The organism is Streptomyces sp. AK010 (assembly GCF_014207295.1).
Taxonomy (GTDB): domain Bacteria; phylum Actinomycetota; class Actinomycetes; order Streptomycetales; family Streptomycetaceae; genus Streptomyces; species Streptomyces massasporeus.
In genome coordinates this window covers 92,381-148,348 of the sequence record NZ_JACHCX010000013.1, presented here as the reverse complement: position 1 = coordinate 148,348, position 55,968 = coordinate 92,381, and the positions used below count along the sequence as shown (strand labels likewise).

At 72.5% G+C, this 55,968-nt stretch carries 51 protein-coding genes, 6 pseudogenes and 1 riboswitch (1 of these 58 running past the window's edge); of the genes and pseudogenes, 20 read left to right on the top strand and 37 right to left on the bottom strand.

The features are described 5' to 3' along the window. Positions 1-190 carry the 5' portion of a hypothetical protein gene (locus HDC93_RS24395; protein WP_185012982.1) on the bottom strand. Its footprint begins 173 nt before the window's first position, so 190 of the gene's 363 nt are visible here — the first part of the coding sequence; it begins with the start codon at positions 188-190; the stop codon falls past the left edge of the window. A gap of 51 nt (positions 191-241) precedes the next feature. Then, a pseudogene (locus HDC93_RS24390) lies at positions 242-464 on the bottom strand (ketopantoate reductase family protein); the annotation flags it as partial. A 66-nt stretch (positions 465-530) separates the two neighbouring features. On the opposite strand from HDC93_RS24390, the gene HDC93_RS24385 reads away from it, so the two are divergent. Next, positions 531-761, top strand: a complete 231-nt coding sequence (locus HDC93_RS24385) for a DUF2277 domain-containing protein (RefSeq protein WP_185012981.1) — start codon at positions 531-533, stop codon at positions 759-761. A gap of 46 nt (positions 762-807) precedes the next feature. Here the strand turns inward: HDC93_RS24385 and HDC93_RS24380 are convergent, their stop codons facing one another. The 6 genes from HDC93_RS24380 to HDC93_RS24355 form a co-directional block, all read right to left on the bottom strand. After that, on the bottom strand, positions 808-2,094 hold the full coding sequence (locus tag HDC93_RS24380) for a phosphatase PAP2 family protein (protein WP_221517110.1): 1,287 nt from the start codon (positions 2,092-2,094) through the stop codon (positions 808-810). 128 nt (positions 2,095-2,222) lie between these two features. Continuing rightward, positions 2,223-2,819, bottom strand: coding sequence for a VTT domain-containing protein (locus HDC93_RS24375; RefSeq protein WP_185012979.1), 597 nt, complete (start codon positions 2,817-2,819; stop codon positions 2,223-2,225). Between the two features lie 284 nt (positions 2,820-3,103). After that, the gene (locus HDC93_RS24370) at positions 3,104-3,556 is read right to left on the bottom strand and encodes a DoxX family protein (RefSeq protein WP_185012978.1); all 453 of its coding nucleotides are present in this window, start codon (positions 3,554-3,556) and stop codon (positions 3,104-3,106) included. An 83-nt stretch (positions 3,557-3,639) separates the two neighbouring features. Next, positions 3,640-5,547 (bottom strand): FAD/NAD(P)-binding protein, encoded by a 1,908-nt coding sequence (locus HDC93_RS24365; RefSeq protein WP_260419747.1) that lies wholly within the window; start codon positions 5,545-5,547, stop codon positions 3,640-3,642. A gap of 281 nt (positions 5,548-5,828) precedes the next feature. After that, a complete protein-coding gene (locus HDC93_RS24360) occupies positions 5,829-7,466 on the bottom strand; it encodes an alkaline phosphatase D family protein (RefSeq protein WP_185012976.1) in 1,638 nt (545 codons plus the stop codon). Positions 7,467-7,543: 77 nt separating this feature from the next. Next, a complete protein-coding gene (locus tag HDC93_RS24355; RefSeq protein ID WP_185012975.1) occupies positions 7,544-8,188 on the bottom strand; it encodes an HNH endonuclease family protein in 645 nt (214 codons plus the stop codon). A gap of 390 nt (positions 8,189-8,578) precedes the next feature. Here HDC93_RS24355 and HDC93_RS24350 point away from each other — a divergent pair, with 390 nt between their 5' ends. Together HDC93_RS24350 and HDC93_RS24345 are read left to right on the top strand one after the other, a co-directional pair. Further along, positions 8,579-9,160, top strand: a complete 582-nt coding sequence (locus HDC93_RS24350) for a TMEM165/GDT1 family protein (RefSeq protein WP_031109598.1) — start codon at positions 8,579-8,581, stop codon at positions 9,158-9,160. Positions 9,161-9,367: 207 nt separating this feature from the next. Further along, positions 9,368-10,027, top strand: coding sequence for an HAD-IA family hydrolase (locus tag HDC93_RS24345; protein ID WP_185012974.1), 660 nt, complete (start codon positions 9,368-9,370; stop codon positions 10,025-10,027). Between the two features lie 16 nt (positions 10,028-10,043). Here the strand turns inward: HDC93_RS24345 and cpt are convergent, their stop codons facing one another. Both cpt and HDC93_RS39395 read right to left on the bottom strand, forming a co-directional pair. After that, on the bottom strand, positions 10,044-10,598 hold the full coding sequence (gene cpt / locus HDC93_RS24340) for a chloramphenicol phosphotransferase CPT (RefSeq protein WP_185012973.1): 555 nt from the start codon (positions 10,596-10,598) through the stop codon (positions 10,044-10,046). 27 nt (positions 10,599-10,625) lie between these two features. Continuing rightward, positions 10,626-12,197 carry a peptidoglycan-binding protein gene (locus HDC93_RS39395; RefSeq protein ID WP_185012972.1) on the bottom strand — a complete coding sequence of 524 codons (1,572 nt, stop codon included), beginning with the start codon at positions 12,195-12,197 and terminating at the stop codon, positions 10,626-10,628. Positions 12,198-12,356: 159 nt separating this feature from the next. Here HDC93_RS39395 and HDC93_RS24330 point away from each other — a divergent pair, with 159 nt between their 5' ends. Beyond that, positions 12,357-14,408 (top strand): MFS transporter, encoded by a 2,052-nt coding sequence (locus tag HDC93_RS24330; RefSeq protein WP_185012971.1) that lies wholly within the window; start codon positions 12,357-12,359, stop codon positions 14,406-14,408. A 2-nt stretch (positions 14,409-14,410) separates the two neighbouring features. On the opposite strand, the gene HDC93_RS24325 is transcribed toward HDC93_RS24330, so the two are convergent. Next, positions 14,411-14,902 carry a GNAT family N-acetyltransferase gene (locus HDC93_RS24325; RefSeq protein ID WP_185012970.1) on the bottom strand — a complete coding sequence of 164 codons (492 nt, stop codon included), beginning with the start codon at positions 14,900-14,902 and terminating at the stop codon, positions 14,411-14,413. A 169-nt stretch (positions 14,903-15,071) separates the two neighbouring features. Between HDC93_RS24325 and HDC93_RS24320 the strand changes: the two genes are divergently transcribed. Together HDC93_RS24320 and HDC93_RS38700 are read left to right on the top strand one after the other, a co-directional pair. Beyond that, complete coding sequence (locus tag HDC93_RS24320; RefSeq protein WP_185012969.1) at positions 15,072-15,770, top strand: hypothetical protein; 699 nt, start codon at positions 15,072-15,074, stop codon at positions 15,768-15,770. Between the two features lie 4 nt (positions 15,771-15,774). Beyond that, complete coding sequence (locus HDC93_RS38700; protein ID WP_260419731.1) at positions 15,775-16,536, top strand: hypothetical protein; 762 nt, start codon at positions 15,775-15,777, stop codon at positions 16,534-16,536. A 21-nt stretch (positions 16,537-16,557) separates the two neighbouring features. Here the strand turns inward: HDC93_RS38700 and HDC93_RS24310 are convergent, their stop codons facing one another. Then, complete coding sequence (locus HDC93_RS24310; protein WP_097216364.1) at positions 16,558-16,965, bottom strand: DUF1992 domain-containing protein; 408 nt, start codon at positions 16,963-16,965, stop codon at positions 16,558-16,560. Between the two features lie 90 nt (positions 16,966-17,055). Between HDC93_RS24310 and HDC93_RS24305 the strand changes: the two genes are divergently transcribed. Beyond that, complete coding sequence (locus tag HDC93_RS24305) at positions 17,056-17,448, top strand: hypothetical protein (RefSeq protein ID WP_185012968.1); 393 nt, start codon at positions 17,056-17,058, stop codon at positions 17,446-17,448. Positions 17,449-17,526: 78 nt separating this feature from the next. Here the strand turns inward: HDC93_RS24305 and HDC93_RS24300 are convergent, their stop codons facing one another. Both HDC93_RS24300 and proP read right to left on the bottom strand, forming a co-directional pair. After that, positions 17,527-18,198 (bottom strand): O-methyltransferase, encoded by a 672-nt coding sequence (locus HDC93_RS24300; RefSeq protein ID WP_185012967.1) that lies wholly within the window; start codon positions 18,196-18,198, stop codon positions 17,527-17,529. Positions 18,199-18,286: 88 nt separating this feature from the next. After that, positions 18,287-19,672 (bottom strand): glycine betaine/L-proline transporter ProP, encoded by a 1,386-nt coding sequence (gene proP / locus HDC93_RS24295; RefSeq protein ID WP_185012966.1) that lies wholly within the window; start codon positions 19,670-19,672, stop codon positions 18,287-18,289. A gap of 399 nt (positions 19,673-20,071) precedes the next feature. On the opposite strand from proP, the gene HDC93_RS24290 reads away from it, so the two are divergent. Next, positions 20,072-22,147 carry a bifunctional glycosyltransferase 87/phosphatase PAP2 family protein gene (locus HDC93_RS24290; RefSeq protein ID WP_185012965.1) on the top strand — a complete coding sequence of 692 codons (2,076 nt, stop codon included), beginning with the start codon at positions 20,072-20,074 and terminating at the stop codon, positions 22,145-22,147. Positions 22,148-22,317: 170 nt separating this feature from the next. Here the strand turns inward: HDC93_RS24290 and HDC93_RS24285 are convergent. Then, a pseudogene (locus HDC93_RS24285) lies at positions 22,318-22,992 on the bottom strand (DUF4397 domain-containing protein); the annotation flags it as partial. 478 nt (positions 22,993-23,470) lie between these two features. On the opposite strand from HDC93_RS24285, the gene heR reads away from it, so the two are divergent. After that, on the top strand, positions 23,471-24,229 hold the full coding sequence (gene heR, locus HDC93_RS24280) for a heliorhodopsin HeR (protein WP_185012963.1): 759 nt from the start codon (positions 23,471-23,473) through the stop codon (positions 24,227-24,229). Here heR and HDC93_RS24275 read toward each other — a convergent pair. Next, positions 24,157-24,669: an ATP-binding protein gene (locus HDC93_RS24275; RefSeq protein ID WP_311774613.1), complete on the bottom strand. Its 513-nt coding sequence runs from the start codon at positions 24,667-24,669 to the stop codon at positions 24,157-24,159. The two genes, heR and HDC93_RS24275, sit on opposite strands and share 73 nt — an antisense overlap. A 93-nt stretch (positions 24,670-24,762) precedes the next feature. On the opposite strand from HDC93_RS24275, the pseudogene HDC93_RS24270 reads away from it, so the two are divergent. Together HDC93_RS24270 and HDC93_RS24265 are read left to right on the top strand one after the other, a co-directional pair. After that, positions 24,763-25,197: pseudogene (locus HDC93_RS24270) on the top strand (Scr1 family TA system antitoxin-like transcriptional regulator); the annotation flags it as partial. Continuing rightward, positions 25,121-25,378, top strand: a complete 258-nt coding sequence (locus HDC93_RS24265) for a DUF397 domain-containing protein (protein ID WP_185012962.1) — start codon at positions 25,121-25,123, stop codon at positions 25,376-25,378. The pseudogene HDC93_RS24270 and the gene HDC93_RS24265, both read left to right, overlap by 77 nt. Here HDC93_RS24265 and HDC93_RS24260 read toward each other — a convergent pair. Then, the gene (locus tag HDC93_RS24260; RefSeq protein ID WP_185012961.1) at positions 25,362-26,531 is read right to left on the bottom strand and encodes a steroid 3-ketoacyl-CoA thiolase; all 1,170 of its coding nucleotides are present in this window, start codon (positions 26,529-26,531) and stop codon (positions 25,362-25,364) included. The genes HDC93_RS24265 and HDC93_RS24260 overlap by 17 nt on opposite strands. Positions 26,532-26,749: 218 nt before the next feature. On the opposite strand from HDC93_RS24260, the gene HDC93_RS24255 reads away from it, so the two are divergent. Next, positions 26,750-27,985 (top strand): cytochrome P450, encoded by a 1,236-nt coding sequence (locus tag HDC93_RS24255; protein ID WP_185012960.1) that lies wholly within the window; start codon positions 26,750-26,752, stop codon positions 27,983-27,985. A gap of 101 nt (positions 27,986-28,086) precedes the next feature. Here HDC93_RS24255 and HDC93_RS24250 read toward each other — a convergent pair whose 3' ends face one another. From HDC93_RS24250 to HDC93_RS24225, 6 genes are all read right to left on the bottom strand, one after another. Further along, positions 28,087-28,518, bottom strand: a complete 432-nt coding sequence (locus HDC93_RS24250) for a transglycosylase SLT domain-containing protein (protein ID WP_185012959.1) — start codon at positions 28,516-28,518, stop codon at positions 28,087-28,089. Between the two features lie 170 nt (positions 28,519-28,688). Beyond that, positions 28,689-29,537, bottom strand: coding sequence for an ECF transporter S component (locus HDC93_RS24245; protein ID WP_185012958.1), 849 nt, complete (start codon positions 29,535-29,537; stop codon positions 28,689-28,691). Beyond that, complete coding sequence (locus HDC93_RS24240; RefSeq protein ID WP_185012957.1) at positions 29,534-31,192, bottom strand: ABC transporter ATP-binding protein; 1,659 nt, start codon at positions 31,190-31,192, stop codon at positions 29,534-29,536. Before HDC93_RS24240 ends, HDC93_RS24245 begins: the two co-directional genes overlap by 4 nt. Beyond that, positions 31,189-32,316, bottom strand: a complete 1,128-nt coding sequence (locus HDC93_RS24235) for a CbiQ family ECF transporter T component (protein ID WP_185013052.1) — start codon at positions 32,314-32,316, stop codon at positions 31,189-31,191. Before HDC93_RS24235 ends, HDC93_RS24240 begins: the two co-directional genes overlap by 4 nt. Positions 32,317-32,365: 49 nt before the next feature. Next, entirely contained in the window at positions 32,366-33,007 is a 642-nt protein-coding gene (locus HDC93_RS24230; RefSeq protein ID WP_185012956.1) for an SCO2322 family protein, read from the bottom strand. Next, positions 33,004-34,215: a prenyltransferase/squalene oxidase repeat-containing protein gene (locus tag HDC93_RS24225; protein ID WP_185012955.1), complete on the bottom strand. Its 1,212-nt coding sequence runs from the start codon at positions 34,213-34,215 to the stop codon at positions 33,004-33,006. Before HDC93_RS24225 ends, HDC93_RS24230 begins: the two co-directional genes overlap by 4 nt. 112 nt (positions 34,216-34,327) lie before the next feature. Beyond that, positions 34,328-34,465, bottom strand: a riboswitch (cobalamin riboswitch). 169 nt (positions 34,466-34,634) lie between these two features. Here HDC93_RS24225 and HDC93_RS24220 point away from each other — a divergent pair. After that, the gene (locus HDC93_RS24220; RefSeq protein WP_185012954.1) at positions 34,635-35,432 is read left to right on the top strand and encodes an SAM-dependent methyltransferase; all 798 of its coding nucleotides are present in this window, start codon (positions 34,635-34,637) and stop codon (positions 35,430-35,432) included. Positions 35,433-35,435: 3 nt separating this feature from the next. Here HDC93_RS24220 and HDC93_RS24215 read toward each other — a convergent pair whose 3' ends face one another. From HDC93_RS24215 to HDC93_RS24205, 3 genes and pseudogenes are all read right to left on the bottom strand, one after another. Continuing rightward, positions 35,436-36,341, bottom strand: coding sequence for a helix-turn-helix transcriptional regulator (locus HDC93_RS24215; RefSeq protein WP_185012953.1), 906 nt, complete (start codon positions 36,339-36,341; stop codon positions 35,436-35,438). A 66-nt stretch (positions 36,342-36,407) separates the two neighbouring features. Next, a pseudogene (locus HDC93_RS24210) lies at positions 36,408-36,859 on the bottom strand (nuclear transport factor 2 family protein). A 108-nt stretch (positions 36,860-36,967) separates the two neighbouring features. Next, positions 36,968-38,032, bottom strand: coding sequence for an MBL fold metallo-hydrolase (locus HDC93_RS24205; RefSeq protein ID WP_185012952.1), 1,065 nt, complete (start codon positions 38,030-38,032; stop codon positions 36,968-36,970). Positions 38,033-38,355: 323 nt separating this feature from the next. Here HDC93_RS24205 and HDC93_RS24200 point away from each other — a divergent pair, with 323 nt between their 5' ends. Together HDC93_RS24200 and HDC93_RS24195 are read left to right on the top strand one after the other, a co-directional pair. Next, complete coding sequence (locus tag HDC93_RS24200) at positions 38,356-39,807, top strand: aldehyde dehydrogenase (RefSeq protein WP_185012951.1); 1,452 nt, start codon at positions 38,356-38,358, stop codon at positions 39,805-39,807. A gap of 2 nt (positions 39,808-39,809) precedes the next feature. Continuing rightward, positions 39,810-40,043 (top strand): ferredoxin, encoded by a 234-nt coding sequence (locus HDC93_RS24195; protein ID WP_185012950.1) that lies wholly within the window; start codon positions 39,810-39,812, stop codon positions 40,041-40,043. Positions 40,044-40,315: 272 nt separating this feature from the next. On the opposite strand, the gene HDC93_RS24190 is transcribed toward HDC93_RS24195, so the two are convergent. After that, a complete protein-coding gene (locus HDC93_RS24190) occupies positions 40,316-40,975 on the bottom strand; it encodes a TetR family transcriptional regulator (protein ID WP_185012949.1) in 660 nt (219 codons plus the stop codon). Between the two features lie 211 nt (positions 40,976-41,186). Here HDC93_RS24190 and HDC93_RS24185 point away from each other — a divergent pair, with 211 nt between their 5' ends. From HDC93_RS24185 to HDC93_RS24175, 3 genes are read left to right on the top strand one after another with little or no spacing between them, the layout of a single operon-like run. Beyond that, positions 41,187-42,728 (top strand): glycosyltransferase family 4 protein, encoded by a 1,542-nt coding sequence (locus HDC93_RS24185; protein WP_185012948.1) that lies wholly within the window; start codon positions 41,187-41,189, stop codon positions 42,726-42,728. Then, positions 42,722-43,471 (top strand): class I SAM-dependent methyltransferase, encoded by a 750-nt coding sequence (locus tag HDC93_RS24180; RefSeq protein ID WP_185012947.1) that lies wholly within the window; start codon positions 42,722-42,724, stop codon positions 43,469-43,471. The genes HDC93_RS24185 and HDC93_RS24180 overlap by 7 nt, the downstream gene beginning before the upstream one ends. After that, entirely contained in the window at positions 43,468-44,538 is a 1,071-nt protein-coding gene (locus HDC93_RS24175; protein ID WP_185012946.1) for a prenyltransferase/squalene oxidase repeat-containing protein, read from the top strand. Before HDC93_RS24180 ends, HDC93_RS24175 begins: the two co-directional genes overlap by 4 nt. Positions 44,539-44,637: 99 nt before the next feature. On the opposite strand, the gene HDC93_RS24170 is transcribed toward HDC93_RS24175, so the two are convergent. The 7 genes from HDC93_RS24170 to HDC93_RS24140 form a co-directional block, all read right to left on the bottom strand. Beyond that, positions 44,638-44,931 carry a hypothetical protein gene (locus tag HDC93_RS24170; protein WP_184911953.1) on the bottom strand — a complete coding sequence of 98 codons (294 nt, stop codon included), beginning with the start codon at positions 44,929-44,931 and terminating at the stop codon, positions 44,638-44,640. A gap of 46 nt (positions 44,932-44,977) precedes the next feature. Next, positions 44,978-45,988, bottom strand: a complete 1,011-nt coding sequence (locus HDC93_RS24165) for an LLM class F420-dependent oxidoreductase (protein ID WP_185012945.1) — start codon at positions 45,986-45,988, stop codon at positions 44,978-44,980. 96 nt (positions 45,989-46,084) lie between these two features. Next, on the bottom strand, positions 46,085-46,924 hold the full coding sequence (locus tag HDC93_RS24160; protein WP_185012944.1) for a DUF5336 domain-containing protein: 840 nt from the start codon (positions 46,922-46,924) through the stop codon (positions 46,085-46,087). Between the two features lie 158 nt (positions 46,925-47,082). Further along, a complete protein-coding gene (locus HDC93_RS24155) occupies positions 47,083-48,027 on the bottom strand; it encodes an N-acetylmuramoyl-L-alanine amidase (protein WP_185012943.1) in 945 nt (314 codons plus the stop codon). Positions 48,028-48,090: 63 nt separating this feature from the next. After that, positions 48,091-48,378 (bottom strand): hypothetical protein, encoded by a 288-nt coding sequence (locus HDC93_RS24150; protein ID WP_185012942.1) that lies wholly within the window; start codon positions 48,376-48,378, stop codon positions 48,091-48,093. A gap of 122 nt (positions 48,379-48,500) precedes the next feature. After that, positions 48,501-49,151, bottom strand: a complete 651-nt coding sequence (locus tag HDC93_RS24145; RefSeq protein WP_185012941.1) for a class I SAM-dependent methyltransferase — start codon at positions 49,149-49,151, stop codon at positions 48,501-48,503. A gap of 101 nt (positions 49,152-49,252) precedes the next feature. After that, positions 49,253-50,992, bottom strand: coding sequence for an MFS transporter (locus HDC93_RS24140; protein ID WP_185012940.1), 1,740 nt, complete (start codon positions 50,990-50,992; stop codon positions 49,253-49,255). 227 nt (positions 50,993-51,219) lie between these two features. Here HDC93_RS24140 and HDC93_RS24135 point away from each other — a divergent pair, with 227 nt between their 5' ends. Then, complete coding sequence (locus HDC93_RS24135) at positions 51,220-52,683, top strand: MFS transporter (RefSeq protein ID WP_185012939.1); 1,464 nt, start codon at positions 51,220-51,222, stop codon at positions 52,681-52,683. Between the two features lie 214 nt (positions 52,684-52,897). Then, the gene (locus HDC93_RS24130) at positions 52,898-53,638 is read left to right on the top strand and encodes a class I SAM-dependent methyltransferase (RefSeq protein WP_185012938.1); all 741 of its coding nucleotides are present in this window, start codon (positions 52,898-52,900) and stop codon (positions 53,636-53,638) included. Positions 53,639-53,659: 21 nt separating this feature from the next. On the opposite strand, the pseudogene HDC93_RS24125 reads toward HDC93_RS24130, so the two are convergent. The 3 genes and pseudogenes from HDC93_RS24125 to HDC93_RS38695 form a co-directional block, all read right to left on the bottom strand. Beyond that, positions 53,660-54,272: pseudogene (locus tag HDC93_RS24125) on the bottom strand (DNA-binding response regulator). Between the two features lie 41 nt (positions 54,273-54,313). Next, positions 54,314-55,528, bottom strand: a complete 1,215-nt coding sequence (locus HDC93_RS24120) for a polysaccharide pyruvyl transferase family protein (protein ID WP_185012937.1) — start codon at positions 55,526-55,528, stop codon at positions 54,314-54,316. A 52-nt stretch (positions 55,529-55,580) separates the two neighbouring features. Next, positions 55,581-55,968: pseudogene (locus tag HDC93_RS38695) on the bottom strand (hypothetical protein); the annotation flags it as partial.

Sequence of the window (55,968 nt, the reverse complement as noted above, 5' to 3'; positions counted from 1 at the left end):
GTTCGTCGGCGGTCCAGCCGGGGGAGGCGGGGCGTTCCACCTTGCGCCAGCCGTTGTCGTCGCTGAAGCCGTCCAGCGGCTCCACCGACCAGGGCAGCCGCTTCAGCAGGGCCGACAGTTCGGCCCGGACCTGATGGAGTTCCTCCTGACCGGCCAGGAGGTCACTCGGAAAGTCATAGGTCGTAGCCACGCCCCAATGATACGCCTGTTCGAATTCGGCAGGCGAGTTCCCTCCTGTGGTTCAGGCGAACAGGTGTACCTCGTCCACCACCCGGGCCGCCACCGGAGCCGGGATCCCGTGCCGCTCGGCCGCGCGGAGCAACGCGCCGCCGATGGCGTCCAGTTCGAGGGGCCGTCCGGCCTCGGCGTCGAGCAGCATCGAGGACTTCGTCGACGGCGGGAAAGGCGTCGTAGCGGGCGAGGGCCTGGGCCTGGGCCGGGTCCGCCGGGCCGCCGCACGCGCGGCGCCTCGGAGCGATCATGGCAGGCATCTCTGGTCGTACGAGGGCCGGACGGGTGAGACTGGGGGCATGTGCCGGAGTATCAAGACGCTGCGTCCGCCCGCGATGCCCGAAGAGGCCACCGAGGCGGACGTGCGCGCAGCCGCCCTGCAGTACGTGCGGAAGGTGTCGGGATTCCGCGCCCCCGCCTCTCACAACCAGGAGGTGTTCGACCGCGCCGTGGAGGCCGTCGCGCAGGCCACGGCCGACTTGCTGGACGGTCTGGAGGTACGCGGGGCCGGGGCGCGCAGGGCGAGCTGAGGGGGCGGACATCCCCAGGGCCGGTCCGGCCGGCCCGGGGCCTGCCTCAGACCGCCGGTTCGGGCTGCGGCTCGGCGCGCGGGGCGGGTACGGGCGCCGCTTCCCAGCGCCTGGTGGTCTGCCGGTAGCCGTGGACCACCGAGGCCATCGCCAGCAGGAGGAGCGGGCCGGACATCCACGGGTACGCGGCCATCTCCAGCGGCACGAAGCGGTAGGACGCCAGCAGCACGGCGAAGACGACCGTCCCGTAGCCGATCAGCCGGAGCCCGGCCCGGTCCCAGCCGCGGTCGTACGTGCGCAGTCCTGCCTCGACCGTGTACGCGAACACCACGCCGGCGATGAGGTCCACCCCGTAGTGCCAGCCGAATCCCAGCGTGGCGGCGAGGGTGGCGACCAGCCAGAACGTCCCGGCGTACCGCAGGGCGCGCGGTCCCTTGCGGGAGTGGATGAAGATCGTGGTCGCCCAGGCCGTGTGCAGGCTGGGCATGCAGTTGCGCGGCGTGATCTCGTCGAACGGCATCGCGTACGGGGTGATCACCGGCGGCAGGGTGTCCGGCCACAGGTCGGCCGCCGCCCAGTGCCCGCCCTCGGGACCGTAGGCGAACATCGGCCCGACCACCGGGTAGATCATGTAGAAGGCCGGTCCGAGCAGGCCGATCAGCAGGAACGTGCGGACCAGGTGGTGGCGCGGGAAGCGCTGCTCGGCCGCCACGTTGCGCAGCTGGTACAGCGCCACGCAGACCGCGGCCACGGCGAGCTGGGCGTAGACGTAGTCGAGGGCGTGCTCGCCGACCGGGCCGCTCGCCCGCAGGAGGCGGCCCGCCAGCCACGACGGGTTGCCCAGCGCGTGATCGGCCATGGCGACGTACGGGTCGAGGGTGAGCGGGCGGGTCTTCGACGTGATCAGCAGCCAGGTGTCACCGGTCTTGCGGCCGGTCACCAGCAGCAGGCCCAGTCCTACGCCCTTCAGCATCAGGACGCGTTCCGGGCCGGTGCGCCGGGTGAGGGCGACGACCGCGAGGCCCAGGATCACCCACAGCGCGCCGTTGCCGAACGGGTGGCCCTCGTCGGGATAGGCGCCGGCCAGCCACCGCACCAGCAGGAAGGCGAGGTCGATGCCCAGCGCGGCGCCGAGGGCGATGAGCCGTTGCCGCCAGGTGAGCACCACCATCGTCAGCGCCAGGCTGGCGTACAGCAGGAACCCGGACTTGGGGGCGTGGATCACCTCGCGTGCCTGCGCGGTGATCGGCCCCTGGGTGCCGAAGTGGTGCGCGGCGATCTGGAGCGCGACGAGGAACCCGAGCGTGACCACGCCTGCCGCGACCCACGGCAGCGCCCGTGGGTGCCGCCTCGCGGCGAGTGCGATCCGTCTCGTCCGGGAGGCCTTCCGCGACTCCGTGATGGTCAATGTCTCAGCCGCTTCCAGGTCTGGGTGGTCGTGGTGGTGAGCCGGAGCCCGGTCTACGACGTCCGCGGCTCGCGCCGCATCAGGAACGCCGCCCCCGCCCCGGCACCGAACAGCGCCCCCACCGACACCGCCGTCGCCAGCCAGGTGGCGCCCAGCCAGTGGGCGCCGAACCAGCCGAGGGCGACGCTGTACGCGGCCCAGGTGAAGCCGGCCAGGGCCGACCAGGGCAGGAAGTCGCGGGCGCGGCGGTGGGCGGCGCCCGCGCCGAGGGAGACCACGGAGCGGCCGGCGGGAGCGAAACGGGCGAGGACGACGAGGGCGCCACCGCCCCGGGCGAGGGCCGCGCCGAGTCGTTGCTGGGCGGTGGTCAGCCGCCGGGAGCGGGAGATCGCCCGGTCCAGGCGGGCGCCGCCGCGCCAGGCGAGGCGGTAGGCGACCAGGTCACCCAGGACGGAGGCGGTGGCCGCGCAGAGGGTCAGGGCGAGGATGTCGGGCACGTCGGTCGCCGTGCCCGCTGCCGCCGCCGTGGCCGCCGTGATCACCAGGACGCCGCTGGGCAGCACCGGCAGGAACACGTCGAGCAGCACGGACAAGGCCACCACCGCGTATATCCATGGGCTGCCGATCAGCAGCCCCACTTGCTCCAGCACCGCAACTCCCCGTGACTCCCCCGTGGACCAGACCGAGCCGCGGTGGCGCGGGGGGGGCGGCAAGGGGTGGCCATGACAGCCATAGAGCGTACGCCTGGGGTGTGACGGGCGGTTCACGGGGGGCTCATACGTTCGGTGCCGACTGTTCACCTCGTCGCGCTCGTCCGGCTGTGCCGCCTATGCGCTGGTTTCACAGCCGATGTACTGATCACGGGCCGATGCAGACGGAACGGCGCCTCCCCCCGAGGGGAAGGCGCCGCTGTGTGTCCGACGGCGCGGGCGGTTCAGGCGGCCACCGGGGTCTGGTCCGCGGAGCGCTGCCCCTGGGTCGAGGTGCGCTTGGACAGCAGCCGGTCCAGGCCGAACGCGCCGGAGCCGGTGAAGATCAGCAGGAACATGGCCCAGCAGTACATCGCCGCGCCCTCGCCGCTGTTCTCGATCGGCCACAGACCCTGGGGCTGGTGGACCTTGAAGTACGCGTACGCCATCGCCCCGGAGGAGATGAACGCCGCGATGCGGGTGCCGAGGCCCAGCAGTACCAGGACGCCGCCGACGAGCTCGATGACGGCCGCGTACCAGTTCGGCCAGGCGCCGGTCGCGGCGGTGCCGCCCTTGCCGTCCGCACCGCCGAGGACGCCGAAGAGTGCGACGGCGCCGTGGCAGGCGAACAGCAGGCCGACGACGATCCGGAACAGGCCGAGCGCGTACGGCTGGGCGCCGTTGAGGCGAGCGGTCATGTGGGGGGTCACTCCTTCGGTTGGCCGGCCCTGGGGAGGCCGGTCGGGGACGGATACCGCGGAGTAGCCCACGTTAGGTGTGCCTAATTGATGCTTGCAAGTTCAACATTTGGCCACTGCTTCGCCTCCCGTTGGGGCTCGACATCGGGCCCAGCCGCACGTAGAGCGGCTCTCGCCACCGCGTCCGCGTCCGAAAGAGTGACCGAATCCACCCCTGGGCGGGCTCCCGCGGCGGTCACCCAGTGCACGCCTTCTGTCGGCACACCGAACGCGAACCGCCTTGTGTGTGCAACTCCTTGACGATCCATCAGCCGATAGGGGCGCGCTGTGACGTCCAGCCCCCCGGTCTCATAACCGTCCACGACGTGCGGGCGGCACTGCCCGCTCCGCAGCAGACCGGCCAGGAGGTCGTCGGCCGTGTGCCGAAGGTCGGGTTCCGGCAGGCGGGCCTCTATGAGGGTTCTCACACGGACCGCCGGTCCCGGCACGTCGGGGGAGTGCGCCGCCCAGCCGCCGTCCTCCTCCGACACCCGCAGCCGCGGCCCGAGCACCCGCATCACCCCCGCCTCCATCAACGCCACGAGTTCCTCGATGCGGCGGCGCGGCGGGCCGATGGACAGGAACGCGTTGAGCGGCGTGTACCAGCGGTCCAGATGATCGCGGCGGGAGGCGCCGGCGAGGCCGCCGTGGTCGACGATCAGCCGGAGTTCGTTGCGCAGGTCGCGCAGCACGTCCAGAGCCGCCTTCAGCGGGCCGTGCACATTACCCAGGGCGGCCTGGGCGGCGTCCTCGCGCAGATGCGCCAGCAGCCACTCGCTCCACTCGCCGGAGTGCGCGAAGTCCCGGCCCGCGTACGGGCGGGAGATCCGCTCCCAGCACCAGCGCTCGGCGTCCGGCACCCCGAACTCCTTCAGCAGCGCAGCCTCCTGGGGATCGCCGTGCGGGACGGCGAGAAAGCGGTCGGTGAACTCCCGCTCCCGCTCCGGCTCTTGTTTCCGCTCCGGCCCCCGCTGTCGCCCCGCGCGGGAGGCGGCCCGCCGGATCAGCGCGCCGTAGTAGACCGCCTCCACCTCCTTCGCCACCAACGGCCATATCTCCGTGAGGAAATCGGGCGCCTCTCCACAGTCCGCGCGCTTGCGGAAGCCGGCGATCACCTCCGGAGTGAGGGCGAGCGGGACATGCCGGCCGTAGGCACCCTTCGCGTTGTCGCCGCGTGCCTGGTACGGCACTCCGCGCCGTGAACCGGCGAAGAGCCGCGGCTCACGGCCGCAGGGGAGGTAGCGCAGGCCCCCGTCGTCCCGGACGAAACGGCCGCCCCGGCCGGTCGTCAGCAGGGCCGTGTGGTCGAAGAAGTTGAGACCGAGGCCGCGCAGCAGGACGGGTTCGTCCGGGGCGATCGCGGACAGGTCGACGTCGGCCGGGTTCGCGGGCGGGACGTGGCGCAGGCCGTGCCGCGCGGCGTGGGCCGCCGGCCGCAGCAGCTCCGGGCCGGCGGTCCTCGGCAGGTGCCCCTGGGCCAGCACCACCGCGGACAGGCCGGTCAGGGCGCGGCCGTCGTCGAGAGTGAGGGTCTGGCGGTCGCCGGGAGCGTCGTCGAGCCGTACCGCGCGTGCCCGGTGCGTCTCGATCCGTACGGCCGGCGGCGCCTGCCGTACGACCTCGGCGAACACCCACTCCAGATAGCGGCCGTAGTCGGCCCGGGTCGGGTACTCGTCCGGGCCGAGCCTGCCGCCCGCCCACTCGTGCAGGCTCGGACCGGGGCGGATCGGGCCCGAGCAGTCCACGCTGTCGTCGGTGAACAGGGTCACCTGGCAGGCCACGGTGTTCATCAGCAGCTCGGGCGACTGGGAGGTGCGCCAGACGCGGCCGGGGCCGGGCGGGTCCGGGTCGATCACATGGACGGTCAACCGGGCACCGGGCGCAAGGAGTTGCGGGGCGGAGGCGCACAGGCGCTCCAGGACGCTGGTGCCGCGCGGGCCGGCGCCGACCAGGGCGACCCGGACGCGCGCGGGTCTCGCGGCCGGTCCGGGACCCTCGGGCGGTACGGATTCCTCGGTTTCCTCGGGCGGCGCAGACAAGGGTGGTACTCCTGGGCGTGTGGGGCGCGTGTCGGCGGTCCGCCGGGTTGGAAGCGGACGGTCCGCCTCATCATGCCGTCGCCGGGAGCGGTGACGGAGTCTCGTGGGAAAGGATTGACGGTCGCTGTGGGATGCCTCACCAGCGTTACGGGGCATCACCGGTCACAGCGCAGCAAACGGGCGGAACGGGGAGGTCAGGGGGCGAGCTCGGAGTCCAGCAGTGTCGTCATGCTGGGGCCCGTCCCCTCGCGGGTCTTGGCGTGCTCCAGACGCAGCCGGGCCGAGCGGCCGCGCAGGGTCAGGGTCATCAGCTGGTTGCCGAACCAGGGGCCGCCCGTCTTGCGCCAGCCGACCGGCGGACTGGGAAGGCGGCCGTGCCGGGCCAGACCGCGGCCGATGCCCCGGGCCATCGCGCTCCAGCCGATGCGGAAGGCCAGCCGCATCGACAGCGGAACCGAGTTGTGGACGGGGGAGCAGACCAGCTGCAGCACCCGGGCGTCCGGGCCCCGGCCGGGCCAGGAGGGCTCGGCGATGTAGGCGTGGTGCACGTCCCCGGACAGCACGCACACCGTCGCCGGGGCGTCCGGCCCCGAACCCGCCTCGGCGATCAGCTCCGCCAGCCCCGCGAAGGACTCGGGGAACGCCGACCAGTGCTCCAGGTCGGCGGCGCGCCGCACCTTCTCCCCGAACCGCGCCCAGCGCTCGCCCCGTTCGCCGCCGCACAGGGCCGCGTTCCAGCCCTCGGCGTCGTGCACCAGGTGCGGCAGCAGCCAGGGCAGGGAGGTGCCGATCAGGAGGTGGTCGTAGGTCTCGGGTCCGTCCAGCACCTGCTCGCGCAGCCAGGCCTCCTCGCCCGGGTCGAGCATCGCGCGCTCGTCCTCGGCGAGGACCCGGGCGGCCCTGCTGTCCACCATCACCAGACGTACGCGCCCGAAGTCGCGCCGGTAGCTCCAGCGGGCCGTGGCCGCGTCGGCGTCGGCCCGGGCGGCGAAGTCGCGCAGCGCGTCGGTGCCGTCGGGGACCTCGCACACCGCCTCGTACACCGGGTCGGCCGCGAGCTCCTCCAGGGAGAGGTTGCCCAGGTGCTGGTGGACCCAGTACGACATCAGACCGCTCAGCAGCCGCTCCTGCCACCAGCCGGTGGAGCGCATGTCGGTGAGCCAGGCGGCGGAGGTGTTCCAGTCGTCGATCACGTCGTGGTCGTCGAAGATCATGAAGCTGGGAACGGTGGACAGCAGCCAGCGGATGCGCGGGTCGAGCCACGACTCGTAGTAGAGGTGCGTGTACTCCTCGTAGTCCGCGACCCCGCTGCCCGGCCCCTCCTCGATGTCGCGGCGGGCCGCCAGCCAGCGCTGCGTGGAGTCGGAGGTCTCGTCGGCGTACACCTGGTCGCCGAGCAGCAGCAGGACGTGCGGCCGCTCGCCCTGCGGGTCGGCGGCGAGGCGGGTGGCGAGGGCGTCCAGGGCGTCCGGGCCGACGGGGTCGTCGCCGCCCGCCGGCGGGGAGGCCCAGCGGCAGGAGCCGAAGGCGACGTTGAGGTCGCCCTCCGGGCTGGGCGCGTGGATCGCCGAGGGCGGGAAGGGGGAGCCGGGCAGCGGCCATACCTGTGCGCCGTCGAGGAGCACCTCGTACGTCGTGGTCGTACCGGCCGTCAGGCCCGTCACCGGGACCAGCGCGTAGTGGTGGCCCGCGATCTGGAAACTGCGGGCCGTGCCGCCGGCGCCGTCGGCGCAGCGCACCTCGGCGGTGCACGGACGGCTCGTCTCGACCCACACGGTCGCGGACGAGCCGTCGGTGTACCTCAGCAGCGGTCCGAGGCGCAGTGCGCTCATGTCGTTCCCCTCTCCGTCGCCCCGTACGGTACGCAGCGACGGAGGCCGGCGGGGAGGTCCCGACACGAATCAGCGTGTCAGCAGCCCGCGAGGTAGTTCGTCAGCGCGGACTTCTCGGCCGAGTCCACCGAGAGGTCGTAGTAGTACTTCACCTGCACCCAGGCGCGGACGTAGGTGCAGCGGTACGCCGTCCGGGAGGGCATCCAGGTGGCGGGGTCCTGGTCGCCCTTGGCCTGGTTGACGTTGTCGGTGACCGCGATGAGCTGCGGGCGGGTGAGGTCGTTGGCGAACGACTGGCGGCGGGACGTCGTCCAGGAGTCGGCGCCGGAGTCCCAGGCCTCGGCCAGCGGGACCAGGTGGTCGATGTCGACGTCGGAGGCGGCGGACCAGGTGGCGCCGTCGTAGGGGGAGTACCAGCTGCCGCTGGTGGCGGCGCAGGAGGAGTCCTGCTGCACGTTCGTGCCGTCGCGCTTGAGGACGACCTCGCGGGTGTTGCACGAGCCGGACTGGGTGATCCAGTGCGGGAAGAGGTCGCGGTCGTAGCCGGTGCGGTCCTCGGTCGCGACGGTGAGCGAGGCGAGGTAGGTGCGGGCGGTGGCGGCGCTCACCGGCGTCGGGAGGGCGGCGGAGGCCGTGGGGGCGCTGAAGAGGGCCACGGAGGATATGAGCGCGGTGGCCGCAGCGGCCACGCTCAGCCGTCGACGCGCGTAGAACCTGGGCATGCGAACTCCCTGGGGAGAGGGGGGTGTTGGCTTGCGAGCAGGGGAATGCTCGCGGTGCCGTGTTGCGCACAGGTGTGCGCCCGGTGAGAAGTTAGTGACGCGGTCATGACATGACAAGGTTCGAGGCGGAACTTTTCGCTTCGGGCGCGTCCCGTAGCATGGACGGCGCAGAAGGGGAGTAGCTCTTCGCCGGACCGTCGACATACTGCTCAGCCCGCCTGAGCCGGCGCCCGGGGGCGGTCCTTTCCCAGGACCCGCCAGCGAGACCTTCGGCAAAGCAGTGCACACCCGTGCCCCCCGGCACGGGCCCCGAATGTGCTGCCGTGCCGAGGTGTCGTGTGCGAAGGTCCAGCACTCTCGGTGGGGCGGCCCCGACCGATTGAGGATCCCTTGATCAGCCTGACCGTGACGGCCGTCGTCTTCGGTGTCGTCTTCCTCGCGGAACTGCCGGACAAGACCGCACTCGCCGGCCTCGTCCTCGGCACCCGCTACCGTGCCTCCTACGTCTTCGCCGGTGTCGCCGCCGCCTTCGCGCTGCATGTCGTGCTCGCCGTCGCGGCGGGCAGTGTGCTGACGCTGTTGCCGCAGCAGATCGTGCAGGCCCTCACGGGCGTGCTCTTCCTGGGCGGGGCCGCGGTGCTGCTGCTGAGGAAGGGCGAGGACGAGGAGGAGGTCCGCAAGCCGGAGAACCAGTCCTTCTGGAAGGTCTCCGGTGCCGGATTCATGCTCATCCTGGTCGCCGAGTTCGGCGATCTGACCCAGATCATGACCGCGAACCTGGCCGCCCGCTACGACGACCCGCTCTCCGTCGGCCTGGGTGCGGTGCTCGCACTGTGGGCCGTGGCGGGGCTCGGCATCGTCGGCGGCAAGGCGCTGATGAAGAAGGTGCCGCTGCGGCTGATCACGCAGATCGCGGCGCTGGTCATGCTGGCGCTCGGGCTGTGGAGCCTGTGGGAGGCCGTGACCGGCTGAGCCGGTCGGGCTGAACAGTGGGTGAACGTCCGAGGGGGCCCCTGGCGCGAAGGCGGCCTTGTTTTGTACCGTGGGGGAACAAAGTGGCCTCCGCCCGTTTTCCCTGACCGGCGGGCGGGGCCGCCTTGTCTCCCCGGGGCGTGCCGGTCGCGATCCGTCGTCCGCCCCCTCCCGCGCTGGAACGCGCCCCGAGCCTTGGAGCTGCCGATGACGGCCACCGCCGTGCTCACCGCCCGCGCCCTCCTGCTGGACATGGACGGCACCCTCGTCAACTCGGACGCCTCGGTCGAACGCGTCTGGCGGCGCTGGGCCGAGCGTCACGGGCTCGACGGGGACGAGGTCATGAAGGTCGTCCACGGCCGGCAGGGCTACGCCTCCATGGCGCTGCTGCTGCCCGAGCGGCCGATGGAGCAGAACCACGCCGACAACGCCCGGATGCTCGCCGAGGAGACGGCCGACACCGACGGCGTCGTCGCGATCCCCGGGGCGCCGGAGTTCCTGGCCTCGCTGCGGGGGCTGCCGCACGCGCTCGTGACCTCCGCCGATGTGCCGCTCTCGACGGCGCGGATGGCGGCGGCCGGTCTGGACCTGCCCGAGGTGCGGGTGACGGCGGAGTCCGTCGGGGCGAGCAAGCCCGACCCGGAGGGCTTCCTGAAGGGCGCCGCGGAACTGGGGATCGCCCCCGGGGACTGCGTGGTGTTCGAGGACTCCGGAGCCGGGATAGCCGCGGGGCGCGCCGCCGGGATGACGGTCGTCGGTATCGGGCCCCGGGCCGCGATCCACGAGCCGGACGTGGTGGTGGAGGACCTGACGCGGGTACGGGTGGAGGCCGGGGGCGACGGGACGATCCGCTTGCACATCGGGTGAGCCACGGCCGCCCGGCTCACCCGGGGGAAGAGGGTGAGCGCGTCACCCGCGCGGCGATGACCCGCGCGCACTCCAGGGACTCGGTGTGGGTCGTGTCCACCTCCAGGTCATAGCTCATGCCCTCGTGCACGACCCGGGCCTGTGACGCCGCCATGCCTCCCACTCGGTCTCCCCGGGCGATCTCGCGCCCCGCGGCGACCGTGCTGTCGCACCGGACGCCCACCCACAGCACGGTCAGCCCGGACAGGACCCTCTCCCACCGCTGCCGGGACGCCGGACCGCCGAGGAAGACGTCGTCGACGATGACCCCGGCGCCCGCCCGGGCCATGGCGGCGATGCCCTCGGTCCAGGCCGCGTCCAGAGCCCGGAACTCCGCGCCCACGCTCACGCCCCCGTCCGGCGTGAACGTGATCCCCCCGTCCGAGTCCCGCAGCCTCGCGGGCAGCGCGTCGACGAACGAGTCGACGCCGAAGGCCAGCCACGGATCGGGCAGGACCTGTTGCAGACACCGCACGATTCCGGACTTGCCCGAGCTCGAACCGCCGTTGAGAACGATCACGCGAATGGTCACCGCGTCACGGTAGGGCGCCCGGGCCGGTCACGGCTCGCGAGTTTCCGACTCCAGCTTCTCCCGGGTCGCCCGGTCGTAGACGCCGAGTTCGTCGCTCTGGACGCCGCGGGACCACTGGTAGGTGCGGACCGCGTCCGCCAGGCGGTCGTCGAAGGTGCCGTCGGCGTCGTCGTTGTAGAGGTACAACTGGCGCAGGCGGAGCTGGAGTTCGGTGACCTCCGGGCCACGGTCGCCGAGCCGCAGGACGGTGGGGCCGGCCTTCTGTCGGCCGTTGTCCGGGGGCGCCTGCTCGGGGCCGGTCGCCGACCCGGACGGCTGCGGAGCCGACGGCGAGGGCGACCGCGACGGGCCCGCCGAGGCGCTCGGCGCGGACGCCGACGGCGAGGCGGACGGACTCCCGCTGCGGGACGGCGACGGCGGCGGGGCGGCCGGTGCCGGGGAAGCGGCCGAGGCGCTGCCCCGCGGGGGCGTGGAGGCCGCGCTGCTCGACGGGGCGTCCGGCACGCTCGCGCGGATGCCGTCCGGCAGGGCGGTGTCCCGGGACGGACTCTCGTAGGAGAACAGCCCGCTCGCGTACCCGGCCGCCGCGACGGCGGCCACGCAGGCACCGGCCGCGGCGACGAGGAGGTTCCGGCGCCGTCGCCCGGCCCTCCGCGCGCCGGGCCCGCCCGCTCCCGCGGCGCCGCGGTCCGCCCCCGCCGTGCCGTCGAACATGCGCCGATCGGTGACGCTCGGCTCGGTCGTGGCGGGAGCCAGGGGTGTCGGACGCGCCGAGCCGGCGGAGGCCGCCGGCAGTACGGCGGTCGCGTCCGGGTTGACGGGGCGCAGGGGCATGGTGGCGTCGGCGGGGGAGGGCGGCCGGGCGGGCCGGGCGGGCCGGGCGGGCCGGGCGGCGCCGGCGTGCGGGAGGCTGCCGGCACGGTCCGCCGCGGTGGGGAGGGCAGCGGCCGGGCCCGGTGTGCCTGCGGCCGGAGACTGCGACGGCGTTCCGCTGCCGTCCGTCGCGGCCCGGCCCGGTGCGCCTTCGGCTGCGGGCCCGGGGCCCTGGGGCCGGGGTGCCTCGGCGGAACCGTCTCCCGTCGGCCGGGGCCCGCCTCCGTACGGGAGTGCGGCGCCCTTGCCCGGTGCGGCCGGCCCCTGTGTGCCCGCGGCCGGCTGCCCGGGACCCTGGGCCCGCGTCGCCTCTGCGGAACCGTTTCCCTGCGGCCGGGGGGCGTCCCCGTAGGGAAGTGCCGCGCTGTTGTCCGCCGCGGCTCGGCCTCGTGCGCCCTCGGCCCTCGCATCAGGGTTCTGGGCGGGTGATGCTTCCGCCGGGCCGGTTCCGGGCCGTGGGGCGCTGTCGTCCAGGGCGTGCGGGACGGGCTCGGCCGAGTCGTTCGCGGGCGCCGTACCCCCGTCCGGACCACCGCAGGCCCCGGCGTCGATCTCCACGTACGGGCGGATCCGCAGCGGGTCGAAGTCCTCCGCTGCCGCCGCCTCGGCCGTGCGGGCGTCGCGGAGGGCCTCGGCGGCACGGTGCGTGCAGGCGCAGGCGGGGGTGTTGTCCCGCTGTCTGGGCGCGCCGCACTCCGGGCACGGGTGGCCGTTGGGCGGTTCCACGCGTTCCTCCCTCCCCTCGCGAGCTCCAGAGATTATCCAGATCTTCTCCACAGTGCGGCCGAGGAGCCCCCGGAACCACAGCTTCCAAAAGGGCCCGGCGGGCCATAACCGGTCACAGCGGTCACGATGGAAAATGTCACAGGAGACTCGGGAGGTCGTATGGCCGGGGACGCGAACGCCACCACGCTGACGCCCCCGGGCGCGGCCCCGCGGGAGCAGGTGCCCGGGAGCGTCCTGGTCTCGATCGGAGCCCTGCTCCTCGGCATGCTGCTGGCCGCCCTCGACCAGACCATCGTGTCGACCGCGCTGCCCACGATCGTCAGCGATCTCGGCGGCCTGGACCACCTGTCCTGGGTGGTCACCGCCTATCTGCTGGCCGCGACCGCCGCCACCCCCCTGTGGGGCAAGCTCGGCGACCAGTACGGGCGCAAGAGGCTGTTCCAGACGGCCATCGTGATCTTCCTGATCGGGTCCGCGCTGTGCGGCGCCGCGCAGGACATGGCTCAGCTGATCGCCTTCCGGGCCCTTCAGGGGCTCGGCGGCGGCGGGCTGATCGTGCTGTCGATGGCGATCGTCGGAGATCTGGTGCCGCCTCGTGAACGCGGCCGCTACCAGGGCCTGTTCGGGGCCGTGTTCGGCGCCACCAGCGTGCTCGGACCGCTGCTCGGCGGGCTGTTCACCGAGCACCTGAGCTGGCGCTGGGTGTTCTACGTCAACCTGCCCGTCGGCGTCGTCGCACTCGCCGTGATCGCCGCCGTCCTGCACATCCCGCGCACGGCGCAACGGCACGTCATCGACTACCTCGGCACGTTCCTCATCGCCGCCGTCGCCACCTGCCTGGTACTGGTCGCCTCGCTCGGCGGGACGACCTGGGCGTGGGGGTCCTGGCAGATCGTCGGCCTCGCGGTCCTCGGCGTGCTCCTCGCCGTCGCCTTCGTGGCGGTCGAGCGGCGGGCCGCCGAACCCGTCCTGCCGCTCGAGCTGTTCCGCGTACGCACGTTCACGCTCGCCGCCCTGATCAGTTTCGTCGTCGGGTTCGCCATGTTCGGCGCCATGACGTATCTGCCGACCTTCCTCCAGGTCGTGCAGGGCAGCAGCCCGACCATGTCCGGTGTGCACATGCTGCCGATGGTGCTGGGCCTGCTGCTGGCCTCGACGGCCTCCGGGCAGATCGTCAGCCGCACCGGCCGCTGGAAGGTGTTCCCGATTCTCGGCACCGGCATCACCACGCTCGGGCTGCTCCTGCTCCACCAGCTCGACGAGCACAGCCCCACCGCCGAGCTGAGCTTCTTCTTCTTCGTCTTCGGACTCGGACTCGGCCTGGTGATGCAGGTCCTGGTGCTCATCGTGCAGAACGCCGTCCCCTACGAGGACCTGGGCGTGGCCACCTCCGGCGCGACCTTCTTCCGCTCCATCGGCGCCTCGTTCGGCGTCGCCGTCTTCGGCACCGTCTTCGCGGGCCGGCTCGGCGACCAGCTCACGGACGCCTTCCGGGGCGTCCGGCTCCCGCCCGGCATCTCCGTGGACACCCTGGAGGCCGACCCGCGCGGCATCGCCGCCCTGCCGTCCGGCCTGCGCCCACCCGCCCTGCACGCCTACGCCGTCTCCATCACGGACGTCTTCCTGTACGCCGCCCCCGTCGCGCTCCTCGGCTTCGTCCTGGCCTGGTTCCTGAAAGAGGACCGGCTGCGCGGCTCGGTCACCGTGCCCGACGTCTCCGAGACCCTCGCCAGCAACCCCGTCGAGCGGACCTCGTACGACGAGGTGTGCCGGGCGCTGTCGGTGCTCGGCACCCGCGCGGGACGGCGCGAGATCTACCGGAAGATCACCACCCGGGCGGGCTACGACCTGCTGCCCGCCACGAGTTGGCTGCTGCTGCGGATGCGGCGTCACGGCTCGGTGGAGCCGGGCGTGCTCGCCGACACCATGCCCGTCCCGCTCACCGTGGTCATGGAGGCCGCCCGGCAGGCCGAGGAGCGCCGCCTCGCCGTGCGGCGGGGTGTCGACATGGTCCTGACCGACGAAGGGCGCGAGGTCGCCGGACGGCTGGCCGCGGCCCGTGAGGAGTCCCTCGCCGAACTGCTCGGCGACTGGTGGGGGCCGGACCGGCCGACCGACCTGCAGCGGCTCGTGCGGGAGCTCACCGGCGAACTGTGCGGATCGCGGCGCGAGCGGCCGTACAGCGTGGGCTCCACGCGGGAGAGAACCTGAACTCAGCCCAGCTCCTTGCTGAACCAGTGTTCCGCGTATCGCTCGTCGTTGTGGGGTCCGGTCTCCGTGTAGCCGAGGCGGGCGTAGAGGCCGCGGGCCTCGACGAGGTCGCCGCGGGTGTCGAGGACGATCCGGGCGGCGCCGAGCGCGCGTGCGGCGTCCTCGGCGGCCCGGACCAGGAGCGGGGCGCCGCCCCGGCCGCGCATCGGCTCGCGCAGGAACACCCGCTTGAGCTCGGCGGTGGTGCCGTCCAGCAGCCGTACGCCCGCGGTGCCGGCCGGCTCACCGCCGTACCGGGCGACCAGCAGCCGGCCACGCGGGGGCGCGAGGTCGGTGCCCGGCTGGGCGGCGATCTCCCGCTCCAGCTCGGCCGGGTCGGTCCGGCGCCCCTCGTGCAGCAGGTACCAGCGGTCGCTGACCTCGGTGTAGTACGCCCGCCACAGCGCGGCGGCCACGGGGGAGTCGTACGGTTCCGGAGTCACGGTCCAGGTCATGGACCGCATTCTCCTCAGACACCCCATCGGACACGCAAGCGAATAGTCCCGGCCACCCGTTCGCGCCCCGGTTGCACCCGGGAGCCGTTTGGAGACGGGCTTCGGGGACACCCGACGGGCGAACCGGTTCGCGAGGAGAGCCGGTTGGGCGAGAACCCGGAAGGCATTCATGTCCACTGGCCTGATCATTGCTCTGATCGTGACAGCGGCGGTCGTCATCATCGCGGCCGTCATGACCCTGCGAGCCCGCGGGCCTCGGCGTGGCCCGAGCCTGAAGCGGCGCTTCGGACCCGAGTACGACCGGGCCGTGGCCCGGCACGACGGCGACACCAAAGCGGCCGAGCGCGAGCTGACCGAGCGCGTCCAGCGCCACGGCGACCTGCGCGAGCGGTCGCTGGAGCCGGCGCAGCGCGAGCAGTACGAGGCGCGCTGGACGGCCGCGCAGGAGCGGTTCGTCGACTCGCCGCGCGAAGCCGTCGCCGAGGCGGACCGGCTGCTCGCCGAGGTCGCCGGTGTCCGGGGCTTCCCGGACGGCGGGCAGTACGAGGAACAGCTGGCCGCGCTGTCCGTGCACCACGCCCACCACGTGGACGGCTACCGGCGCGTGCACCGCGCGGCGCATCTGCGCGCGGAGGACGCCCGCGACGGCGGCCAGGGCACGGAAGACATGCGTGAGGCCTTTGTGGCGGCCCGCGCCCTGTTCGAGGAGCTGGTGAAGCCGGCCCGCCACGACGGCGACGGTCACACCGGCGGACGGCACGACGGCGGCCGCGAGCGCGCCGCCCTGAAGGGGGGCCGCAAGGCTCCGGGCCGCGGCGGCCACATGCCGTGGGCGATGAACCGACGTCGTCAGGCGAAGGAGAGTTGAGGCAATGACCGACATGACCCGACCGCCGGGCGACCACACGCCGGACGCCCGCGGCGAGAGCGCCCTGGGCACCGGCCACCGCAGGACCGCGCCGGGCACGGACCACGACACGGCCCGGGACGCGGACCGCGGCGCCACGCGCGGCATCGAGACCGACCGCGGCGCCCCGCACGGCACCGACGCGGACCGCGCCGCGGCGCACGGCACCGACGCGGACCGCGCCGCGGCGCACGGCACCGAGGTACCCGCCACCGACCGGCACGGTACGGACCTTCCGGGCACCGACCGGCACGGTACGGACCTTCCGGGCACCGACCGGCACGGTACGGACCTTCCGGGCACCGACCGGCACGGTACGGACCTTCCGGGTACCGACCGGCACGGCACGCGCGACACGGCGGACCGGCTCGGTGGCGAAGCGCACCGCGGCGACCACGGCACCGGCCCCGACAAGGTCGGCCCCGCCACAAACCGGGCGCACCTCCTCGGCCACGACGACTGCGACAAGTTCGGCTCGCAGTTGCAGCACGCCGTCGCCGGGTTCGTCGACGGGCCCCGGGCCGCCGTCGAGGAGGCCGACCACCTGCTGGAGGAGATCGCGGCCCGCTTCACCGAGGCCGTGACGCAGCGCCGTCGCACCCTGCGCCACTCCTGGCAGTCCGTCGAGGGCGGCGAGGGCAGGTCGGTCTCGTCGGCCGACACCGAGCAGCTCCGGCTGGCCCTGAAGGACTACCGCGAGCTGGCCGAACGGCTGCTGCACGTGTGATCCGGGGGGTCCCCCCACTCGTCAGTGCTCCGCCCGGCGCTCCCGCCACTGCCGTACGACGTCCTCGACGTCGTACGGCTTCTTTCCCAGCGGGGGGCCGGGCGGCGGCTTGAACATCATCTCGCGGACCTTGTCGTTGATCTCGCCGATGATCTTCCGGACGATCCGCTCCGAGGGGGCCGCGAGCGCGGCCTCCAGCGCGTCCTCCGCCTCCTTGCGCAGTGCCAGCGTGGGAGGGAGGACGGAGAAGCCCTCGCGGGCCATCTTCCGCTTGACCCACCACAGTTCGTCGTAGGTGCTCTCGATGTCGCGGGGGAGGGGTTCGCCCGCGCCCGGCAGCCGTTCGAACTCCCCGCGCGTCTCCGCGTCACGGATCTGCTTGTCGACCCAGGACTCGAAGTCGACGCCTGGTGGCTTTCGCTCGGTCATGAGGCCATTGTGCCGGACACCGTGCAGCCAGGCGTTCTATCATTCGGCGGGCTTGCAGTCCCATCAGGACGTCTCGGACAAGGAGCGCACGTGCTCGAACTCACCATGGCCACCGTCGCGCAGGCGGAGGCGGGAGCCACGGCCGGCATGCTCATGGCCGACGCGCCGAGCGAGCCGGGCGCGGTGCTGCGGGTGGGCCGTGACAAGTCCGTGTGCCGGCTGAGCACGCCGGACGACTGGCTGTTCGTCTCCCGCGTGCACCTGGAGTTCCTGTGCGGGCCGGAGGGCACCTGGCAGCTCACCTGGCTGCGCGGCTCCCAGCCCGACCCGTCCTCCGAAGTGCGGCTGACCATGGGGGAGTACGCCCAGCCCCTCGCCTACGGCGGTACCGTCCCGCTGCCCAGGGGCGGCAGCGGCGAGATCATCATCCAGGACCGCACCGCCCAGCGCAGTGTCAACGTGGGCTTCTACCACGAGGTGTGACGGCGGGGCCGCATGCAGCGTCACGCCGGGCATCACGCCGCGTGGCGGCAGGGCCTCAGATCGTCTGACGGCGGAGCCTCACGCCAGCACGCGCGCCAGGGCGAACCCGTCGTAGCCCTTCATGCCCACCGTCTGGATCGCGGTGCCGCTCAGCCTCGGGTGGGTGGCGATCAGCTCGATCGCGGTGCGGGTGCCCGTGACGTCCGGGGCGGTGCTGTCCGCGTCGACGACCCGGCCGCCCCGTACGACGTTGTCGAGCACGATCAGGCTGCCCGTGCTGGTGAGCCGGATCGCCCACTCCACGTAGTGCGGGTTGTTGGCCTTGTCGGCGTCGATGAAGACCAGGTCGAACGGGGGCGGGTTCTCGTCGGCCAGCTTGGGCAGCGACTCCAGAGCCGGACCCACCCGCACCTCGACCAGCTTGTCCAGGCCGGCGCGGGCGAGGTTGCGGACGGCGACCTCGGCGTGCCGCGGGTCGTACTCCAGGGAGACCAGCCGCCCGTCGGCGGGCAGGGCGCGGCCCAGCCAGATGGTGCTGTAGCCGCCGAGCGTGCCGATCTCCAGGATGTGGCGGGCGCCCTGGACCTGAGCGAGGAGCTGGAGGAGCTTGCCCTGGTTTCCCGCGACATTGATGTGCGGAAGCCCGGCGGCGTCGCTGTCCCGCAGGGCGGCCGCCAGGGCTTCGTCGTCCGGTGCGAGGTGGGCGGTGAAGTAGGCGTCGACCTCGTCCCAGACGTGCGACTCGCTCATGCACCTCTACCTTTCATCGGCATAGTTAGCATTCCTAACTACTGGCGCTGACGAAGATAGTTGGTGCGCGGGTCACTGTCAGGGGGTCTCACTCGGCGTGTCGACCCGCGACCGAGGGCGCCGAGCCGGGCAGCGGACGTCCCGCCGACTCCGTCATCCGCCACACGGCGAAACCGCCGACCACGGCCGCGGCCATCATGTAGTAGGCGGGCATCATCATGTTCCCGGTCGCGCCGATCAGGGCCGTGACCACCAGCGGTGTCGTGCCGCCGAACAGGGACACCGAGACGTTGAAGCCGATCGACAGCGAACCGTAGCGGACCTTCGTCGGGAACAGCGCCGGCAGCGTGGAGGGCATCGACGCCGTGAAGCAGACCAGCAGCAGGCCGAGGGCGCCCATGCCGAGCGCGACCGCGAGCAGGCTGCCCTCGCGGATCAGCAGCAGGGCCGGGACGGACAACAGCAGGAAGCCCGCGCAGCCGGTGGCGATCACCGGGCGGCGGCCGACGCGGTCGGTCAGCGCGCCGACGAACGGCTGGGCGATCATCATCACGGCCATCACGCCGAGGACGACCAGCAGGCCGTGCGTCTCGTCGTAGTGGAGCTGGCCGGTCAGGTAGCTCGGCATGTACGACAGCAGCATGTAGTCGGTGACGTTGAAGACCAGCACCAGGCCGACGCAGAGCAGCAGCGCGCGCCACTGGCCGGTGACCATCTCGCGCAGCGGCGTCTTCGGGCGGTTGTTCTCGGCCTTCTCGGCCTCGGCCGCGAACGCCGGGGTCTCCTCCAGGCGCATCCGCAGGTAGAGGCCGATGATGCCCATCGGGCCCGCGATCAGGAACGGGATGCGCCAGCCCCAGGAGGTCAGGTCGTCGGCGGAGAGCAGGGCGGTCATGATCGTGACCAGGCCCGCGCCGCCGATGTAGCCGGCCAGCGTGCCGAACTCCAGCCAGCTGCCGAGGAAGCCGCGCCGCTTGTCGGGGGCGTACTCGGCGATGAACGTGGAGGCGCCCGCGTACTCGCCGCCGGTGGAGAAGCCCTGCACGAGCCGCGCCACCAGGAGCAGGATCGGCGCGCCGACACCGATCGTCGCGTACGACGGGATCAGACCGATCGCGAAGGTGCCCGCGGCCATCATGATCATGGTGAGGGCGAGGACCTTCTGGCGGCCGACGCGGTCGCCGAGCGGGCCGAAGACCATGCCGCCGAGGGGGCGGACCAGGAAGGCCGCGGCGAAGGCGCCGAACGTGGAGAGCAGCTGGGCGGTGGGGTTGCCCGAGGGGAAGAAGACCTTGCCCAGCGTGACCGCGATGTAGCTGTAGACGCCGAAGTCGAACCACTCCATCGCGTTGCCCAGCGCGGCCGCCTTCACGGCGCGCTTGACGAGTGCGGGGTCGGTGACGGTGGGGTCGGGGGTCTTCGCCTTGCGGGACTTCACGAGGGACGCGGGGGCGACGACTGAGGCAGTCGACAAGACTCGCTCGCCTACCTTTCGACGGGGACAGGGACGCGGTCCCGCGCGGCGGCGCTGTCGTACGGGCCGAAAAAGCGACGATAGGCGGATTTGCTCCGCTTACGGGCGGTACGGGGTTGGCTGCATGCTGCACGTAAACCGTTGCTGTGCTGGCGCTTCTGCCCCGCAGGGGGCGGTTCACAACCGATCTTCATGTGACCCTTATCGCTTCCGCACCGCTTCCGCACGGCTTCCGCATCGCCTCCGCATCGCTTCCGAGGGAAGCCGTCGCACCGCCTGTGCACGGTGGATGCCGCCCGCGCCTCCTTCCCCGAAGCCGCACGATCCCCATAGGGTTCGCAGGAGGAATGCACACATTCGTGGCATATGGGATGGACTGGTGCGGGAGGCCGACGAGGCGTGGCGCATGCGGATCACGGCGGCGGACGGCCGGCGGAGGGCTTCGGGGCGACGGCCGCCGGCGGGGCCCGTGCACGGCTGCGCGTCGCCCGCGTGGGCCTGTGGCTGATCGCCGCCCTCCTCGCCGCCCGGCAGGTGGCCGTCGTCCTCGCCACCCCGCGCGGTGAGCGGCTGACGGACCTGGAGACCTGGGTGGGGCCGAACGGCGTCCTGCACGTGAACGGCTCGCTGTACGACTCGACCCGCTTCACGGGCACGCCCTTCGGCGGGCTCGTCCTCAAGCCCCTCACCCGTTCGGCCGAACAGGCCCTCGGCTGGGGCTGGACGTTCGGCACGCTGCTGCTCGTCGTCGCCCTCGGGCTGATCGCCGCCCGTGCCCTGCCCCAGCCGGTCAGCCGCCGCACGGCACTGCTGGCCGCGCCCGTCGCCGTCAGCCTGCTGATGCTGTCGCTGCCCGTGCGCAGCACCCTCTCGCTCGGCCAGACCAGCATCATCCCGGTCCTGCTCGTCCTGCTCGGCTGCTTCACCGCCCGCGGCCAGCGCACCAGCGGCCTGCTCATCGGCCTCGCGGCGGCGCTCCAGCCGACGCTGCTGCTGTTCACGCCCCTGCTGTGGTGCACCGGCCGCAGACGCGCCGCGCTCGCCACCGGCGTCACCTTCGCCGTCGGCACCGGACTCGCCTGGGCGGCGATGCCGCACGACTCCCACCGCTACTGGGTCCACCACCTCGCGGGCGCCGGACTCGGCGGGCGGGCCGACGACCTCGCCAACCAGTCCCTGCACGGCGCCCTGCTCCGGCTCGGCCTGAACGGCCCCCTGGAGATCGTGCTCTTCCTGACACTCGGCGCGGCCGTCGCCGTCCTGGCCCTGCGCCGGGCCGTGGCCTGCTTCCGCGACGGGCGGATGCTGCTCGCCGTCGCGATCACCGGCTGCGCCGCGATCGTCGTCTCACCCACCGCCTGGCAGCACCAGCTGCTGTGGGTGCTGCTCGCGGTCGTCGGCATCACCGGCACCCGCGCCGGCGACCGCTACGTGTGGCCGGTCGCCGTCGTCCTGGTCATGACCCTGCCCGCCGGCATGCTGCTGCCGGACGTGGACGCCCTCCACCCGCTGCGGGACAACGTCGTCCTGCTGGCCGCGCTCGCCGCCGCCACCGTCGTGCCGTTCCTGCCCCGCGGCTCGCCCTTCTACCGGTCGCCGGAACCGGCTGCGTACGCGCCCACCGCCGCGACGCGCTTCCGCCACGTGCCGCTGCTGCCGTTCCTGCGCCGGGCCCTCACCAGGCCGCACCTCCTCCTGGAACTGCTCCTCCTCCGCGTCACCTACGCCGCCTACTCCCAGGTCCGCCTCGCCGCGGGCGGCGGCGGCAACTCCGCCGGGCGCGCGGAGGCGGAGGAGCACGGAAGGCAGGTCTACGACCTCGAGCGCGTCCTGCATCTCGACATCGAGCGCTGGGCCAACCACACCGTCGTCGGGATCGACTGGCTGCGGGAGTTCCTCGACCAGTACTACACGTCGTTCCACTTCGTGGTCCCGCTGGCCGTCCTCGCGGTCCTCTACTGGCGCCGCCCCGGCGACTACCGCTGGGCCCGCTCCGCCCTGGGCTTCGCCACGCTGCTCGCACTGGTCGGCTTCTGGCTCTACCCCCTGGCCCCACCCCGTCTGATGCCGACGCTCGGCTTCATCGACACGGTGCACGGCGTCCAGGACTTCTCCCAGCCGGACTACGGCACGCTCACGGCCCTCACCAACCAGTACGCGGCCATGCCGTCCCTGCACTTCGGCTGGTCGCTGTGGTGCGGCGTCGTGATGGCGGTCCTGGCCTCACGGTGGTGGGTGAAGGCGCTGGGCGTGCTGCATCCGCTGTTCACCGGTTGCTCGATCGTGGCAACCGGGAATCACTGGGTGCTGGATGCGGCGGGCGGGGCCGCCGTCGTCGTGGTGGGCTTCGGACTCGTGTACGCACTGATGGGGCCGCGGCCGGCGGTCGCGCCGAACGCCGTGACAGCAGCTGTGCGCGAGGAGGCCGGGCGTTCGGTCAGGCCGGGGGGCGATGCCGGTCGAGGCCCGGGGTGATCACGACGGCCCTCCGGTGGTGTGGGCCGGCCCCCGAACCGCGGGCGTGGGTTTCGCACCCGCGTTTCGGGAACTGGCCGCGCGGTCGCTTTAGCGGTGCCGGCATCCCGCCGCGATCACCGGTGTCCGCACCACTCGGCGCTCAGCTACTAGCTGTGCTGTCCCGAGGCGTTGATCGTCTGTGTCTTCAGCGCGAGGTTCTTGTCCTCGGCGCTGCCCCAGGCGTAGACGATGGTGTTCTTGCCCTTGGTGAGGTTGAGGTCGGTGGGGCCGATGACCACGGTGTCGGTCCCGGCCAGGACGACGTCGGTGTTCACCGTGCCGACGGCCACGTCGAGCGACTTCTCGTACGGGTTGGTCAGTCCCTCGATGATCGGCTTGCCGCCCGCGCGAACGTCTACGGCGGGTGCCGCGGCCACGTGACGGACGGTCAGCCGCGACTGACCGGACGGGGCCGTGGAGGTGTCGTTGACGTACGTGGTGAGCGTGGGGTCGCCCTGCGTGTTGAGGTGGGCCGCGATCGTGGCGTTCGCCCCGGCGGGGACCTCGACGCTCTTCTCGATGGCGGGCTGTCCGTCGGGGCCATCGCCGTCGGGGAAAACCTTGATGTCGTAGGTGCCCGGGGCCAGGGACTGCGGCTCGGTCAGGTCGCCGGGCTTGAGGTCGGGAACCAGCGTCTTCCCGTTGGCGAACACGTCCACGGTGAGGCCCGGAACGCCGTGGAAGACGGACACATCGGCGTCTTGCTGCGCCGTATTGCCCGCGGAGGCTGGGACGGCCACGGCAAGGGGCAATACGCAGGCGCCGGCGATGGCGGTGGCGATCTTCCTGCTGCGTGAGTTCATCATCGGAACTCCCTTCGTGGGGGAACCCCGTCACATGGTGGGGCCCGGCTTCCGGATGGGCGGACTCTCGGATGCACCACGCGACGAGTGCCCCGGCCGGCCTCTCACCGGCGTCCGGCGTCCGTCGTGCCGTCGCGCGCTGCCGGGGTTGATGTCACGGTGTGCTGTCGGTGACGGCGGGCGGCACGGGCGTCCCTGAACCGGGCCCGGCCCTTCGATCTCCGCCGCCGAGAGGCAGCACCGGCGATTTTCATGGAGCGGTCTGCCCTCGTGACTTCTCATCCAGTATGGGATGCCGAGTGGGAGCACGCCACACGCGGATCGGTGTGCTCGCCGCGCAACCGCTGCCACTCGGAGGACTTCCGTCGGAGCGGCGGCGTGACTGCCGCGATTCCCGCCCGGACCGGTACGACCATGCAGACCGGACGTACCGCTTCACCGGCCGGGAGGAACTGTGGGAAGAGAGGACGGCACACCGGTGGCCCCTGGTGTCACCGGCGAACGCCTCGCCGGGCTCCGCTATTGGAACCTGGGGCTCGCGCTGCTGCACCTGATCCAGGCCGTGGTGATCGTCCTCCTCGCCGGAAGCTTCTCGATCAGCGTCACCTCCTCCGTTCCGGAGGGGCCGCCGGGAACGGAGGCGTCCGCCCCCGAGGCGCTGTTCGACGTGCCGATCGGCGGGGCCGTCGCCGTCTTCCTCGCCCTCGCGGCACTGGACCACCTGCTGACGGCGACGGTGTTCCGCGACATCTACGAACGCGACCTCAGGCACGGCATCAACCGCTTCCGGTGGATGGAGTACGCCCTGAGCGCGACCCTGATGGTGGTCCTCATCGGCTTCTACGCGGGCATCACCGGCCTCAACGCCGTCATCGCCGTCGTCGGCGCCAACATCGGGATGATCCTCTTCGGCTGGATCGAGGAGACGATGAACCCGCCGGGGCGGGCGGCGACCACGATGCTCCCGTTCTGGTTCGGAACGCTGGTCGGTGTGACGCCGTGGTTCTCCATCGCGTACAACATCGTCGCCGCCGAGACCGCCCCCGGCTTCGTGTACGGGATCGTTCTCGTCCAGGCCACCCTCTTCTTCAGTTTCGGTCTCAATCAGTGGCTCCAGTACCGCGGTACCGGCCGGTGGTCCGACTACGCGTACGGTGAGAAGTCCTACCTCGTTCTCAGCCTCGTGGCGAAGTCACTCCTGGCCTGGCAGATCTTCGCCGGGTCCCTGGCCGGCTGAACCCCGGCTGTCCGTCCCGGCCGCCTGACCCACGAGGTGGCTTCCGGTGCGAGCGCATTCGAACCACATGGTCTTCCCACCCCCTCAGACCGCGGGGACACGCCCCACTTGTCGGCCACCGCGTCGAGCAGGAGGAGCCCTCGGCCGTTCTCGGAGTCCGGGTCCGGCGCGAAGGGGGAGCGGGGGAGTTCGTCGCTGCCGTCCGTGACCTCCACCCGTACGCCGGTGCGCTGCCGCAGCAACAGCAGCGCGCAGCGGCGGTCCGGGACGTGCCGTACGACGTTGGCGAGCAGCTCGGTCACGCCCAGCTCGACGGCGTCCGACAGCTCTGGCATGTCCCACTCGCCGAGGAACGAGCGGACGATACGGCGGATGTGCCGGGGGGCGTGTTCACCGACGGTGAGACGCATCCCGTACTGGGCGGGAATGTATTCGTTCACATGACGAGGCTGACGTGCGGTGACTGCCCTCGGCTACGGAACGGATACAACCGGTTCCGTAGTGGACCGAGTTGCGTGAGAGGGGCTTTCGCCGTGACCCACATCAACTCCCTCGACCCGGGCGCGTCGCCGCTCGACTACTACGGCTTCGAGCTGCGGCGGCACAGGGAGGCCGCCGGGCTGACGCAGCGGCAGTTGGGGGACATCCTCAACTACACCGGCTCCTTGGTGGGCCAGATCGAGACGGCCAGGAAGCTTCCGACGCCGGAGTTCAGCGAACGGGCGGATGCGGCGCTGGGGACGGACGGTATGTTCTCCCGGCTCGTCGAGTTGGTGCTGCGGAGTCGGCTTCCGTCGTGGTTCCAGCAGGTGGCGGAGCTGGAGGGGCGGGCTTTGGAGATCTGCACCTTCCAGATGGGCATGCTGCACGGCCTGCTCCAGACTGACGCATATGTACGGGCCACTCTCGGTGCGCTGGATCGTACTGACCTCGACGACCGCACCGCCGTTCGCCTGCGCGCCGATCGGGGCGCTGGCCTGGCGGAAGTCGACGTACAGCGGTGACCAAGGCGGCGAATGTGTAGAGGTCGCCGAAACCTCTGCCACCATCGCGATACGCGACTCCAAGACCCCGGCGGGACCGATCCTCACCCTCGATCCCGCCACCTTCACCACGTTCGTCAACTGGACGTCTACAACCGCTGAATGATCGTGCCGGTGGCCAAGCCGCCCCCCGCACACATCGTGATCAGCGCGAACTCCTTGTCCGTGCGCTCCAGTTCATGAAGAGCCGTCGTGATGAGCCGGGCCCCGGTCGCTCCCACCGGGTGCCCGAGCGCGATGGCGCCGCCGTTGACGTTCACCTTCGACAGGTCCTGGTCGAAGACCCGCGCCCAGCTCAGCACCACCGACGCGAACGCCTCGTTGATCTCCACGAGGTCGATGTCCCGCAACGACATCCCGGCCTTGCCCAGCACCGCCTTGGTCGCGTCGATCGGGCCGTCGAGGTGGAAGTGGGGGTCGGAACCCACGAGGGCCTGGGCCACGATCCGGGCCCGGGGGCGGAGCTTCAGCGCCCGCGTCATCCGTTTCGACGCCCACATGACCGCCGCCGACCCGTCGGAGATCTGCGACGAGTTCCCGGCCGTGTGCACCGCCGTCGGCATGATCGGCTTCAGCGCGGCCAGCGCCTCCGCCGTCGTGTCACGCAGCCCCTCGTCCTTGTCGACCAGGCGCCACATGCCCTGCCCGGCGTGCTGCTCCTCCTCGGTCGTGGGGACCTGGACCGCGAACGTCTCCCGTTTGAAGCGCTCCTCCGCCCAGGCGTGGGCGGCCCGTTCCTGCGAGGCGAGACCCAGCGCGTCGACGTCCTCGCGGGTCAGGCCCCGGTGCCGGGCGATGCGCTCGGCCGCCTCGAACTGGTTGGGCAGGTCCACGTTCCACTCGTCGGGGAACGGCTTGCCCGGCCCGTGCTTCGAGCCCGACCCCAGCGGCACCCGCGACATCGACTCCACCCCGCAGGAGACGCCGACGTCGATCACCCCCGCCGCGACCATGTTGGCCACCATGTGCGAGGCCTGCTGGGAGGACCCGCACTGCGCGTCGACGGTCGTCGCGGCCGTCTCGTAGGGGAGCCCCATGGTCAGCCAGGCCGTGCGCGCGGGGTTCATGGACTGCTCGCCGGCGTGGGTGACCGTACCGCCGACGATCTGCTCTACGCAGTCGGCGGGGATGCCGGTGCGGCCGAGGAGTTCGCGGTAGGTCTCGCCCAGGAGGTAGGCGGGGTGCAGGTTGGCGAGCGCGCCGCCGCGCTTGCCGATGGGGGTGCGTACGGCTTCGACGATCACGGGTTCGGCAGCCATGGGTGCGGGTCCTCTCCGGGAGGCTCAGCGGAACTAGTACGCGTTCTAGTTCTGTGAGTAGTGTGCTGAGGGCCGCTCGGAGACCGCAATAGTCATGCGGGCAATTGGCGGGCCCGTGCCTCTTGCTACTTGTAGAACCCGTTACTACCGTCACCGCAACTCCGCACAGCTGATGGGCCGTCAGACCTCAGAGTCGGTACGAGTGGTGGGAGCCGCCCATGCCCTGTCCCGCGCTGCCCGACGGGTTCGACTTCACCGACCCCGACCTGCTGCATCAACGCGTGCCCCTGCCGGAGTTCGCGGAGCTGCGCCGGGCCGAACCGGTCTGCTGGGTGGCGCAGCCGACCGGTCTCGCCGGCTTCCAGGACGACGGCTACTGGGCGGTCACCCGGCACGCCGACGTCAAGTACGTCTCCACGCACCCGGAGTTGTTCTCCTCGTCCCTCAACACGGCGATCATCCGCTTCAACGAGCACATCGAACGCGACGCCATCGACGCGCAGCGGCTGATCCTGCTGAACATGGACCCGCCGGAGCACACCCGGGTCCGGCAGATCGTGCAGCGCGGGTTCACACCCCGGGCGATCCGGGCGCTGGAGGACCGGCTGCGGGCCCGGGCCCACTCCATCGTCGACTCCGCCCGCGCGCACACCGGGCCGTTCGACTTCGTCACCCAGGTCGCCTGCGAACTGCCGCTCCAGGCGATCGCCGAGCTGATGGGCGTCCCGCAGGAGGACCGGGACAAGATCTTCGACTGGTCCAACAAGATGATCGCGTACGACGATCCCGAGTACGCCATCACCGAGGAGGTCGGCGCCGAGTCGGCCACGGAGATCATCGCCTACGCGATGAACATGGCCGCCGACCGCAAGCAGTGTCCGGCCCACGACATCGTCACGCAGCTCGTCGCGGCGGAGGACGAGGGCAATCTCAGCTCCGACGAGTTCGGCTTCTTCGTGCTGATGCTGGCCGTCGCGGGCAACGAGACCACCCGCAACGCCATCACCCACGGCATGCACGCCTTCCTCACCCACCCGGAACAGTGGGAGCTGTACAAGAGCGACCGCCCTCAGACGGCGGCGGAGGAGATCGTGCGCTGGGCGACCCCGGTCGCCGCCTTCCAGCGCACGGCCACCCAGGACACCGAACTGGGCGGCAAACGCATCCGCGAGGGTGACCGGCTGGGGCTGTTCTACGCCTCCGCCAACCACGACCCCGAGGTCTTCGGCGACCCGGACACCTTCGACGTCACCCGCGACCCCAACCCGCACCTCGGGTTCGGCGGCGGCGGCCCGCACTACTGCCTGGGCAAGTCCCTCGCCGTGCTGGAGATCAACCTCATCTTCAACGCGATCGCCGACGCCATGCCCGGGCTGAGGCTCGTCGGGGATCCGCGCCGGCTGCGGTCCGCCTGGATCAACGGGGTGAAGGAGCTTCCGGTGAGCACGGGCTGAAGCCCTCCCGGAGGGATCCGGGCATGGCGAAGGCGACGGCCCCGGGGATCAGGGGGCCGCCGCCTTCGGTCTGGGGGATGGAGCCTGCTTCCGCGGCCGGCTCAGTAGGAGCCGTTGGCCTGCCAGAAGTCCCAGGCGCCACAGGCGCTGCCGTAGCGGTCCTTCATGTAGTCCAGGCCCCACTCGATCTGCGTGGCCGCGTTGGTCTTCCAGTCGGAGCCCGCCGAGGCCATCTTGTCGCCCGGCAGGGCCTGGACCAGGCCGTAGGCGCCGCTGGAGCTGTTCTTCGCGTTGACGTTCCAGTCGCTCTCGTGCTCGACGATCTTGGAGAAGCACGCGTACTGCGCGTCGTCGCCGATCATCTTCTTCGCGACCGCCTGCGCCGAGGAGGTCTGCGCCGAGGGGGCCCGCTCCGGGGCGGCCTGCGCGGGTCCGGCGGCGAGCACGGTGCCGCAGGCGGCCGCGGCCAGGGCGGCGCCGGCGAGGGCCTTCTGCGGGGTGGCGACAGGGCGGAGAACGGAAGCGGCGGGCACGGGCGGCCTTTCGTAGGGGGCAGCAGCCGTCCACGGAAACAGCCACACCGGATGCGCGCAATGACCCCTTTTACTAGGTATGGCCGCATGTGCAGGCGGGCCGGTGGCGATGACCGGGGGCTTGTCCCTACGGCCCCGCTTCGTACGTGACCCGGGTCATGTGGGCAGCCTCACTTCTCGGCGGCGTCGAACGTGACCGGCGCCTCGAAGGCCGCCCGGCGCGTGGCCCGGCGCAGCGCCCTGAGCACCGCCGGACCGAGGGCGAGCGTCAAGGCGACCGTGACGACGGCCCGGCCCAGGTCCCAGCCCAGCGACGTGGCCAGGCAGTACGCGACGAAACGGGCCAGGTTCGCGGCGACCGGCGCGTGCGGGTCGAAGGCCACGTTCGAGGCGAGGGCGCTCATGAAGGGCCAGCCCGCCATGTTCATCACCGTGCCGTAGGCGAACGCGGCGGGGAAGCCATAGCCGGCGAGCATCGCCAGTTCACCCCGGCCGCGCAGCCGGTCCGGGCCGGGCAGCAGTCCCGCGCCCATCGCGAACCAGCCCATCGCCAGCATCTGGAACGGCAGCCACGGCCCGACCCCGCCCGTGAGCAGCGCGGACGCGAACATCGTGACCGAGCCGAGGACGAACCCGAAGCCCGGGCCGAGCACCCGGCCGCTCAGCACCATCAGGAAGAACATCGGCTCGATCCCGGCGGTACCGGCGCCGATCGGCCGCAGGGCCGCTCCCGTGGCGGCCAGCACGCCGAGCATCGCGACCGCCTTGGGGCCGAGACCGGACTCCGAGATCGCCGCGGCCACGACCGCCACGAGCAGCACCAGCACGCCCGCGAAGAGCCAGGGCGCGTCCTGCGCGTGCGCACCGATCCGCGAGGTGGGCGGGGCGAGGAAGGGCCAGCCGAAGCCGGCCACGCCCACCGCGCTGACCAGGGCCAGCGCGGCGACGGAGCGGGGGCCGAGCCGCACGGCCCGGGCCTGCCGCTGCGCGGGCGGGCGGGTGGTCGCATGCAGACTCATCGGCCGGTCTCCTCCAGTGCCGCGCGGACCTGGGCGACCGTGAGCCAGTGCTGGGGCGCGAGGATCTTGGTGACCTGCGGGGCGAAGGACGGCGAGGAGACGACGACGTCCGCCGTCGGGCCGTCCGCGATCACCTCGCCCTCGGCCAGCAGCACCACCCGGTGGGCGAGCTCGGCCGCGAGCTCCACGTCGTGCGTGGCCAGGACGATGGCGTGCCCCTCGGCGGCCAGCGCGCGCAGCACCGTGACCAGGCGGGCCTTCGCCGCGTAGTCCAGACCCCGGGTCGGCTCGTCCAGCAGGAGCAGCGGGGGCCGGGCGGTCAGCACCACGGCCAGGGCGAGCGCGAGCCGCTGCCCTTCCGAGAGGTCCCGGGGGTGGGTGTCGTCGGTGACGCCGGGCAGCAGCTCGGTGACCAGGGCACGGCAGGTGCCGGCGTCGGCTCCGGCGTCCTCGTCGGCCGCCGCGCACTCGGCGGCGACGGTGTCGGCGTAGAGCAGGTCGCGGGGTTCCTGGGGGACGAGGCCGACCCTGCGGACGAGGTCCTTGGGGGCGGTGCGGTGGGGGGTGGCTTCGCCGACTCGGACGGTTCCGGAACTGGGCTTGACCAGGCCTACGAGGGAGTTGAGCAGGGTGGATTTTCCTGCGCCGTTGCGGCCCATGAGGGCGATGGTCTCGCCGGGGGTGATGGTGAGGGTGATGTCGTGCAGGGCTTGGATGCGGGCGCGGGTGACCGAGAGAGCTTGTACGTGGGCCGCGCCTACCGGGGTGGGCGGTTCGGAGTGTTTGCGGGTGCGGGCCGGTTGTGGCTTGTCGCGCAGTTCCCCGCGCCCCTGAGAGGCGTGTTCAAGCTGTTGCTTCAGATGTGCTGCCCTGCGCCGGGCGTCGCGGACCGTCAGGGGGAGCGGGGACCAGCCCGCCAGGCGGCCCAGGGCCACCACCGGGGGGTACACCGGGGACACGGCCATCACCTCGGCCGGGTCGCCCAGGATCGGGGGTGCGCCCGGGGACGGGAGCAGGACGACCTGGTCGGCGTACTGGATGACGCGTTCCAGGCGGTGTTCGGCCAGGAGGACGGTCGTGCCGAGGTCGTGGACGAGCCGCTGGAGGACCGCCAGCACCTCCTCGGCGGCCGCCGGGTCGAGCGCGGAGGTCGGCTCGTCCAGGACGAGGACGCTCGGGTGCGGGGTGAGGACCGACCCGATCGCGACGCGTTGCTGCTGGCCGCCGGAGAGCGTGGCGATCGGCCGGTCGCGCAGGCCGGCCAGACCGAGCAGGTCCAGCGTCTCCTCGACGCGGCGGCGCATCACGTCCGGGGCGAGGCCCAGCGACTCCATGCCGTAGGCCAGTTCGTCCTCGACGGTGTCGGTGACGAAATGGGACAGCGGGTCCTGGCCGACCGTGCCGACCACGTCGGCCAGCTCGCGCGGCTTGTGGGTGCGGGTGTCGCGGCCGGCCACCGTGACCCGGCCGCGCAGGGTGCCGCCGGTGAAGTGCGGGACGAGCCCGCTGACCGCGCCCAGGACCGTGGACTTGCCGACGCCGGACGGACCGGCCAGCAGGACGAGTTCGCCTTCCGGGACCTCGAAGTCGATGCCCCGGACGGTGGGTTCGGCAGCCCCGTCGTACGTCACGGAGACATCCTCGAAGCGGATCACGACGGCTCCTTGGGATCGGGGGCGACGAACGCGGGCAGCAGGCCGAGCAGGACGGCCGCGGCCGGCCAGAGGGGGAGGGCCGGGGCGACCAGGGGGACCACACCCGGGTGCAGGGCCGCGGGGTCACGGGCCGCGGCGAGGGCGAGCAGGGCGGCGACCGCGACGCCGGAGGCGACGACCAGCCAGGCGCGCACGTCCCAGCGGTCCGGTCGGTAGCGGGTGCGCGGTGAGCGGCGTCCGCCGAGTCTGAGACCCGCGAGGGCGGCGGCGAGACCCGCGAGGAGCACGGGGAAGCCGTAGGCCGCGCCTTCGGCCGTGAGCAGGCCGTACGTTCCCGCGCAGACGCCGAGCAGACCGCCGAGGGTGAGGGCGGCGGTGGTACGCCGTACGGCGGGCGGGACCTGGGCGGTACGGCCGTAGCCGCGGGCGTCCATCGCGGCGGCGAGGGAGACCGAGCGCTCCAGCGCGCCCTCCAGGACCGGGAGGCCCACGTGCAGCAGGCCCCGCAGGCCCTTGTCCGGGCGGCCGCGCAGACGGCGGGCGGCGCGAAGGCGCTGGACGTCGGCGATGAGGTTCGGGGCGAAGGTGAGGGCGACGACGACCGCGACGCCCATCTCGTACAGGGCGCCCGGGAGGGACTTGAGGAGGCGGGAGGGGTTGACGAGGGCGTTCGCGGCGCCGACGCAGATGAGGAGGGTGGCCAGTCGCAGACCGTCGTACAGGGCGAAGGTGAGGGCCTCCGCGGTCACCTCGCCGCCGAGGCGGATGCCCTGGGCCCAGGCGGGGAGGGGGAGTTCGGGGAGGGTGAGGAGGGTGTGCGTGCCCGGGACGGGGGAGCCGAGGACGATCGCGAAGAGCAGACGGATGAGGATCACGGCGAGGGCGAGCTTGACGAAGGCGCCGTAGGAGCGGGACCAGGGGGTGTCGGGGCGGCGGGTGGCCACGACGTAGGCGGAGACCGTGATGAGGAGGGCGAGGACCAGGGGGTTGGTGGTGCGGGTGGCCGCCGTGCCGAGGGCCAGCGCCCAGAGCCACCAGGCTCCGGGGTGCAGGTGGGCCCGGTGCCGGCGCCCGGGCCGGGGTGGGTGCGCGACCCGGCGCTGCGGCGTGTCGCCCGCGCCCACCCCGGCCGTCGCCCCAGCGGCACGACTGTCCGCGAGCCGGGCGGGACGGCTACCCACGCCGCCGTACCTGCCAGATCGCCGCCCCGCCCAGGACCACCACCACGGCGATGCCCGCGACCAGTCCCAGGGACGGGCCGTCGTCCGACGGGGTCTTCTGTTCCGCCGTGGGCTTCCGCTGCCCCGGCGTCTGCTTCTGCGCGACCTGGTCGCCGCAGCCCATCTCCGGATAGCCCGCGATCGCGCACAGCAGGGCGTTGGTGTCGTAGCGCAGCGGCTTGGCCACCGCCGCCAGGGCCTCGGCCGTCGTCGCGTCGGGGGAGACCCGGGCGCAGGCCGTGCGGGCGGCGGGCGGGGTTTCGCCCTCGGGGGCGTCCGACGGGGTGCCGAAGTCGATGACCAGAGCCACCCGCTTGCGGCCCTCCTGCGCGGGCGTCTTCGCGCAGATCGTCGCGAAGTCGGCCTTGCCGCGCGGCCGGGACGCGTTCGCGGAGTCCTCGCTCACCGCGAAGCGGAAGCCCTGGACGTCGCCGTCCGAGGGGCGGGCCAGGGACGGGCCCTGGGTGGCGTAGACCCAGTGGCCGCCGTCGCGCTCCCAGAACGACCAGTACCGGTAACCGGCGGCCTGGGCCTGGCCCGCGCCCGCGCCCAGCAGGAGCGAGGCCAGGAGGAGCAGAAGGGCCCGGCGGATCACGGCTGCTGCTTCTTCTTGCGGCCGGTGAACAGGAAGCCGATGCCGATGCCGGCGACGAGGCAGACGCCGACGTACCACCAGACGCCGAAGAAGTCCGAGCCGGAGTCCTCCTTCTTCTCGTCCGCGGCCTTGGTCTTCTCCGCGGCCTGCGGGGCCGGGCCCGTGGCGCCCAGCTGCTTCACGAGGTCCGCGCCGCCGAAGTCGCGCGGGTTCGTGCCCGTCGCGTGGGCGGCGAAGATCAGCTGGGCGTAGGCGGCCGGACCGCTCTGCGCGGCCCAGGCCGCGGAGTTCTTCTCCAGCCACCGCACGGACTTCTCCGCCTGCGCGGTGGCGCCCTGCGCGGCGAGCGCGACGACCGCGTCGGCGGTGTTGCCGTAGTCGGGCTGGGGCTCGGCACCGGCCGGCGCGGACATCAGGTGCCCGTCGTCCTTGGCCAGGGCGGCGGTGAGGTAGCCCGCGCCGTTCGCCGCCGCCTGCTCCGGCGTCCCGGCCTTCTCGCAGGTCGCGTCGGACTTCTCGCCGGGCTCGACGACCATGCCCTTGCCCAGGGCCCCGAGCACACCGGCCGCCGTGGCGTCCGCGTTGGCGGCGAGCTCGCCCTTCTTGTCCGGCTGGAACGCGAAGGCGCCGTCGTCGTCCCCGCCGCAGGGCAGGGCGAGCTTCAGCAGCGCGTCGTAGGGTGACTTGCCGCCCTTGACGACCTGGTCGGGCTTCTCGCCCGCGGCGGCGAGCGCGCCGATGACGACCGACGTCGAGTTGGTGTCGCTGGCACCGCCGGGCGAATAGCCCCAGCCGCCGTCCTCGTTCTGCACGGACTTCAGCCAGCCGACGGCCTTGCCGGTGACGTCGTCGTGCCCGCCGAGCGCGGTGAGGGCCTGCACGGCGGCGGACGTGGCGTTGGTGTCCAGCATGGTCTTGGCGTCGCACGCGGCGGTGGGGTCGGGGCGGTACGCGGCGAAGGAGCCGTTCTCGCACTGCTGCCGCGCCAGCCACTGCACGGACTTCGCCGCCGGCTTCACACCCACGGTGTCCTGCGCGAGCAGCGCGAGCGACTGGCGCCAGACACCGTCGTACTTCGGGTCCGTGCCGCCGTACAGGGCGGACGGGAACGCCTGGGAGGGCGACGGGGACGGGTCGGCGGCGGCCGGGGTGGCGGCGCCGACCACGGCGACGGCGGCCAGGACCGCGGCGCTGCGGCGGACGTTCATGATCGGCGGGTGCCTCTCCCTGTGGGGGAGCCGGGCAGCACGGGGCACCCCCCGGCGGCTCGGCTCCGTATACCTCGACGGTGCCGTGCACCGGCGGACCGCCGGGCACGTGAGCCGGTCACGAAACCGTACGGGGCGATCCGGCTCACCACCTCGGGCGGCGGTTCACGGTTGCGGGTCAGCGCCGGAATTGCACCGGCTTCCCCCCGTACGGTGTGATGACGACCCGCTCACTGTACCCGCACGTGGGAAACGGGCCGAGGGGACCGGGGCCCCACGGTACGGGGCCGCCGGTCAGGTGAGAGGGGGGACCGAGGCGGATCTGAGGAACTCCCTGGTGCCGCACAGGAGTTGATCCTCTTCGGGGCGCCGACCGGCTAACGTGGGGCTTCCTACGACCACACACCGCAGGAGCGTCCATGACGGAGCAGGAGCCGTTCCCCAAGATCGACACCTCGGTGCCGCACTCGGCCCGGATCTGGAACTACTGGCTGGGCGGGAAGGACAACTACGAGGTCGACCGGGTGGCCGGTGACGCGTTCCGTGAGGTCTTCCCCGGGATCGAGACCGGTGCCCGCGCCGCCCGCTACTTCCTCGCCCGCGCCGTGCGCCACCTCGCCGCCGAGGAGGGCGTCCGCCAGTTCCTGGACATCGGCACCGGCCTGCCCAACGTGGACAACACCCACCAGATCGCCCAGCGGGTGGCCCCGGAGAGCCGGATCGTCTACGCCGACAACGACCCGCTGGTGCTGGCCCACGCCCGTGCCCTGCTCACCAGCACGCCGGAAGGCGTCACCAACTACGTCGACGCCGACCTGCGCGACCCCGGCGCCATCGTCCGGGAGGCCGGGAAGACCCTCGACTTCGACCAGCCCGTCGCCCTCATGCTGATGGGCATCCTGGGCCACATCGAGGACCACGACGAGGCCCGCTCGATCGTGCGCCGGCTGGTGGACGCCCTGCCCCCCGGCAGCTACCTCGTGCAGTACGACTCCACCGACACCAGCGAGGAGTACGTCCGGGCCATCCAGCAGTACAACGACGGCGGCTCGATCCCGTACATCCTGCGCAGCCCCGAGCAGATCGCGCGCTACTTCGACGGCCTGGAACTGCTCGACCCCGGCGTGGCGTCCTGCTCGCGCTGGCGTCCCGACGCGGCGGCCCTGGGCCTGCCCGCGGAGGTGCACCAGTACGGCGGCGTCGCCCTCAAGCGCTGACCCTCAGGTCTCCTGAAGGACGCGGTGCAGGATGGTCGGAGTCTCGTCCGGCGACTCGGCTTCGACCACCAGCCGGTTCATGGCGTCCCAGTAGCACTCGATCTCGGCCGGCCGGTCGGGGTAGAGGGCGCCGGTGAGCTGCTCCAGGTAGACCACGTCGGGCAACTGTGCGCCGGGCAGCCGCAGGATGGTGACCGGTCCGCCCTCCGCGGCGTGGGCACCGGCGGCGAACGGCAGGATCTGCACCGTCACATGCGGAAGCCCGCAGATCTCGATGAGATGCCTGAGCTGGTCCCGCATGACACGGATGCCGCCCACCGGGCGGCGCAGCGCCGCCTCGTCGATCACCGCCCACAACCGGGTCGCCGGCTGCCGGTGCAGGATCCGCTGGCGGGCCATCCGCAGGGCGACCCGGCGGTCGATCTCCGCCGCACCGGCGTCCGGATGCACGAGCCGCGCGGCGGCCCGGGCGTAGTCGGCGGTCTGCAACAGGCCGGGGACGCGCTGCACCCGGAAGCAGCGGATGAGGCTCGCCGCCTGCTCGGCCCCGAGATAGGTCTGCGTCCAGGCCGGCACGACATCGCTGTACGACCGCCACCAGGCAGGGGTGTTGGCCTGCTCGGCGAGCGCCATCAGGGTGGCGCGCTCGGCCTCGTCCGTGACGCCGTAGAGGGTGAGCAGATCGGCGACGTCGCGCAGTTTGAAGCCGTGGCGGCCGGCTTCCATCCGGCTGATCTTGGAGGAGGAGGCGCGGATGACGTGCCCCGCGTCCGCCCGGCCGATGCCCCGTTCCTCCCGCAGCGCGCGCAGCCGGGCACCGAGGGCCAGGCGCGGCACCATGGGCCCGGCACACCCGCCGTCCAGGGCCCCGCTGCCGGTCGTCGTGCGTGCGGCCTCTTCGGTGCCCATGGGCATCTCTCCCGGTGCGAGCGTTGCTTCCGACCATCCTAGGGGCGGTCCGCGGCGTCAAGAGACCTATGACGCGGGCACGTTCGATCGCGGTGTGGGTCCGCCGAAGGGCAGGTGAAGGGTCCGCGAGGCGGGCAGCCAGGCCCCGCCGGCCCGGTGGAACGTGTCCTCGTAGTGCCCGATCTGGACCGGCGGCCCGGCCGGGACGACGCCGCCCTCGTAGCCGTCGACGCGGTAGGTCGTGAAGCAGGAGACCGCCCCGGCCGTGTCCGGCGAGGCCACCGTGACCAGGACGTTGGACATCATGCGGCGGGAGAGCCGGTCGGCCGGACGGGAGCCGAAGTATGCGCGCAACGCGTCGCGGCCCTCGACCAGCCGCCCGTCGTGCGGCCACCGCCGCCGTCCTCCGTGCACAACTCGGCGACGGAGGAGGGCTCGCCGAGGTCGAGCCGGTGGACGAAGTCGAGGATCAGGCGCTCGCAGGCCCGTTCGGCGAGCAGGCCTTCCATGGGGTCCATGTGAACCGTGGGGTCCGTCGATGCTGTGGGATCCATGGGGGGTTCGTAGCACCCGGGCGGGCCGTCCCGCGATTCGATTGTCCCGCGGACCGCGCTGTCGACCTCTCGTCACACCGCCACGTATGTCACCGGCTCGCTCCCCGGTACCGCCTCCGCCCGGCCCAGCTTCACCAGTCGCCGCAGATGCGCCTCGGCCTCCGAGACGGCGATGGTGCGGGAGCCGTACGGGATCTCGGACCAGGGCCGGTTCCACTCCATGCGCTCGGCGAGCCGCCAGGGGGTGAGGGGCTCGGCGAGCAGGGCCAGCAGGTCGGTCAGCCGGGACTCGTGGTGGGTGAGCAACTCCCTCACACGGGCCGCGGCGTCGGAGAACGGATGCTGGTGGGCCGGGAGGACCTCGGCGGGGGCCAGTCGGCCGACGCGTTCGAGGGAGTCGAGGTAGTCGCCCAGGGGGTCGGTGACGTCCCCCAAGCTCTCGGCTTCGCTGAACCAGGGGGTACCCCCAGGGTCCTCGGGATCCTCGTAGAGGCCGATGTGCGGGGTGATCTCGGGCAGCAGGTGGTCGCCGGAGAACAGGCGTCCCCGGCCCGGGAGCCGGGCCGGATGGTCCTCCTCCAGGTGGAGGCAGACGTGGCCCGGTGTGTGTCCCGGGGTCCAGATCGCGCGCAGCCGGCGGCCGGGCAGCGCCAGGAGCTCGCCGGGGACGATGTCGCGGTCGGGCAGGGCGGGGGAGAGGCCGGGCAGCGTGCGGCCGCGGGGCTGTCGCAGGGGCGCGATGTGCTCCACGGGGGCGCCGGCGGCGGTGAGCTTGGCCGCCATGTACGTGAACCAGCGCTCGGGGCGGGCCTCGCGGGTCCGCCGTACGACCGCGGTGTCCGCCGCGTGCATCGCGATCCACGCGCCCGACGCCTCACGGACCCGGCCGGACAGGCCGTGGTGGTCGGGGTGGTGGTGGGTGATGACCACGCCGTGGATCTCTGCGGCCGAGGTGCCGCAGGCCGTGAGGCCCTGCGCGAGGGTGTCCCAGGACTCCGGGTCGTCCCAGCCGGTGTCGATCAGCACCGGGCCGCGGTCGGTGTCGACGACGTAGACCAGCGTGTGGCCGAGCGGGTTGTCCGGGATCGGGACCCGGAGGGAGAGGACGCCTCCGCCGTGGTCGGTCACCTGTGTCATGGGCTCCCCTGTCGCCGACTCCCCGTCACTATAACTAGTGCCGCGGCAGGCAACGTTTGCCCGTCAAGGAGCGGCGTCCGGTGCGTGCTCTCGGCGTGCCGGGTGCATGCCCTCGTACTGGATGTACTTGGGTTTGTGCCCGGTGCGGCGAGAGTGCGTGCCGGGCGTCGCGACGGGGCGAACGTTGCCTGCCGCGGCACTAGAACGGGTTCCATTGGGAGTCTCCCCGTGGTGCGCGGTCCGTGGACTCCTCGGGGCGGGGCTGGTATCAGTGGGCATATCTGATGGACCGTCAGAGAACGCTCCTGGGGAGGCAGTCGGCCATGACCGAACTCGTGGAACACGGACAGCTGTTCATCGGCGGGGAGTTGACCGACCCCCTGGGCCAGGGCGTCATCGAGGTGATCTCGCCGCACACCGAGGAGGTCATCGGACGCGTCCCGCACGCCTCGACGGCGGACGTGGACCGGGCCGTGGCGGCGGCGCGGCGGGCGTTCGACGAGGGGCCCTGGCCGCGCACGAGCCTCGACGAGCGGATCGAGGTCGTGGGCCGGATCAAGGACGCCATCGCCGTCCGGCACGACGAGATCGCCCGTGTGATCTCCGCCCAGAACGGCTCGCCGTACTCCTGGAGCGTCCTCGCCCAGGCCCTCGGCGCGGTGATGGTCTGGGACTCGGCGATCACGGTCGCCCGCAGCTTCACCCACGAGGAGCGGCGCGACGGGGTGCTCGGCAGGATCCTGGTGCGGCGCGAGCCGGTCGGGGTCGTGGCCGCCGTGGTCCCCTGGAACGTCCCGCAGTTCGTCGCCGCCGCCAAGCTCGCCCCGGCCCTGCTCAGCGGCTGCACGGTCGTCCTCAAGCCCTCGCCCGAGTCGCCGCTCGACGCCTACCTGCTCGGCGAGATCGCCCGCGAGGCCGGGCTGCCGGAGGGCGTGCTGTCGATCCTGCCCGCCGACCGGGACGTCGGCGAGTACCTGGTCGGGCACCCCGGCATCGACAAGGTCTCCTTCACCGGGTCGGTCGCGGCCGGCAAGCGTGTGATGGAGGTGGCCGCCCGCAACCTCACCCGCGTGACGCTCGAACTCGGCGGCAAGTCCGCGGCCGTCGTGCTGCCCGACGCGGACATCGAGACGGCCGTCGCGGGTATCGCCCCCGCGGCCTGGATGAACAACGGGCAGGCCTGCGTCGCCCAGACCCGCATCCTCCTGCCGCGCTCCCGCTACGACGAGTTCGCCCACGCCCTCGCCGCCGCCGCGGGCGCCCTGACGGTCGGCGACCCGCTGGACCCGGCCACCCAGGTCGGCCCGCTGGTCGCCCGGCGGCAGCAGCAGCGCAACCTCGACTACATCCGCATCGGGCAGGAGGAGGGCGCCAAGATCCTCACCGGCGGCGGACGTCCGGCCGGCCTCGACCGCGGCTGGTACGTCGAACCGACCCTCTTCGGCGACGTCGACAACTCCATGCGCATCGCCCGCGAGGAGATCTTCGGCCCGGTGATCTGCCTGCTCCCCTACGACGACGAGTCCGACGCCGTGAAGATCGCCAACGACTCCGACTACGGGCTGAGCGGCAGCGTCTGGACCGCGGACGTCGAGCACGGCATCGACATCGCCCGGCAGGTCCGGACGGGCACGTACTCGGTCAACACCTTCAGCCTGGACATGCTGGGCCCCTTCGGCGGCTACAAGAACTCGGGCCTGGGGCGGGAGTTCGGGCCCGAGGGGTACGGCGAGTACCTGGAGCACAAGATGATCCACCTCCCGGCGGACGCGTAGCGATGGGCGACCGCTGGCACGTCGAGGTGGACCGCTCCCTGTGCATCGGCTCCGCGCAGTGCCTCCACCACGCGCCGGGCGGCTTCCGCCTGGACGCCGCCCGCCAGTCCCGTCCCTCCGCTCCCGACATCGACGCGAACGAGCGGGTGCTGGAGGCGGCGGAGAGCTGCCCCACGGAGGCGATCACGATCACGCTGGGGGACAGCGGGGAGGCCGTGTTCCCGCCCGAGGACTAGCGTCCGAAAAGTTCCCCTTGAGGGGTTTCATTCCTGCGGGCGAGTCCTATCCTGGAAGAGGCCTACGAGGCGAGTGAGGGAGTCCGACCGGAGTAGCCGACGTCGGCGGGAAGTGAAGTCAGGGCTTCCGCTGGTGCCGACTGCGGCGGTAGGGCTGAGAGGCGTAAGGGAGCCGCGCCGAAGCGCGGCACCCCGAGGCGACCCCCATCACCTGATCCGGACCATACCGGCGAAGGGAACCCGTCTCGTAGGTCCTTGCCGTGCCCGGGGGTCTACGGCCCGGTCGGCGCCGTCAGGTCGATCAATCGGCACACCGTCTCGATGTCGATCTTCACCTGGGCGATCGAGGCGCGGCCCGACAGCCAGGTGATCAGCGCCGAGTGCCAGGTGTGCTCGATGACCCGGACCGCCGACAGCTGCTCCGGCGTCGGATTCTCCTGGCCCATCGCGTCCAGGATGATCGCCGTCGTCTGGCGGGAGACCTGGTCGACCTCCGGACTCACACTGCGGTCGGCGAAGGTCAGCGCCCGGACCATCGCGTCGGCCAGGTGCGGCTCGCGCTGCAACGCCCGGAAGGCCCGCATCAGCGTCTCCGCGACCCGCTCGGCGGCCGTCTCGCCCTGCGGGGGCTTCTTCCGCAGCGTGCCGTGCATGTGCTCCAACTGGTCCTGCATGGTGGCGACCAGCAGGTGGATCTTGGACGGGAAGTAGCGGTACAGCGTGCCGAGTGCCACCTGGGAGGACTCCGCGACCTCGCGCATCTGCACGGCGTCGAAACCGCCCCGGCTGGCCAGCTGGGCACTCGCGTGCAGGATGCGGCGGCGGCGGGCCTCCTGTCGCTCAGTGAGGGGCGGGGAGGCGGGCACTGCCGCTCTGGCTTCCACCTTGGCCGGCTTGTTCACCTTGGCGCTCACCTTGGCTTCCGCGGGCATGGGTCGGTCCCGTTCCGTGACCGTCCGTGAGGACGGGTGATCACACAGCATGGCACGGCGCCGGTCGTGGCGTGAATCACCTGATCCACTGCTCACAGCACCCTTACCTGCCGGTAGATTCAGAGCCTCCGGACGATCAAGTCTGAAACTTGTTCTAGATTAGCGTCCCGGCGTAATCTCGCGGGACAGTGCAGGGAGAAGGGGGCCCGGAGTGACCGCTGAGGCCAGGGAGGCCGGGGCTCCTCAGGACCCCGCCTCCCCCAAGCTCTCGGCTCCGCTCGAGCAGGGAGGCTCCCCCATCGGCTCGCGACCGCTCCACATCGCGCTCCTCACCTATAAAGGGAACCCGTTCTGCGGCGGACAGGGCGTCTACGTCCGGCACCTCTCGCGCGAACTGGCCCGCCTCGGCCACCGGGTCGAGGTCATCGGTTCCCAGCCGTATCCCGTCCTCGACGAGGGCTACGACGGGCTGAGCCTCACCGAGCTGCCCAGCCTCGACCTGTACCGCCAGCCGGATCCTTTCCGCACGCCCGGGCGCGGGGAGTACCGCGACTGGATCGACGCGCTGGAAGTCGCGACGATGTGGACGGGCGGCTTCCCGGAACCCCTGACGTTCTCGCTGCGCGCCCGCCGCCATCTGCGCGCCCGCCGCGGCGAGTTCGACGTCGTGCACGACAACCAGACTCTCGGCTACGGCCTGCTGGGCGATGTCGGCGCGCCCCTGGTGACGACCGTCCACCACCCCATCACCGTCGACCGGCAGTTGGAGCTGGACGCCGCGGACGGCTGGAAGCGGCGCGCCTCGGTGCGGCGCTGGTACGCCTTCACGCGCATGCAGAAGCGGGTCGCGCGCCGCCTGCCGTCCGTGCTCACCGTGTCCGGCACCTCGCAACAGGAGATCGTCGACCACCTCGGCGTCCGGCGGGACCGCGTCCACGTGGTCCACATCGGCGCCGACACCGACCTGTTCTCGCCGGATCCGTCCGTGCCCGTCGTGCCGGGCCGCATCGTGACGACGTCCAGCGCGGACGTGCCGCTGAAGGGCCTGGTACACCTCGTCGAGGCATTGGCCAAGGTCCGGACCGAGCACCCCGGCGCCCATCTCGTCGTCGTCGGCAAGCGGCCCGCCGAAGGGCCGGTCGCCCAGGCGATGGAGCGCTACGGCCTCGCCAAGGCCGTCGAGTTCGTCAAGGGCATCTCCGACGCGGAACTCGTCGACCTCGTGCGCTCGGCGCAGGTCGCATGCGTTCCGTCGCTCTACGAGGGCTTCTCGCTCCCGGCCGCCGAGGCCATGGCGACGGGCACGCCCCTGCTCGCCACGACCGGCGGCGCCATACCCGAGGTCGCCGGCCGCGACGGCGAGACGTGCCTGGCGGTACCGCCCGGCGACGCGGGCGCGCTGGCCGCCGGCCTGGGCCGCCTGCTGGCCGACCCGGACCTGCGCGCCCGCCTCGGCGCGGCCGGGCGCGAGCGGGTGCTGCGCCACTTCACCTGGGCGAGGGCGGCGGAGGGCACGGTGGCCCGCTACCGCGAGGAGATCGACAGGGCCGGGACCGGCACCGTGCCGCGGGCTTCCGGCCGTTCGGCCCCCTCGACGGGTGCCCTACCCACAGCCCTCACGGGCACGGCAGGTGCTGTCCCCGCAGCCCCCGCAGGCACGGCAGGTGCTGCCCCGGCAGGCACGGCAGGTGCTGCCCCGGCAGCCCCGGCAGATGTAGAAGGCGTCAACTCCGAAAGCAGGGCCACGTGCTGACCGTCGACTTCTCCCGGTTCCCGCTCGCCCCGGGTGATCGCGTCCTGGATCTCGGCTGCGGTGCCGGGCGGCACGCCTTCGAGTGCTACCGGCGTGGCGCGCAGGTCGTGGCGCTGGACCAGAACGCCGAGGAGATCCGCGAGGTCGCGAAGTGGTTCGCGGCGATGAAGGAAGCCGGCGAGGCCCCGAAGGGCGCCACCGCCACGGCGATGGAGGGCGACGCCCTCGCGCTGCCCTTCCCCGACGAGTCCTTCGACGTCGTGATCATCTCCGAGGTGATGGAGCACATCCCGGACGACAAGGGCGTCCTCGCGGAGATGGTGCGGGTGCTGAAGCCCGGCGGGCGCATCGCCGTCACCGTCCCGCGCTACGGTCCCGAGAAGGTCTGCTGGAGCCTGTCCGACGCCTACCACGAGGTCGAGGGCGGCCACATCCGCATCTACAAGGCGGACGAACTGCTGGAGAAGATCCGCGAGGCCGGCCTGGAGCCCTACGGCACGCACCACGCCCACGCCCTGCACTCGCCCTACTGGTGGCTCAAGTGCGCCTTCGGTGTCGACAACGACAAGGCGCTGCCGGTGCGGGCGTACCACAAGCTGCTCGTCTGGGACATCATGAAGAAGCCGCTGGCCACCCGGGTCGCCGAGCAGGCGCTGAACCCGCTGATCGGCAAGAGCTTCGTGGCGTACGCGACCAAGCCGCACCTGCCGCGTCTGGCCGACGCCGGGGCGGACGCCAAGTGACCAGTCCCCGGACGGAACATCTGGTCCTGCCCGGGGTCCTCACCGCGGGGGAGGCGGCCGAGACCGTCGCCGGCATCCTCGCCGTGCAGCGCGAGGACGGTGCGATCCCGTGGTTCCGGGGGCACCACCTCGACCCGTGGGACCACGTCGAGGCGGCCATGGCCCTGAACACGGCCGGCGAGCACGAGGCCGCCGAGCGGGCCTACCTGTGGCTGGCGCGGCACCAGAACGAGGACGGCTCCTGGTACGCGGCCTACACCGACGGCGAGGCCGACGCGGTCACCGACCGGGGCCGGGAGACCAACTTCGTCGCCTACATAGCCGTGGGCGTCTGGCACCACCACCTCTCCACCGGCGACGACGCGTTCCTGGACCGGATGTGGCCGGCGGTGTACGCGGCGGTGGAGTTCGTGCTGCGCCTCCAGCAGAGCGGCGGGCAGATCGGCTGGCGGCGCGACGACGACGGCACCCAGACGGCGGACGCCCTGCTGACCGGCAGCTCCTCCATCCACCACGCGCTGCGCTGTGCCCTGGCCATCGCCGAGCAGCGGGAAGAGCCCCAACCGGACTGGGAGTTGGCCGCGGGCGCGCTGCGGCACGCCATACGCCACCACCCCGAGCGCTTCCTCGACAAGAACCGGTACTCGATGGACTGGTACTACCCGGTGCTCGGCGGCGCGCTGAACGGCGCGGAGGCCAAGGCCCGGATCGAGGAGGACTGGGACCGGTTCGTCGTCCCCGGGCTGGGAGTGCGCTGTGTCGTTCCCAACCCGTGGGTGACGGGGGGTGAGTCCGCGGAGCTGGCGCTCGCGTTGTGGGCGATGGGGGAGTCCGACCGGGCGTTGGAGATCCTGCAGTCGATCCGGCACCTGCGCGATCCGGAGAGCGGGCTGTACTGGACGGGGTACGTGTTCGACGACGACGCGATCTGGCCGCGGGAGCTGACCACGTGGACCGCCGGGTCGTTGTTGCTGGCGGTGGCCGCGCTGGGTGGGCATGAGGCGACGTGCCAGGTGTTCGGTGGTGCGGAGCTGCCTGTCGGGCTCGAGTCGGACTGCTGCGCCTGAGAACTCGGGTGGTTGTGAGGGGTGTGCGGGCGCGGGTCGTGCGTGGCTTGTCGCGCACATCCCCGCGCCCCTAGGGGGCCGAGCCCCCTGACCGCGTTCTCAATGCCGGTGCGCGCGACTGGCTATCGCGTGGCCTATGAACAGGTACACCACCGCTGCGAGGCCGTAGCCGCAGACCACTCGGGCCCATGCCTCGTCGAACGTGAACAGGTCGTGCGACCAGCCGGCGAGCCAGCGCGCCGCGTCGTGGATGAACTGGACGAACGAGTTGCCGGGGTTGGCGTCCAGCAGGTACATCAGGATCCAGAGACCCAGGATGAGAGCCATGATGTCGGCCACGACCGCGACGATCGTGCCGGCCTGATTCGCACCGTTGCGATAACGAGGGGACATACTCTCCGGATTGCCCTTGAACTCTGAATGAAACCCGGGGACTCGCTCAGCAGTTCAACTCCGCGAGTATCCGCAGTGTACGAGGGTCGGGGCTGACCGCCAGCAGATCCGTCACCGGCCCCTCGCGCCACGACTCCAGCCGCTCGGCGATGCGTTCACGCGGTCCGACCAGGGAGATCTCGTCGGCGAAGGCGTCGGGAACCGCCAGCACCGCCTCCTGCCTGCGGCCGGACAGGAACAGCTCCTGGACGCGGCGGGCCTCGTCCGCGTACCCCATGCGCGCCATCAGGTCGGCGTGGAAGTTGCGCGCCGCGTGGCCCATGCCGCCGATGTAGAAGCCGAGCATCGTCTTCACGGGCAGCAGGCCCTCGGCGACGTCGTCACAGACCCGGACCTGCGCCATCGGCGCGACCATGAATCCCTCGGGCAGCCCGCCCAGGGCCGGGCCGTAGACCTCCGGCCGGTTCGGCGACCAGTACAGCGGCAGCCAGCCGTCGGCGATCCGGGTCGTCTGGGCGACGTTCTTCGGGCCCTCGGCGCCCAGCAGGACGGGCAGATCGGCGCGCAGCGGGTGGGTGATCGGCTTGAGGGGCTTGCCGAGGCCCGTGGCGTCCGGGCCGCGGTAGGGGTGGGAGTGGAAGCGGCCGGCCAGTTCGACGGGGGCCTCACGGCGCAGCACCTGCCGTACGACGTCGACGTACTCGCGGGTGGCGGTGAGCGGTGAGGCGGGGAACGGGCGGCCGTACCAGCCCTCGACGACCTGCGGTCCGGAGAGGCCGAGGCCCAGCAGCGCGCGGCCGCCGCAGAGGTGGTCCAGGGTGAGGGCGTGCATCGCGGTGGTGGCCGGGGAGCGGGCCGCCATCTGCGCGACCGCCGTGCCGAGCCGGATGCGGGAGGTGTGCGCCGCGATCCAGGTGAGCGGGGTGAACGCGTCCGAGCCCCAGGACTCCGCCGTCCAGACCGAGTCGTAGCCGAGCCGTTCGGCCTCCTGCGCGAGACGCACGTGGTCGGGGGAGGGACCGCGGCCCCAGTAGCCGAGCGCGAGACCGAGCCGCATACCTGACTCCTGACGGTGTGTCAGTTGACGGGACGCCGACTGTACGGCAACGGCCCCCCACCCGGAAGGGCGAGGGGCCGTGGCCGACCGTGGGGCTCAGCCGCGCTGGATGCCCGACGTGTCCTGGAGGACACCGCGGCGGCCGTCCTGCGTCTGGGCGACCAGGGCCGTTCCGCGCTGCTCGACCGCCAGGTACCAGGTACCCGGGGCGAGTTCGGCGATCGGCGTCGGCGAGCCGTCCTCCGCGAACAGCGGCCGCGGCACCGGCACCGCGAACCAGAACGGGGAGAAGTCCCCGGCCGGCGGCTGCGGAGCCTGCGCCTGCGCCTGCTGGGGCTGGCCACCGAACGGCTGCCCGGGCTGCGGCTGCCCCGGCTGCGGCTGACCGTAGCCACCGGGCTGCTGCGCGCCCGGGTAGCCGTACCCACCGGGGGGCTGGGCGCCGTAGGGCTGCGGGGCGGCCGGGCGGCGAGCCGGGAGGAGGGCGGCCTTGAGGGCCGGGACGAGGGGCGTGGCGAGCGCGGCGGCGGCCATCAGCAGCGTGGCGATGAGGGCGAGGATCAGGCCGATGCCGGGGCTCGGGGCGCCGTCGCTCGCGTTCTCACCGATGTTGTCGAAGCCACTGGGTGCGTCGAAGATGTTGCCGAGCGCACTCCACGCGGCGAACACCGTGAAGGCGGCACCGAACTGGCCCAGCTCGATCCCCGCGATCTTCGGGGCCTGCGGCAGGCCCCGGGAGACGACGACGAGCGCGGCGCCGATGATCCCGGCCAGCACGACGCTGAACACGACCGGGCCGCTGCCCCACAGCGTGGGGAGGTCGACGCTGTCGGGGACATTGTCGAACGAGTAGAGGTCGAGGAACGACGCGATGAACAGCAACACCGCTGCTCCGATCACCACGCCGTCGCCCCGAGTGAGGGAGCGGATATTCACTTCAGGTCCTTCGTAGGTCGTCTCATCGTCGGAAGAGGCGTCGCTGTCACCATGCCGCCGTCCGGACTCGGTGTGAAGCGCGGGGGTGGCCCCTCATCGTAAGCAAAACCCTATCGTCCGCCAGGTCAGGGTGTCCGCCGGGATCCGCCGGTCCACACCTACCCGCGCAGGAAGCTCACGATTCCCTCAGAGATCCCTTGCGCCGCCTTCTGTCGCCAGGCGCCGCTGGTGAGCAACGCCGCGTCCTTGCTATCGCGCATGTTGCCGCACTCGATGAACACCTTGGGAACCGTTGACAGATTGAGACCGCCCAGGTCCTCACGCGTGACGAGTCCGCCGCCGTCACCGGTGTAGTTGGAGGGCGCGCTGCCGGTGACGGCCACGAAGCGGCCCGCGACGCGCTCGCCGAGATCGCGCGAGGGGCCGACGATCGCCCGGGTGTCCGCGGCGCCCGCGTGCACCGCGCCCGGCAGGATCACGTGGAAGCCGCGGTTGCCGGCACCCGAGCCGTCCGCGTGGATCGACACCACGGCATCGGCCTTCGCCCGGTTGCCGATCCGGGCCCGCTCGTCCACGCACGGCCCGAACGGCCGGTCGCCGTCCTGCGTCAGCTTCACCGTGGCGCCCTGCTCCTGAAGGAGCGTGCGCATCCGGTGCGCGACGTCCAGCGTGAACGTCGCCTCGGTGTAACCGTCGTTGGTGGACGTGCCCGTGGTGTCGCACTCCTTCGAGTTCGTCCCGATGTTCACCTTGCGGTTGATCTCGGAGGCGTGCTGGAAGTTGCCCGGGTTGTGCCCCGGGTCGATGACGACGACCTTGCCCTTGAGCGGGCCGGAGGCGGCGGGCGCGGAGGCCGAGGGCGTGGCGGTGGGCCTCGGGGAGGCGCTCGGCTCCTTGGCGTCGTCGGAGGGCGCGCTCGACGCGGGCGAGGAGGACCGCACGCCCGCCCGCCCCGAGCCCCCGTCGTCCCCCGGGCCGCCCACCGTCACGTACACCAGCCAGCCGAGCAGCGCCCCCGGCACCAGCGCGGCGAGCGCGACGGTCAGGGGGCCGCGACGGCGGCGGGGCTGGGGAGGTTCGAAGTCCGGGCCTGCGTACGACACGCCAGCCACCCTAGCGGCCGTGAGCGGGGGCGGCGGTCCGAGGACGGCCCGACGGGTGGCGGGCTACGCCCCGTTCCCGCCGCCGTCCCCGTGCCGTACCGCCTCCTTCACCCGCGCCTCCACCTCCTGGCGCGGTGTGCCCTCCTGCTTCGCGTACCCGGTCACCGCCGCCTGGACGTCCCGGGCGAGATCGCGCCAGGCGCGCCAGGCCGTCTCCCAGGTGGTGGTCTGCTGGTCGCTCCACTTGGTCTGGGTGGGCGGCCCGTACGCGTCCTGGAGGTGACGCACGCGGGCGTACGCCTCGTCCGCCGAGCGCTGCTTCTCCACGAGCTCTTCGAAGGTGTGTGCCACGCGCCCGGATCCTCGGGCAGTGGCTCCCGCCCGCCGACTCGCCACGCCGCCCGTGGGCCGACCGGGAAGGGGTGTCGGGGGTGCGGTTCACCCGCCCAGCCGCCCGGCGCGTACCGGGTGCGTCAGATGCCCGGGCCCGTGCGCCGCAGGACCCGCAGCGAGTCCGTCGCCGAGACCTCGGTGAACGCGCCGGAGGCGAGCGCCCGGAGGTAGATCCGGTAGGGGGCCTGGCCGGTGAACTCGTCCTCGGGGTCGGGGAAGACGTCGTGGATGAGCAGCAGCCCGCCCTCGGCGACGTGCGGCGCCCAGCCCTCGTAGTCGGCCGTGGCGTGCTCGTCGGTGTGGCCGCCGTCGATGAAGACGAACCCCAGCGGCGTCCGCCAGAACGCGGCGATCCGCGGGGAACGCCCGACCAGCGCCACCACGTGCTCCTCCAGACCCGCCCGGTGCAGCGTGCGGCGGAACGTGGGCAGCGTGTCCATCAGGCCGATCTCGGGGTCGACCGTCTCCGGGTCGTGGTACTCCCAGCCCGGCTGCTGCTCCTCGCTGCCGCGGTGGTGGTCGACGGTGAGCGCGCCGACCCCGGCCTCGCGGGCCGCGTCGGCGAGCAGGATCGTGGACCGGCCGCAGTACGTGCCGACCTCCAGCAGCGGCAGCCCGAGCCGCCCGGCCTCCACGGCCGCCGCGTACAGCGCCAGGCCCTCGCCGGCGGGCATGAACCCCTTCGCCGCCTCGAACGCGGCCAGGATCTCGGGCTTCGGCGCCGCGGGCATGGGGTTCCTCTCGGTCGTACGACGGTCAGGGCGCCATCGTGCCGTACCCCCTGCCGCGGGGCGACAGGGGGTACCGGTGAGTAGCGGGGTCGGGCGGCAGGTCAGGCGGAGACCGTCTCGCCCGGCAGGGACAGGTCCAGGTCGACCGGGCGCTCGTCGCCCGCGTGGGTCGCGGACGAGGCGAGCGGGCCGTGGCCCGTGGCCCGGGCGGCCACGACGTAGGAGCCCCGGTCCGGGACGGTGAGCGCGTAGCTGCCGTCCTCGGCGGACAGCGTCGCCCCGGCCTGGCGGCCACGGCGGTCGATCAGCGTGACCTTGGCGCGGGCGACCGGGGAGCCGTCGGCACCCAGCACCCGGCCGCGGAAGCCGCGCAGCACCTGCTCGGCGCGCTCCAGCGCCGCGTCCTCCTCGCTGCTGGCCCGCAACTGCGGCGTGTTCGAGGGCCGTCGGCCCGGCAGGAACAGCGCCAGGAGCAGGCCCACGGCCACCGCGCCCGTCGCGATCAGGAACGAGACCCGGAAGCCGTGCATGGTCGGGATCTCGACGCCGCCGGCGTTGTTCGCGGTGTTCGCCAGCACCATGCCGATCACGGCGCTCGACACCGACGTGCCGATGGAGCGCATCAGGGTGTTGAGGCCGTTGGCCGCGCCCGTCTCCGACGCCGGGACCGCGCCCACGATCAGGGCGGGCAGCGAGGAGTAGGCCAGGCCGATGCCCGCGCCCAGCAGGACCGAGATGACCAGGCTCTGCCAGGCGGCGCTCATCAGGCCGAGGCCGGCGCCGTAGCCGATCGCGATGATCAGCAGGCCGAGGATCAGGGTGACCTTGGGGCCGTACTTCGCGGACAGCCGGGCGTAGACGGGCGCCGTGAACATCATCGTCAGGCCGAGCGGCGCGACGAGCAGACCGGCGACGACCATCGACTGGCCGAGGCCGTAACCGGTGGACTTCGGCAGCTGGAGCAGCTGGGGCAGGACCAGGGAGACGACGTAGAAGGAGACGCCGACCATGATCGAGGCGAGGTTGGTGAAGAGGACGGCCGGGCGGGCCGTGGTGCGCAGGTCGACCAGCGGGGCCTTCACACGCAGCTCCATCACGCCCCACAGCACGAGCACGACCGCCGAGGCGGCGAACAGGCCGAGCGTGGTGCCGGAGGCCCAGCCCCAGTCGCTGCCCTTGGTGATGGGCAGCAGGAACAGGACGAGCCCGGCGGACAGGCCGATCGCGCCCGGCAGATCGAAGCTGCCCTCGGCGCGCATCGGGGACTCCGGCACGACGAGGAGGGTGAGGGCGATCGCGAGCAGGCCGAGGCCGGCGGCGCCGTAGTAGAGGGTGTGCCAGTCGCTGTGCTGGGCGACCAGGGCGGCGGCGGGCAGGGCGAGACCGCCGCCGACGCCGATGGAGGAGCTCATCAGGGCCATCGCCGAGCCGAGCTTCTCGCGGGGCAGCATGTCGCGCATCAGGCCGATGCCGAGCGGGATCGCGCCCATCGCGAAGCCCTGGAGCGTACGACCGGTGATCATGAGCAGCAGATCGCTGGTGAGCGCGCTGACCAGGGCGCCGACGACCATCACGGCCAGGCTCAGGATCAGCAAGCGGCGCTTGCCGTAGAGGTCGCCCAGGCGGCCCATGATCGGGGTGGCCACCGCGCCCGAGAGGAGGGTCGAGGTGAGGACCCAGGTGGCGTTGCTGGGGGCGGTGTCCAGCAGTCGCGGCAAGTCCTTGATCACCGGAACGAGCAGGGTCTGCATCACCGCGACAACGATGCCCGCGAAGGCGAGCACCGGGACCACGGCCCCGCTCGCTCTGCCGGCGGGGCGGTCTGTCGTCGTCTGCGTCATTGAGGAGGGCCTCCAGGCCGGGGAGCGTCGGGGTACATGGGATCTGAACCTCGTACGTCCAGGCAACTATTCCGTTGCTTTGGCACCCTAATGAAAACTTGACCCTTCCTTGGTCTTGCCGGGGGATTGCGGGGGGATTCGCGGTGGTTTGTCAGAGGCCTAGGTCCGGGGACCGAGAACCGGGCCCGGCGAAATCCCGATGCAAGGGGCTCAGGGCGGTTGAGAGCATGACACCCATGCTCGAATCCGCCGATGCCGCCCCCGCCCGCATATCCCGCCTGTCCGCCCGGCTGCGTCCGCGCGGAGCGCCGCCGATGTGGCTCGTCGTGGCGCTCACCTGCGCCGGTCAGTTCCTCGTCGTCCTGGACGTCTCCGTCGTCAACGTGGCGCTGCCGTCGATGCGGACCGGACTGGGACTCGGCGAGCAGGGGCTGCAGTGGGTGGTGAACGCCTACGCCATCGCCTTCGCCGGGTTCATGCTGCTCGGCGGGCGCGCCGGGGACCTCTACGGCCGCAAGCGGATGTTCCTCGTCGGGCTCGGCCTGTTCACCCTGGCCTCGGCGGCCGGCGGGCTGGCGCAGGACGACTGGCAACTGCTCGTGGCGCGGGCCGTGCAGGGGCTGGGCGCGGCGGTGCTGGCGCCCTCGACGCTGACGATCCTCACGGCGTCGGTGCCGGAGGGCGCCGCGAGAGCCCGGGCCATCGGGACCTGGACGGCGGTCGGGGCCGGCGGCGGCGCGGCGGGCGGCCTGGTCGGCGGGCTGCTGGTGGAGACGCTCTCCTGGCGCTGGGTGCTGCTCATCAACGTGCCCGTCGGCGCCGTGGTGCTGTGCGCCGCCGCATGGTTCCTCACCGAGCGCCGGGCCGGGGACGGCCGCCGCCTCGACCTGCCGGGCGCGCTGCTCGTGACGGCCGGCCTCGGCACGCTGGCCTACGGCATCTCCCAGACGGAGGCTGCGGGCTGGACGGCACCGGCCACCCTGCTGCCGCTGCTCGCCGGGCCGGCCCTGCTCGGGGCGTTCCTGGCCGTCGAGGCCCGCACGGCGAGCCCGCTGATGCCGCTCGGCCTGCTGCGCGTCCGCTCGGTCTCCTCGGCCAACGTCTCGATGTTCCTGTGCGGTTCGGCGATGTTCTGCATGTGGTTCTTCATGACCCTCTACGCGCAGAACGTCCTCGGCTACACCCCGCTCGAGGCCGGCCTCGCCCTGGTCCCGAGCTCGCTCGCCGTCATCCTCGGCTCCAAGCTCGCACCCCGCCTGATGCGGCCGGTCGGCCCGCGCAACGTCGCCGCGCTGGGCACCCTGGTCGCCGTGGCCGGCTTCGCCTGGCAGTCCACGATGACCGCCGACGGCTCCTACGCCGCGGCGATCCTCTTCCCCGGCGTCCTCATGATGCTCGGCGCGGGCCTGGCGGCGACCCCCCTCGCCTCCCTGGCCACCTCCGGCGCGGCCCCCGAGGAGGCGGGCCTGGTCTCCGGCCTCGTCAACACGTCCCGCACGATGGGCGGTTCCCTGGGACTGGCCGTCCTGTCCACCCTGGCGGCGTCCGAATCGGCGGGCAGCACGACCCCCCAGGCCCTGACGGAGGGCTACGCCCTCGCGTTCCGGGTGGGCGCCGGGGTGCTGGCGGCCGGAGTGGTGTTGATGTGGGTGTGGCTGCCGCGGCGGGCGAGCGAGCGGCAGGGCGCCTGAAAAACCACGGGTGGCGTGGCCCGGAACGGGGGCGTGACGGCCCTTCCCGGGCGCGTCGGTGCTGTTTCGGTGCGGGGCCGCAGTGGTCCGTCCGCGAGGTTCCGCCGCGTCTCCCCAAGGACGGTGCAGGGCCTCCCGATTACGCCAGAAGGCCGCCTGACCTGGCCTTTCGTGATGTCCGAGCCTACCGTGGGCGGACGCGGAAGGGGGCCGGATGGACCGGAACATGCGCACTGTCGACGACGTACTCGTTCTGCTCGACGGGCTGTTCGCACCCGAGGCCGACCGATGGACGGGGCGCGGTGCCGACTGGTGGGACCGCTTCTACGCCGACCGGTCGCGGACGGTGCCGTTCTTCGTGGCGAAGCCGGACGAAAGCCTGGTGGCCGCCGTGGAGCGGCGGGAGGCCGGCGGGGGACGGGCGCTCGACCTCGGATGCGGGCCGGGGCGCAACGCGCTGTATCTGGCCGCGCGGGGGTTCGAGGTCGACGCGGTCGATCTGTCCTCGGCCGCCGTCGACTGGGCCCGGGAACGCGCCCGCGAGGCGGGTATCGAGGGCGTACGGTTCCACCGCGGGGACGCCTTCGCGCTCGCCGCCACGGAACTCGCCGGACCGTACGACCTCGTCTACGACTCCGGCTGCTTCCACCATCTCCCTCCGCACCGCCGCGTCAGCTACCTCGCCCTGCTGGAGCAACTCCTGGCCCCCGGCGGCCTGTTCGGCCTCACGTGTTTCGCCGCCGGGGCCGGAGGGATGGGGTCGGAGCTGCCCGACGGCGACTTCTACCGCGAGGGGGCGGGGCTGAGGGGCGGACTGGCTTACACCCCTGAGGCGTTGCGGGGGATCTTCTTTGGCCTGACCGAGCTCGAACTGCGGCGGATGCGCGACGAGCCGGAGGAGTCCGAGTGCTTCGGCGAGTCCTTCCTGTGGACCGCGTTCTTCAGGCGGGCATAGGGCACAGGCGCACACAGGGCGTCAGAGCCAGCCCTGTGGCGGGCCTCGCGCTGGGCCTCCATGCGGTTGCGGGTGCCCGTCTTGCCGATCGCGGAGGACAGGTGGTTGCGGACCGTGGACTCCGACAGGTGGAGTGCGGTGGCGATGCCGGCGACCGTCGCGCCGTCCGCGGAGGCCCTGAGCACGTCGCTCTCGCGGGTCGTGAGGGGGCTCGGGCCCGCGCTGAGGGCTGCGGTGGCCAGGGCGGGGTCGACGACCGCCTCGCCGGCCAGGACCCGGCGGATGGCTGCGGCGCGTTCCTCCACGGGGCCGTCCTTGACCAGGAAGCCGGTGGCACCCGCCTCCACGGGGCCGTCCTTGACCAGGAAGCCGGTGGCACCCGCCTCCATGGCGCGGCGCAGGTAGCCGGGGCGGCCGAACGTCGTGAGGATCAGGACCCGGCAGTCGGGGACCGGACACGCAGGCCGGCGGCGGCGTCCAGACCGCTCCTGCCCGGGAGTTCGATGTCGAGGAGGGCGACGTCCGGGCGGTGGGCGAGGGCCGCGTCCAGGATCGCGTCGCCCGCGGCCACCTGTGCGACGACGTCGATGTCGTCCTCCATCCCGAGCGGCAGCGCGAGCGCGCCGCGCATCATGCCCTGGTCCTCCGCGAGCAGGACGCGGATGGGCCGCCCGGTCACGGGCCCGGGGCGGGGCGGGGTGTGTCCAGCAACGAGGTCAGCGTCCGGATGAAGGACGACGCCGAGTGGTCCGCGTGGTCGCGGATGCGCGCCGCGACGGTCCCGGCGCCGCCGCCCTCCAGGAGCCGTACGAGCCGGTCGAGATCCTGCCCGTGCCCCTCCACGGTGGTCAGGTAGAAGTCCGTCGCGTCGTACGCCATGTGGAAGACGTGCTTCTTCACATCGCTCAGCGTCAGGTAGTCGTCGTGCGTCTTGGGCGTCGGCTCGGGCGCGCCCACGCACACCGCCGGGGTGCCGGCGCCCCAGGAGTTGACCGCCAGGTGGTAGGTGTCCGTGACGACCAGCCGGTAGCGGGGCAGGACCCCGACCAGGTCGCCGACGGTGGGGTTCCCCGGGCGGGCGGCGATGTGGCGCACCGCGTCGGGGACCTCCCGGTCGAACCAGGGCAGCCACTCCAGCGGGACGCCCAGGCGGTCGGACAGGGCCTGGCAGAAGCCGGGCAGCCAGTCGGGGATCGGCGTGCGGGCCCCCAGGAACACGCCGATCGCACCGCCGCCGGGGACCGACCGGGACCACTCGGTGACCGGGAGGTGGTCGAGGTCGCCGGGGCGGGAGAGCAGCGCCGCGTCCGCACCGAAGTGGTCGGTCGTACGGTCCCGGCGCAGATGTGCGATCTTCGCCGCCGAGAGCGGATCCCGCACCCACATCCGGTGACTGCGGGTCACCAGGCGCGAGAACGGGGGGCCGTACTCCTTGTCCTCGTAGTCGGACTGCGTGTTGTGCAGGATCGTGCCGCCGTAGCTGACGGTCCGGGCGAGGACCTCGTCCGGCTGGTCCGCCAGCAGCAGGGCGCGGTTCAGCTGCGCCCGGGCGTCGTCCCGGTCCGCGGCGAAGCCGAAGTCGAGCAGGCGGTTCGTCGCGTCCTGCGCCAGGTAGTGCCGGGTGTGCAGGAAGTCGCCCCAGAAGACGACCGCGTCATGGTCCCGGAGCGTGTCGAGGTGCTCGGCCAGCGGGTGGAAGCGGAACGGGAAATCGATGCCGCGCGCGCCGTCGCGCAGCGGCACGGTCTCCGGCGTGTGCAGCGTGTACCAGGTGGCGTCGAACGGGATGTCCATCCGCCGCCGCAGGGACTCGAACGCCAGGTCCACGGTCAGCATGCCCGTGTTGCGGTACCCGATGTTCGGCGCGGTGATGACGGCGACGCGTCCCATGTGCTCCCGTTCCCCCGGCCGTTGCCGGTGCTCGACGTGTAGGTCGCGCGGATCACCGGCCAACGTACACGTCCGCGTCGCCGCGACATTCTCCCGCCCCCGTCGGTCGTTCGTCCTCCGCGTCGAGCGGAAGCTCCGCCGTCACGTCGAACCCGCCCCTGGCCCGCGCCCCCGCCGTCAGCGAACCGCCCGCCGCGACGAGACGCTCGGTCAACCCGGTGAGTCCGCTCCCACCGGAGGCGGTCACCCGTGTGCTGTCGGGGCTGGTCGGGCCGGTGTGCGTGGAGGCGGTCACTCGTGTGCTGTCGGGGCTGGTCGGGCCGGTGTGCGTGGAGGCGGTCACTCGTGTGCTGTCGGGGCTGGTCGGGCCGGTGTGCGTGGAGGCGGTCACTCGTGTGCTGTCGGGGCTGGTCGGGCCGGTGTGCGTGGAGCCGGTCACC

Bases quoted from the DNA above. Each gene is read 5' to 3' on its own strand.
- HDC93_RS24385 (WP_185012981.1), top strand. From the start codon at position 531: ATGTGCCGGAGTATCAAGACGCTGCGTCCGCCCGCGATGCCCGAAGAG.
- HDC93_RS24370 (WP_185012978.1), bottom strand. From the start codon at position 3,556: ATGACCGCTCGCCTCAACGGCGCCCAGCCGTACGCGCTCGGCCTGTTC.
- HDC93_RS24360 (WP_185012976.1), bottom strand. From the start codon at position 7,466: ATGAGCGCACTGCGCCTCGGACCGCTGCTGAGGTACACCGACGGCTCG.
- HDC93_RS24355 (WP_185012975.1), bottom strand. From the start codon at position 8,188: ATGCCCAGGTTCTACGCGCGTCGACGGCTGAGCGTGGCCGCTGCGGCC.
- HDC93_RS24345 (WP_185012974.1), top strand. From the start codon at position 9,368: ATGACGGCCACCGCCGTGCTCACCGCCCGCGCCCTCCTGCTGGACATG.
- HDC93_RS24330 (WP_185012971.1), top strand. From the start codon at position 12,357: ATGGCCGGGGACGCGAACGCCACCACGCTGACGCCCCCGGGCGCGGCC.
- HDC93_RS24325 (WP_185012970.1), bottom strand. From the start codon at position 14,902: ATGACCTGGACCGTGACTCCGGAACCGTACGACTCCCCCGTGGCCGCC.
- HDC93_RS24320 (WP_185012969.1), top strand. From the start codon at position 15,072: ATGTCCACTGGCCTGATCATTGCTCTGATCGTGACAGCGGCGGTCGTC.
- HDC93_RS38700 (WP_260419731.1), top strand. From the start codon at position 15,775: ATGACCGACATGACCCGACCGCCGGGCGACCACACGCCGGACGCCCGC.
- HDC93_RS24310 (WP_097216364.1), bottom strand. From the start codon at position 16,965: ATGACCGAGCGAAAGCCACCAGGCGTCGACTTCGAGTCCTGGGTCGAC.
- HDC93_RS24300 (WP_185012967.1), bottom strand. From the start codon at position 18,198: ATGAGCGAGTCGCACGTCTGGGACGAGGTCGACGCCTACTTCACCGCC.
- HDC93_RS24265 (WP_185012962.1), top strand. From the start codon at position 25,121: ATGTACGGGCCACTCTCGGTGCGCTGGATCGTACTGACCTCGACGACC.
- HDC93_RS24260 (WP_185012961.1), bottom strand. From the start codon at position 26,531: ATGGCTGCCGAACCCGTGATCGTCGAAGCCGTACGCACCCCCATCGGC.
- HDC93_RS24255 (WP_185012960.1), top strand. From the start codon at position 26,750: ATGCCCTGTCCCGCGCTGCCCGACGGGTTCGACTTCACCGACCCCGAC.
- HDC93_RS24245 (WP_185012958.1), bottom strand. From the start codon at position 29,537: ATGAGTCTGCATGCGACCACCCGCCCGCCCGCGCAGCGGCAGGCCCGG.
- HDC93_RS24225 (WP_185012955.1), bottom strand. From the start codon at position 34,215: ATGAACGTCCGCCGCAGCGCCGCGGTCCTGGCCGCCGTCGCCGTGGTC.
- HDC93_RS24220 (WP_185012954.1), top strand. From the start codon at position 34,635: ATGACGGAGCAGGAGCCGTTCCCCAAGATCGACACCTCGGTGCCGCAC.
- HDC93_RS24215 (WP_185012953.1), bottom strand. From the start codon at position 36,341: ATGGGCACCGAAGAGGCCGCACGCACGACGACCGGCAGCGGGGCCCTG.
- HDC93_RS24205 (WP_185012952.1), bottom strand. From the start codon at position 38,032: ATGACACAGGTGACCGACCACGGCGGAGGCGTCCTCTCCCTCCGGGTC.
- HDC93_RS24200 (WP_185012951.1), top strand. From the start codon at position 38,356: ATGACCGAACTCGTGGAACACGGACAGCTGTTCATCGGCGGGGAGTTG.
- HDC93_RS24195 (WP_185012950.1), top strand. From the start codon at position 39,810: ATGGGCGACCGCTGGCACGTCGAGGTGGACCGCTCCCTGTGCATCGGC.
- HDC93_RS24190 (WP_185012949.1), bottom strand. From the start codon at position 40,975: ATGCCCGCGGAAGCCAAGGTGAGCGCCAAGGTGAACAAGCCGGCCAAG.
- HDC93_RS24170 (WP_184911953.1), bottom strand. From the start codon at position 44,931: ATGTCCCCTCGTTATCGCAACGGTGCGAATCAGGCCGGCACGATCGTC.
- HDC93_RS24165 (WP_185012945.1), bottom strand. From the start codon at position 45,988: ATGCGGCTCGGTCTCGCGCTCGGCTACTGGGGCCGCGGTCCCTCCCCC.
- HDC93_RS24145 (WP_185012941.1), bottom strand. From the start codon at position 49,151: ATGCCCGCGGCGCCGAAGCCCGAGATCCTGGCCGCGTTCGAGGCGGCG.
- HDC93_RS24140 (WP_185012940.1), bottom strand. From the start codon at position 50,992: ATGACGCAGACGACGACAGACCGCCCCGCCGGCAGAGCGAGCGGGGCC.
- HDC93_RS24135 (WP_185012939.1), top strand. From the start codon at position 51,220: ATGACACCCATGCTCGAATCCGCCGATGCCGCCCCCGCCCGCATATCC.
- HDC93_RS24130 (WP_185012938.1), top strand. From the start codon at position 52,898: ATGGACCGGAACATGCGCACTGTCGACGACGTACTCGTTCTGCTCGAC.
- HDC93_RS24120 (WP_185012937.1), bottom strand. From the start codon at position 55,528: ATGGGACGCGTCGCCGTCATCACCGCGCCGAACATCGGGTACCGCAAC.